The sequence below is a fragment of the Camelimonas fluminis genome (assembly GCF_014656355.1).
GTDB classification, from domain to species: domain Bacteria; phylum Pseudomonadota; class Alphaproteobacteria; order Rhizobiales; family Beijerinckiaceae; genus Camelimonas; species Camelimonas fluminis.
Genome location: NZ_BNCG01000005.1, coordinates 126,785 through 183,318, shown reverse-complemented (window position 1 = coordinate 183,318; position 56,534 = coordinate 126,785). Strand labels below are relative to the sequence as shown.

At 66.2% G+C, this 56,534-nt stretch carries 50 protein-coding genes and 1 pseudogene (2 of these 51 running past the window's edge); 27 read left to right on the top strand and 24 right to left on the bottom strand.

Annotated elements, in window-relative coordinates:
• Nucleotides 1-141: the final stretch of a hypothetical protein gene (locus IE243_RS09145; RefSeq protein WP_191319039.1), read on the top strand. 300 nt of this gene lie to the left of the window's left edge; only the last 141 of its 441 coding nucleotides appear in the window; its start codon lies beyond the left edge, outside the window; its stop codon occupies nt 139-141.
• 142 nt (nt 142-283) lie between these two features.
• Here IE243_RS09145 and IE243_RS09140 read toward each other — a convergent pair whose 3' ends face one another.
• Nucleotides 284-562, bottom strand: coding sequence for a hypothetical protein (locus IE243_RS09140; protein ID WP_191319038.1), 279 nt, complete (start codon nt 560-562; stop codon nt 284-286).
• 5 nt (nt 563-567) lie between these two features.
• Nucleotides 568-1,416, bottom strand: a complete 849-nt coding sequence (panC, locus tag IE243_RS09135) for a pantoate--beta-alanine ligase (protein WP_191319037.1) — start codon at nt 1,414-1,416, stop codon at nt 568-570.
• Nucleotides 1,417-1,684: 268 nt separating this feature from the next.
• On the opposite strand from panC, the gene IE243_RS09130 reads away from it, so the two are divergent.
• On the top strand, nt 1,685-2,401 hold the full coding sequence (locus IE243_RS09130; protein ID WP_191319036.1) for a DnaJ domain-containing protein: 717 nt from the start codon (nt 1,685-1,687) through the stop codon (nt 2,399-2,401).
• A 445-nt stretch (nt 2,402-2,846) separates the two neighbouring features.
• Here the strand turns inward: IE243_RS09130 and IE243_RS09125 are convergent, their stop codons facing one another.
• On the bottom strand, nt 2,847-4,343 hold the full coding sequence (locus IE243_RS09125) for a D-alanyl-D-alanine carboxypeptidase (protein WP_191319035.1): 1,497 nt from the start codon (nt 4,341-4,343) through the stop codon (nt 2,847-2,849).
• A 564-nt stretch (nt 4,344-4,907) separates the two neighbouring features.
• On the opposite strand from IE243_RS09125, the gene clpS reads away from it, so the two are divergent.
• From clpS to IE243_RS09110, 3 genes and pseudogenes are all read left to right on the top strand, one after another.
• Nucleotides 4,908-5,306 carry an ATP-dependent Clp protease adapter ClpS gene (gene clpS, locus IE243_RS09120; RefSeq protein WP_373301627.1) on the top strand — a complete coding sequence of 133 codons (399 nt, stop codon included), beginning with the start codon at nt 4,908-4,910 and terminating at the stop codon, nt 5,304-5,306.
• Nucleotides 5,307-5,326: 20 nt separating this feature from the next.
• Nucleotides 5,327-7,618: pseudogene (gene clpA / locus IE243_RS09115) on the top strand (ATP-dependent Clp protease ATP-binding subunit ClpA); the annotation flags it as partial.
• A 554-nt stretch (nt 7,619-8,172) separates the two neighbouring features.
• Nucleotides 8,173-8,367 (top strand): hypothetical protein, encoded by a 195-nt coding sequence (locus IE243_RS09110; RefSeq protein WP_191319033.1) that lies wholly within the window; start codon nt 8,173-8,175, stop codon nt 8,365-8,367.
• A 481-nt stretch (nt 8,368-8,848) separates the two neighbouring features.
• Here the strand turns inward: IE243_RS09110 and IE243_RS09105 are convergent, their stop codons facing one another.
• The 3 genes from IE243_RS09105 to IE243_RS09095 all read right to left on the bottom strand — a co-directional run bounded on the left by IE243_RS09105 (nt 8,849) and on the right by IE243_RS09095 (nt 11,200).
• The gene (locus IE243_RS09105) at nt 8,849-9,274 is read right to left on the bottom strand and encodes an HIT family protein (protein WP_191319032.1); all 426 of its coding nucleotides are present in this window, start codon (nt 9,272-9,274) and stop codon (nt 8,849-8,851) included.
• Between the two features lie 253 nt (nt 9,275-9,527).
• On the bottom strand, nt 9,528-10,724 hold the full coding sequence (locus tag IE243_RS09100) for a GNAT family N-acetyltransferase (protein ID WP_191319031.1): 1,197 nt from the start codon (nt 10,722-10,724) through the stop codon (nt 9,528-9,530).
• A 5-nt stretch (nt 10,725-10,729) separates the two neighbouring features.
• Entirely contained in the window at nt 10,730-11,200 is a 471-nt protein-coding gene (locus IE243_RS09095) for a RidA family protein (RefSeq protein WP_191319065.1), read from the bottom strand.
• A gap of 451 nt (nt 11,201-11,651) precedes the next feature.
• Between IE243_RS09095 and IE243_RS09090 the strand changes: the two genes are divergently transcribed.
• Together IE243_RS09090 and IE243_RS09085 are read left to right on the top strand one after the other, a co-directional pair.
• Nucleotides 11,652-12,563: a cell envelope integrity EipB family protein gene (locus tag IE243_RS09090; protein ID WP_191319030.1), complete on the top strand. Its 912-nt coding sequence runs from the start codon at nt 11,652-11,654 to the stop codon at nt 12,561-12,563.
• Between the two features lie 270 nt (nt 12,564-12,833).
• Complete coding sequence (locus IE243_RS09085) at nt 12,834-13,226, top strand: hypothetical protein (RefSeq protein WP_191319029.1); 393 nt, start codon at nt 12,834-12,836, stop codon at nt 13,224-13,226.
• Nucleotides 13,227-13,236: 10 nt separating this feature from the next.
• Here IE243_RS09085 and IE243_RS09080 read toward each other — a convergent pair whose 3' ends face one another.
• The gene (locus IE243_RS09080; protein ID WP_191319028.1) at nt 13,237-14,547 is read right to left on the bottom strand and encodes a DNA polymerase IV; all 1,311 of its coding nucleotides are present in this window, start codon (nt 14,545-14,547) and stop codon (nt 13,237-13,239) included.
• Between the two features lie 134 nt (nt 14,548-14,681).
• Nucleotides 14,682-14,978, bottom strand: coding sequence for a DUF3572 domain-containing protein (locus IE243_RS09075; protein WP_191319027.1), 297 nt, complete (start codon nt 14,976-14,978; stop codon nt 14,682-14,684).
• Between the two features lie 168 nt (nt 14,979-15,146).
• On the opposite strand from IE243_RS09075, the gene IE243_RS09070 reads away from it, so the two are divergent.
• A complete protein-coding gene (locus tag IE243_RS09070; RefSeq protein ID WP_191319026.1) occupies nt 15,147-15,518 on the top strand; it encodes a response regulator in 372 nt (123 codons plus the stop codon).
• 267 nt (nt 15,519-15,785) lie between these two features.
• Here the strand turns inward: IE243_RS09070 and IE243_RS09065 are convergent, their stop codons facing one another.
• The gene (locus IE243_RS09065) at nt 15,786-16,208 is read right to left on the bottom strand and encodes a lysozyme inhibitor LprI family protein (protein WP_191319025.1); all 423 of its coding nucleotides are present in this window, start codon (nt 16,206-16,208) and stop codon (nt 15,786-15,788) included.
• A gap of 213 nt (nt 16,209-16,421) precedes the next feature.
• Here IE243_RS09065 and IE243_RS09060 point away from each other — a divergent pair, with 213 nt between their 5' ends.
• Complete coding sequence (locus IE243_RS09060) at nt 16,422-16,637, top strand: hypothetical protein (RefSeq protein ID WP_132005787.1); 216 nt, start codon at nt 16,422-16,424, stop codon at nt 16,635-16,637.
• A gap of 43 nt (nt 16,638-16,680) precedes the next feature.
• Here the strand turns inward: IE243_RS09060 and IE243_RS09055 are convergent, their stop codons facing one another.
• From IE243_RS09055 to IE243_RS09010, 10 genes are all read right to left on the bottom strand, one after another.
• On the bottom strand, nt 16,681-17,037 hold the full coding sequence (locus IE243_RS09055; RefSeq protein ID WP_191319024.1) for a YARHG domain-containing protein: 357 nt from the start codon (nt 17,035-17,037) through the stop codon (nt 16,681-16,683).
• A 513-nt stretch (nt 17,038-17,550) separates the two neighbouring features.
• Nucleotides 17,551-17,718, bottom strand: a complete 168-nt coding sequence (rpmG, locus tag IE243_RS09050) for a 50S ribosomal protein L33 (RefSeq protein WP_132005784.1) — start codon at nt 17,716-17,718, stop codon at nt 17,551-17,553.
• A gap of 228 nt (nt 17,719-17,946) precedes the next feature.
• Entirely contained in the window at nt 17,947-19,149 is a 1,203-nt protein-coding gene (locus IE243_RS09045; protein WP_244643001.1) for an MFS transporter, read from the bottom strand.
• Entirely contained in the window at nt 19,146-19,910 is a 765-nt protein-coding gene (locus IE243_RS09040) for an NUDIX hydrolase (protein ID WP_244643000.1), read from the bottom strand. The genes IE243_RS09045 and IE243_RS09040 overlap by 4 nt, the downstream gene beginning before the upstream one ends.
• 98 nt (nt 19,911-20,008) lie before the next feature.
• A complete protein-coding gene (locus IE243_RS09035) occupies nt 20,009-20,467 on the bottom strand; it encodes a DUF983 domain-containing protein (RefSeq protein ID WP_191319023.1) in 459 nt (152 codons plus the stop codon).
• 173 nt (nt 20,468-20,640) lie between these two features.
• Nucleotides 20,641-22,986, bottom strand: a complete 2,346-nt coding sequence (gene rnr / locus IE243_RS09030; RefSeq protein WP_244643008.1) for a ribonuclease R — start codon at nt 22,984-22,986, stop codon at nt 20,641-20,643.
• A 378-nt stretch (nt 22,987-23,364) separates the two neighbouring features.
• Entirely contained in the window at nt 23,365-23,937 is a 573-nt protein-coding gene (locus IE243_RS09025) for a hypothetical protein (RefSeq protein WP_191319022.1), read from the bottom strand.
• Between the two features lie 80 nt (nt 23,938-24,017).
• Nucleotides 24,018-25,004, bottom strand: a complete 987-nt coding sequence (locus IE243_RS09020; protein ID WP_191319021.1) for an ABC transporter substrate-binding protein — start codon at nt 25,002-25,004, stop codon at nt 24,018-24,020.
• Nucleotides 25,005-25,254: 250 nt separating this feature from the next.
• On the bottom strand, nt 25,255-28,032 hold the full coding sequence (topA, locus tag IE243_RS09015) for a type I DNA topoisomerase (protein WP_191319020.1): 2,778 nt from the start codon (nt 28,030-28,032) through the stop codon (nt 25,255-25,257).
• Between the two features lie 279 nt (nt 28,033-28,311).
• Nucleotides 28,312-30,000, bottom strand: a complete 1,689-nt coding sequence (locus IE243_RS09010) for an acyl-CoA dehydrogenase family protein (RefSeq protein ID WP_191319019.1) — start codon at nt 29,998-30,000, stop codon at nt 28,312-28,314.
• Nucleotides 30,001-30,444: 444 nt separating this feature from the next.
• Between IE243_RS09010 and IE243_RS09005 the strand changes: the two genes are divergently transcribed.
• The 4 genes from IE243_RS09005 to dprA all read left to right on the top strand — a co-directional run bounded on the left by IE243_RS09005 (nt 30,445) and on the right by dprA (nt 34,863).
• Complete coding sequence (locus IE243_RS09005; RefSeq protein WP_191319018.1) at nt 30,445-31,395, top strand: aspartate carbamoyltransferase catalytic subunit; 951 nt, start codon at nt 30,445-30,447, stop codon at nt 31,393-31,395.
• Nucleotides 31,396-31,479: 84 nt separating this feature from the next.
• Nucleotides 31,480-32,808 carry a dihydroorotase gene (pyrC, locus tag IE243_RS09000; RefSeq protein ID WP_244642998.1) on the top strand — a complete coding sequence of 443 codons (1,329 nt, stop codon included), beginning with the start codon at nt 31,480-31,482 and terminating at the stop codon, nt 32,806-32,808.
• Between the two features lie 57 nt (nt 32,809-32,865).
• A complete protein-coding gene (gene plsY, locus IE243_RS08995) occupies nt 32,866-33,489 on the top strand; it encodes a glycerol-3-phosphate 1-O-acyltransferase PlsY (protein WP_191319017.1) in 624 nt (207 codons plus the stop codon).
• Between the two features lie 39 nt (nt 33,490-33,528).
• Nucleotides 33,529-34,863 (top strand): DNA-processing protein DprA, encoded by a 1,335-nt coding sequence (gene dprA / locus IE243_RS08990; RefSeq protein WP_191319016.1) that lies wholly within the window; start codon nt 33,529-33,531, stop codon nt 34,861-34,863.
• A 515-nt stretch (nt 34,864-35,378) separates the two neighbouring features.
• Here the strand turns inward: dprA and IE243_RS08985 are convergent.
• On the bottom strand, nt 35,379-35,591 hold the full coding sequence (locus IE243_RS08985; protein WP_191319015.1) for a hypothetical protein: 213 nt from the start codon (nt 35,589-35,591) through the stop codon (nt 35,379-35,381).
• A gap of 106 nt (nt 35,592-35,697) precedes the next feature.
• Nucleotides 35,698-36,180 (bottom strand): Holliday junction resolvase RuvX, encoded by a 483-nt coding sequence (ruvX, locus tag IE243_RS08980; protein ID WP_191319060.1) that lies wholly within the window; start codon nt 36,178-36,180, stop codon nt 35,698-35,700.
• Between the two features lie 631 nt (nt 36,181-36,811).
• Between ruvX and IE243_RS08975 the strand changes: the two genes are divergently transcribed.
• From IE243_RS08975 to IE243_RS08945, 7 genes are all read left to right on the top strand, one after another.
• A complete protein-coding gene (locus IE243_RS08975; RefSeq protein ID WP_191319014.1) occupies nt 36,812-37,510 on the top strand; it encodes a metal-dependent hydrolase in 699 nt (232 codons plus the stop codon).
• Nucleotides 37,511-37,818: 308 nt separating this feature from the next.
• Nucleotides 37,819-38,106, top strand: a complete 288-nt coding sequence (gatC, locus tag IE243_RS08970; protein WP_191319013.1) for an Asp-tRNA(Asn)/Glu-tRNA(Gln) amidotransferase subunit GatC — start codon at nt 37,819-37,821, stop codon at nt 38,104-38,106.
• A 95-nt stretch (nt 38,107-38,201) separates the two neighbouring features.
• The gene (gatA, locus tag IE243_RS08965; RefSeq protein WP_191319012.1) at nt 38,202-39,683 is read left to right on the top strand and encodes an Asp-tRNA(Asn)/Glu-tRNA(Gln) amidotransferase subunit GatA; all 1,482 of its coding nucleotides are present in this window, start codon (nt 38,202-38,204) and stop codon (nt 39,681-39,683) included.
• Between the two features lie 46 nt (nt 39,684-39,729).
• Nucleotides 39,730-40,362: a 7-carboxy-7-deazaguanine synthase gene (gene queE / locus IE243_RS08960; protein ID WP_191319011.1), complete on the top strand. Its 633-nt coding sequence runs from the start codon at nt 39,730-39,732 to the stop codon at nt 40,360-40,362.
• Entirely contained in the window at nt 40,362-40,739 is a 378-nt protein-coding gene (locus tag IE243_RS08955; protein WP_191319059.1) for a 6-pyruvoyl trahydropterin synthase family protein, read from the top strand. The genes queE and IE243_RS08955 overlap by 1 nt, the downstream gene beginning before the upstream one ends.
• A 53-nt stretch (nt 40,740-40,792) precedes the next feature.
• Nucleotides 40,793-42,277 carry an Asp-tRNA(Asn)/Glu-tRNA(Gln) amidotransferase subunit GatB gene (gatB, locus tag IE243_RS08950; RefSeq protein ID WP_191319010.1) on the top strand — a complete coding sequence of 495 codons (1,485 nt, stop codon included), beginning with the start codon at nt 40,793-40,795 and terminating at the stop codon, nt 42,275-42,277.
• A 227-nt stretch (nt 42,278-42,504) separates the two neighbouring features.
• The gene (locus IE243_RS08945) at nt 42,505-43,227 is read left to right on the top strand and encodes a glutathione S-transferase N-terminal domain-containing protein (protein ID WP_191319009.1); all 723 of its coding nucleotides are present in this window, start codon (nt 42,505-42,507) and stop codon (nt 43,225-43,227) included.
• Nucleotides 43,228-43,242: 15 nt separating this feature from the next.
• Here the strand turns inward: IE243_RS08945 and IE243_RS08940 are convergent, their stop codons facing one another.
• A complete protein-coding gene (locus IE243_RS08940; RefSeq protein WP_191319008.1) occupies nt 43,243-43,917 on the bottom strand; it encodes a TetR/AcrR family transcriptional regulator in 675 nt (224 codons plus the stop codon).
• A gap of 184 nt (nt 43,918-44,101) precedes the next feature.
• Between IE243_RS08940 and IE243_RS08935 the strand changes: the two genes are divergently transcribed.
• Nucleotides 44,102-45,268, top strand: coding sequence for an HlyD family secretion protein (locus tag IE243_RS08935; protein ID WP_244642996.1), 1,167 nt, complete (start codon nt 44,102-44,104; stop codon nt 45,266-45,268).
• Between the two features lie 139 nt (nt 45,269-45,407).
• Nucleotides 45,408-47,000, top strand: a complete 1,593-nt coding sequence (locus IE243_RS08930; protein ID WP_191319007.1) for a DHA2 family efflux MFS transporter permease subunit — start codon at nt 45,408-45,410, stop codon at nt 46,998-47,000.
• Nucleotides 47,001-47,362: 362 nt separating this feature from the next.
• Here the strand turns inward: IE243_RS08930 and IE243_RS08925 are convergent, their stop codons facing one another.
• Nucleotides 47,363-47,860 carry a CinA family protein gene (locus tag IE243_RS08925; protein WP_191319006.1) on the bottom strand — a complete coding sequence of 166 codons (498 nt, stop codon included), beginning with the start codon at nt 47,858-47,860 and terminating at the stop codon, nt 47,363-47,365.
• 65 nt (nt 47,861-47,925) lie between these two features.
• The gene (locus IE243_RS08920; protein WP_191319005.1) at nt 47,926-49,173 is read right to left on the bottom strand and encodes a bifunctional 2-C-methyl-D-erythritol 4-phosphate cytidylyltransferase/2-C-methyl-D-erythritol 2,4-cyclodiphosphate synthase; all 1,248 of its coding nucleotides are present in this window, start codon (nt 49,171-49,173) and stop codon (nt 47,926-47,928) included.
• A gap of 195 nt (nt 49,174-49,368) precedes the next feature.
• Between IE243_RS08920 and dusB the strand changes: the two genes are divergently transcribed.
• From dusB to ntrX, 5 genes are all read left to right on the top strand, one after another.
• A complete protein-coding gene (dusB, locus tag IE243_RS08915; protein WP_191319004.1) occupies nt 49,369-50,400 on the top strand; it encodes a tRNA dihydrouridine synthase DusB in 1,032 nt (343 codons plus the stop codon).
• Nucleotides 50,397-51,554, top strand: a complete 1,158-nt coding sequence (locus IE243_RS08910; RefSeq protein ID WP_191319003.1) for a two-component system sensor histidine kinase NtrB — start codon at nt 50,397-50,399, stop codon at nt 51,552-51,554. Before dusB ends, IE243_RS08910 begins: the two co-directional genes overlap by 4 nt.
• A gap of 4 nt (nt 51,555-51,558) precedes the next feature.
• Nucleotides 51,559-53,052, top strand: a complete 1,494-nt coding sequence (gene ntrC, locus IE243_RS08905) for a nitrogen regulation protein NR(I) (protein WP_191319002.1) — start codon at nt 51,559-51,561, stop codon at nt 53,050-53,052.
• 395 nt (nt 53,053-53,447) lie between these two features.
• Nucleotides 53,448-55,721: a sensor histidine kinase NtrY-like gene (locus tag IE243_RS08900; protein WP_244642995.1), complete on the top strand. Its 2,274-nt coding sequence runs from the start codon at nt 53,448-53,450 to the stop codon at nt 55,719-55,721.
• On the top strand, nt 55,718-56,534 hold the 5' portion of the coding sequence (gene ntrX / locus IE243_RS08895) for a nitrogen assimilation response regulator NtrX (RefSeq protein ID WP_191319001.1). 554 nt of this gene lie beyond the right edge of the window; the window shows 817 of its 1,371 coding nt (coding positions 1-817); it begins with the start codon at nt 55,718-55,720; its stop codon lies beyond the right edge, outside the window. Before IE243_RS08900 ends, ntrX begins: the two co-directional genes overlap by 4 nt.

Below are 56,534 nucleotides of genomic sequence, written 5' to 3'. Positions count from 1 at the left end.
CCGCGGTTGGACGCCAGGGCGCTGGCTGACCGGATCGACAGGCGTGAGCCTGGTTCGTCCAACAAGGTCATGCGCTTCGGCGACACCGAAATCCGCGTCGGCGGCCGCGCCAGCTTCGGCTATGGCTATTCGGGGCGCTGAGAGGCTCCAGCGCAGCAACGCCCTGCCGGACGCGACCAGGGGGCCCTAGGGCCGAATCCATTCAAGCCGAATGGGCGCGCTGCTCTGTCTCTTTGATTAAACGCGTTCTTTTAACGCAAGACGGCGTCGGTCCCGGAACCCTCTAGCGGACGCGCTGGAGATGGCAGACCCTGACCCGGCCGCCACGTCCGTCCGCTTTCCAGACGCAGCCCTCGCGGCGCGGCTTGCGATCATACAGATAGATGCGTCCGCGACGTTTGGCGTTGAAGGTCTGGTTGGAAAAATCATGGCCGCCGACGCGGACGTTATTGCCAAACCGCACTTCGGCGCTCGCTGGAGCCACGAAACCGCTGGACGCCGCGAGCGCCAGCACGGCGAGCGCGGCGTTGCGGGCGGAGCGGCTCAGGTTGCGGCCGCGCATGACGCTCACACGCCGATATTGTCGATCAGGCGGGTCGCCCCAAGCCGCGCCGCGACCAGCAGGCGCAAGGGGCCATCGGCGATGCTGTTGACCTCCGCCAGCGTCACCGCATGGCGGGCGACCAGATAATCGACTTTGAAGCCCTCGGATTCCAGCGTCTTCACGCCGTCCGCCATGACCGGCGCCGCCGTCGCGCCGGTGCGCAGCCGCTCGGCGCAGACGCTGAGCACGCGGGCGATGGCGGGCGCCACGGCGCGGTCTTCCGGCGACAGGTAGCGGTTGCGTGAGGAGAGGGCGAGGCCGTCCGCCTCGCGCCGGGTCGGCGCGCCGATGATCTCGACGGGGATGTTCAGGTCGCGCGCCAGCTGGTTGATGACCTGAAGCTGCTGGTAGTCCTTCTCACCGAAAACGGCCACGTCGGCGCCGGTTTGCAGCAGCAATTTGGCGACCACCGTGGCCACCCCGTCGAAATGGCCGGGACGGTGAGCGTCGTCCAGTCCCGCCAGGGCCGGACCGCCGACGCCGATGCTGGTGGCGAATCCGTCCGGATACATGGCCGCCACGTCCGGCGTCCAGGCCAGGTCCGCGCCCACGGTTTCCAGCAGGGCGAGGTCCTCGGGCAGGGTGCGCGGATAACGGGAAAAATCCTCGTTGGGGCCAAACTGCTTCGGATTGACGAAAATCGAGACGATCACCCGGTCAGCGTGCTGCTGCGCCAGCCGCACCAGCGACAGGTGGCCATCGTGCAGGGCGCCCATCGTCGGGGTCAGGGCGACGCGGGCGCCCTCGCGACGCCATTGCGCGACCTTCTCCCGCAGTTGCGCCACCGTGGTCGCCGTTTCAACGCTGCTCATGTGCTGGCTCCGTGTTCTGCGTTGTGGCCGACGGCGGACCTATCGCGCATGCGCGCCGAAGGCAATCTTCACGAGCGGCGATATGGCCGGAGCGTATGGCGATGGCGCGGCGGATGCATGGCGACAGATAACAGATATATGCCGACGCAAACTTCGCCGCCACGGTGGCGATCGGGATGCGCATCATGTGCGAATGCGGTAGAGCTGGGCCGGTGAAGCTGCGGAGCGTGGGATCCGCGCGCCATGGAACCATGGAGAACTTGCCCGGATGGCGCTGATCGCAGGTCTGGTTGCCGTCGCGGCGCTGTGGTGGCTGCTCACGAAATATGGCAAGGCCGACATGGCGAAGCTGGCGCCGCTGCTGCGCAAGGCTGGCGGCGTCGCGGCGTTCATTGTCGCCGGCGTGCTGCTGCTGCGCGGCCGGATCGACATGGCGTTATTGGTGGCTGGCGCTGGCGCCTGGGCTTACGGCGAGCTGCCGTTCCGGCTGCCGTTCAATCTGCCGTTCCAGAATGGCGCGGCGTCCGGGCGGGTGTCGCGGGCCCGCTCGGCGTTTATCGAGATGACTGTCGATCATGACAGCGGCGCTTTTGACGGGCAGGTAATCGCGGGCCCGCGCGCGGGAGCCCGGCTCGGCGCGCTCGGGCTCGGGGAGCTGATCGCGTTGCGCCGGGATTGTCTGGCGGGCGATCCGGATGGGGCGCGGCTGTTAGAGGCTTATCTCGACAGCCGGTTTCCCGCATGGCGTGAACACGCTGATGGAGATGGCGACGCGCGGAGCCGCAACGGGCGTCCGGGCGCGGGCGCGATGACGGAAAAGGAGGCCTATGAGGTCCTGGGCCTTGCTCCGGGGGCCGGGGCCGAAGATATCCGGCGCGCCCACCGCACGTTGATGAAACGTCTGCATCCCGACCAGGGGGGCACGACGTGGCTGGCGGCGCGGGTCAATCAAGCCAAGGATATTTTGCTGGCCCGGCATCGCTAACTCCACCAAGGCACTTTCAGGCGAGGCGGAACGGGCCTCGCATCAGGAAAATGCGTCAAACCAGAAACCTGGAGCGGGCCCCAGGCGGTGATCGGACCGCCCCGCCGAAGCGCGGACCTTTGCGGGCCAGGCTTCGTACGCGGGTCATGCCCGGAAACATCGGGCCGGGGCGCGTTGGCCAGCGCTGAAGGGCGCCCCGGAAAACCTGTGTTGCGCGCCCCCTGGCGAGGCGGCCGTTTCGCCGCTTCCGCGCCGGTCTCTCCCGGCCAGACCGGATGCAGCTCTCCCGTTGCCCTGTCAGCCGCCGACTGGCTTTCACAGGGCTCTGGATCATGCTGCGTTGGGCCGGGTTGGCGCGCCGCCGTGGGCAGGGGGGGCCGTGAGGCGCCCTGTCAGGTGAGCGTTGCGCCGTCAGTCAAAAGCGGATCGACGATGACCAGTTGGATCAGCCGCGGGTGGCGAAGCACTCGTAGCCATTGTCCTTCAGGGCCCGGCAGGCGTCTTGCGCGCCCTTTGGACCGAAGCCCGAGAAGCGGGCCCGCCACAGGGTCGCCTTGCCGCGCACCACCTTTTCAGTGAACGGCGCCGCCGTCTTGAGATACTCGCTGGCGCCGCGGGCGTCGGCCAGAAGCTGTTTGGCGGAGGCCTCGTCTTCCGTGGCTCCCAGCTGGATGACCCATGATCCGCCGCGGGCGACTGGCGCTGTTTCCGCCTCCGCCGCCGGCGCTTCCGCCGCGGCCGCCTGACGGGCAGGCTTGTTGGCCTTGTTCTTGATCAGTCGGGCAAGCCCCCGGGAGTCAAGCTCACGCGGCGCGGCCGGCTCGGATTCCGGCGCATAGGCGAGGCGGGTGACCGCCGCCGAATCCTGTTCGTTGCGCGGCGCCACCCAGCGGAAGGTTGACGGCGTCGCCGTGTCTGAAGCTGAAGCAGAAGCCACAACCGGGCGAACGCCGCGCGCCGGGAGATCGGCGGGACGCGGCTCGGGGCGCGGCGCGGTGGCGGCGGCCACACGGACGGCGGCCCCGGATTCGCCAACCAGCGGCGCAATGCGGGCGCCGGCGTAGGCCGTCGGCATGTGTTCGGCCACCAGCGAGGCCATGATGCGATCGCGGATGGCGCCAGAACGGCCGCCAAGCACAATGCCCACGACGTGACGGCCATTGGCCCGGGCGGAGGTCATCAGGTTGAAACCGGACATCCGGGTGTAGCCGGTCTTGATGCCGTCCACGCCTTCGACCGCGCCGAGCAGGCGGTTGTGGTTGCCGATGGTCTGGCTGCCGAACTGGAAGCTGCGGGTGGAGAAGTAGCCGTAATACTGCGGGAAGCGGTCCTGCACGGCGCGGGCCAGAATGCCGAGGTCGCGGGCGGTGGTGATCTGCCGCGTATCAGGCAGGCCCGAGGCGTTGACGTAGACGGTGCCGGTCATGCCGAGCGCCCGGGCCTTGCGGGTCATCATCTGGGCGAAGCGCGCTTCCGAGCCGCCGATGTTCTCGCCGATGGCCGAGGCGATGTCGTTGGCCGAACGGGTCACCAGCGCCTTGATGGCGTTCTCGACGGAGATCGTGCCGCCCGGGCGGACGCCCAGCTTCGACGGCGGCATCGAGGCGGCGTGGGCCGAAACCCGCAGCGGCGTATCCAGGCGCATGCGGCCCTGTTCCAGCTGCTCGAACAGCATGTACAGGGTCATGACCTTGGTGATGGAGGCCGGGTGACGGCGGGCGTCCGGATTTTTCGCGTAAAGGGTCTTGCCGGTCTTGGCGTCGATGACGATCGCCGCGAATGGCGGATCATAGGCCTGGGAGGCTCCGCCATGATGACGGATGCGGTGCTTCCTGCGCGCCTCGGCGGGCGCGACGCTGACTGACGCTGTGACGACGACGCCAAGCGCCACCGTCAGGATCCAGCGTACATTCCGTCGCGTTGTGCTGTGACCAGAGACCATGATCGTCAGTTCCGCTGTCGTCCGCTCGTCGCCAGGTCCGGCGCCGCATCTGCATGGGGTGCTGTGTTCGACCTGAACCTGCCACGATCGCGGTTACCGGAGCGTTAAGCGGACGGCGCGTTGGTGGCGGGCGGGGCGGGGGCGGGATGGTTGTGGCTGACGTCTGCGATGACGTCGCGTCGCTCCAGGAGCCGCGCGGTTTGTGGGAAAGCGCTTGAAGATCAATGGCAACGGAACGCCGCGCGCATGGACTTGCCGGTGATGGACGCGCAAGGGCGTCTTGAGCCTGTCCACGTCCCGCTCCGGGACGGGCTGGGGCATTAACCAGAACAACAAAATCTCGCCGCGCGTTCATCGGGTAACGTTCATCCATTTCCAGGAAATGACGTCTGGAATGGAGTTGGCGGGGCCTTTCCGGGGCGTTGCCTGTGGCGGAGCGATTTTTCCTGGCCGGCGCCAGAGGGGATGGGCTGGCGAAGCGGCCCCAGGAGGACTAGATTATGAACGGTGCGCTTCGGGTCCGGTCCGTTGCGCACGGTTGATCAGGCGAGATGACGCGCGACGATGTGGAAAAGACTGCTGGAGGAAGCGAAAGCTGGCGCCGACCGGGAGCGTCTGATGGGAACCCGGCCAGGCAATGGCGGTTCCCCCGGAGGGCCTGACGACCAGCAGGGAGCTGGAGCGGCCCTGCTGACCCGTACGCGTCCGAAACGTCCGGACATGTACAGGGTCCTGCTGCTGAACGACGATTATACGCCGATGGAATTTGTCGTTCAGGTGCTGGAGCAGTTCTTCAACAAGTCGCGCGAGGACGCGACCAGGATCATGTATCACGTGCATCAGACGGGAGTTGGGGTTTGCGGCGTTTATACCTTTGAAGTGGCCGAGACAAAGGTTGCCCAGGTCATGGATTTTTCACGCCGCCACCAGCACCCCCTGCAATGCGTGATGGAAAAAAACTGAACCGCGCATAGGGGAAGCCGTTGCCGACATTCTCACGGAGCCTCGAACAAGCCCTGCATCGCGCGCTCGCCCTGGCGAACGAACGCCGACACGAATACGCGACGCTTGAGCACCTTCTTCTCGCGCTGGTCGATGATCAGGATGCGTCGGCGGTCATGCGCGCCTGCGGCGTCGATGTGGACGTGCTGCGCCGGACCCTGTCCGACTACGTTGATACCGAGCTCAGCAACCTGATTACTGATGGAAGCGAGGATTCCAAGCCGACGGCCGGATTCCAGCGCGTGATCCAGCGCGCTGTCATTCATGTCCAGTCGTCTGGCCGGGAGGAAGTCACCGGCGCCAACGTGCTGGTGGCGATTTTCGCCGAACGCGAGAGCCACGCCGCCTATTTCCTGCAGGAGCAGGACATGACGCGGTATGACGCCGTCAATTACATCAGCCACGGCATCGCCAAGCGGCCGGGCATGTCCGAGTCGCGGCCGGTGCGCGGCGAGGAGGAAAGCGAGCCCCGCGCCGCCGCCTCCGACAACGACGACAACGCCCGCAAGAAGAAGGGCGACGCCCTCGACGCGTATTGCGTCAACCTCAACAAGAAAGCCCGCGAGGGCCGCATCGATCCGCTGATCGGCCGGGCGCGCGAGGTCGAGCGGACCATCCAGGTGCTGTGCCGCCGCCAGAAAAACAATCCGCTGCTGGTGGGTGATCCGGGCGTGGGCAAGACCGCCATCGCCGAGGGGCTGGCGCGCAAGATCGTCGCGGGCGACGTGCCGGAGGTGCTGCGCGAGGCCACGGTCTATTCGCTCGACATGGGCACGCTTCTGGCCGGCACCCGCTACCGGGGCGACTTCGAAGAGCGCCTGAAGCAGGTGATGAAGGAGATTGAAGCGCACCCCAACGCCATCATGTTCATTGATGAAATTCACACGGTGATCGGCGCGGGGGCCACGTCCGGCGGGGCGATGGACGCCTCCAATCTGCTGAAGCCGGCGCTGGCCGCGGGCACGCTGCGTTGCATCGGTTCGACCACCTACAAGGAGTACCGGCAGTACTTCGAGAAGGATCGGGCGCTTGTGCGCCGTTTCCAGAAGATCGACGTCACCGAGCCGACGGTTCCGGATTCTATTGAGATTCTCAAGGGGTTACGGCCGTATTTTGAAGAGTTCCATCATGTCCGCTACACCAATGACGCGGTGAAGGCGGCGGTGGAGCTGTCGGCCCGTTACATTCAGGACCGCAAGCTGCCGGACAAGGCGATCGACGTCATCGACGAGACAGGCGCGGCGCAGATGCTGCTGCCCGAAAGCAAGCGCCGCAAGGTGATCGGCGTGCGCGAAATCGAGACGACCGTCGCCACCATGGCGCGGATTCCGCCAAAGTCCGTGTCGCGCGACGAGGCCGAGGTCCTGCGCCACCTCCAGGAAACCCTGGAGCGGGTGGTGTACGGTCAGGACGACGCCATCCGGGCGCTGTCGTCGGCCATCAAGCTGGCGCGGGCCGGGTTGCGCGATCCGGAAAAGCCGATTGGCTCGTATCTGTTTGCCGGCCCCACCGGCGTCGGCAAGACCGAAGTGGCGCGTCAGCTCGCGGCGTCGCTGGGCGTCGAGCTGATCCGCTTCGACATGTCGGAATACATGGAGCGGCATACGGTTTCGCGGCTGATCGGCGCGCCGCCCGGCTATGTCGGCTTCGACCAGGGCGGTCTGTTGACTGATGGCGTCGACCAGAACCCGCATTGCGTGCTGTTGCTCGACGAGATCGAGAAGGCCCATCCAGACCTGTTCAACATCCTGTTGCAGGTAATGGACCACGGCAAACTGACCGATCACAACGGCAAGCAGGTCGACTTCCGCAACGTCATCATCATCATGACCACCAACGCGGGCGCCGCCGACATGGCGCGCGCCGCATTCGGCTTTACCCGCGCGCGGCGCGAGGGCGACGACCACGAGGCCATCAACCGGCTGTTCACGCCGGAATTTCGCAACCGCCTCGACGCCATTATTTCGTTCAGCCACCTGCCGAAGGAAGTGGTGTCAAAGGTGGTCGACAAGTTCGTCATGCAGCTTGAGGCGCAGCTTGCGGATCGCAAGGTGGCGATCGAGCTGTCGGATGCGGCGCGGGCCTGGCTGGTGGACAACGGCTATGATGACGCCATGGGCGCCCGGCCGATGGGCCGGCTGATCCAGACGGCCATCAAGACGCCGCTGGCGGACGAAGTGCTGTTCGGCCGGCTGAAGGATGGCGGCGCCGTGCGCGTCGTGGTGAAGCCAGCGGACGATGGCGGGCCGGATGTTCTGGGCTTCGAATATCCACCGCTCAAGCCGGAGCCACGCAAGGAGCCGGAGCAGGACGCCGAGCCGGAGATGGTGGCGCAGGAAGCCGTGACGGGAGAGGCGACGACGAGCCGCAAGGGGCCGGACGGCGATATCCCATCCGGGGAAGATGGCGGCGGCCGGGCGGCCAGCGCGCGTCGCGGCGCCGGGAGGGTCAGCGAGAAGGCTGTCGGGAAAGCTGCTGGCGACAGCAAGACGGTCGCGCCGCGGCGGCGTGGCCGGGTTGGCTCCAGGGACGCCAAAGCGTCGCCGAAACAAAAGGACAGCGACTGAACGGGAAACAGCGGCGGCGTTGCCTGGCGACGTCGCCGCCTGGTTTGCGGATGTGTCATTGCATCCGACGTGAAGTTTTTTGCGACTTGTGTGCGCCAGCCCCTTCCATTTGCCGTCAACCTGCTCCAGGCATGGCGGATGCGGATGATCGCGACGTTGCCGCGACCGTGTTTGTATTGTTGGCATAGAGGCGTGTTTTTGCCGTTCAGGACAGTTGTCGTGGGCGGTGCGCTTCGTCTGTGAGACCTGTCGGGGGAATGATGGGCGCCTGGAATGAAGCGCGTCGCGAGCGCCGTCGCAGACGCAAGCGGGTGGAGGAAATCCTCGGCTGGATCGTGGTGCCGCCGCTGCTGATCGGTATCTGGCTGGCCGGAAGCTATCTCTACACCGCTTTTGAGGAGCCGATTGGCCAGGTCGTCCAGGCGGTTCAGACGATTCTCAACAAGCAGCATTGATGGGGCGACGGGGCGGGGCGGCGGTTTCAGGCGCCGTCGGGTTCCGCCGGTTGCGTCAGGGCCGGTCCGGCCGCCCCATGCCCGCACACGCGTTGCGGGCATTTATATTTTCGGTTGGGGCCTCAGGCCAGGTCGCGCAGATGCCCGCGATGAAGCTGCCGCATCGGTGACCTGCAAAGTTCAAACTGGCCTGGCCCGGTTTTCTGAGGGAAACGCTGCTCCCTGAAGGAAACGCTGCGCGCCGCGTGGGATCGACCAAAACCAATGAGTTGGCGCATCGGCTTTTTGGGCGTCAGGCGCATGGGCTCCGGCAAGCCAGCTTTTCAGATGGCCTGGCATTGGAGCGACAGGCCGCAAGCGCGGCTGCGCCCGTCGCCAGATGGGTCTGTATGGCGAATGATCTGGCGTCATCCGGCGACGGCTGGCGCGGCGCCGCGCCGTCTCTCCAGGTTCATTGCGGCGCCAGCGCTGGCTCCGCCATTCAGCCGTCGAGGGCCTTGCGCAGTTGTTCGGCCTGGGCGGCCAGCACGTCGGGCTTTTCCACTTCCTGGGCGGCGGGACGGAGCGGCACGCCGTTCCAGCGCGGCAGCACGTGGAAGTGGGTGTGGAACACCACCTGGCCGCCAGCCGATTCGTTGGCCTGGAGGATGGTGATGCCATCGGCCTTGAAGGTCTCGCGCGCCGCCAGGGCCACTTTCTTGATGGTGCGGGCCACCGCCGCGAGATCTTCCGGCTCCATGTCCAGAATGTTGCGCGACGGCGCCTTGGGGATCACCAGCACGTGGCCCTCGGCGCGCGGCATGATGTCCATGAAGGCGTAGGTCAGCTCATCCTCATAGACCTTGTGGCTGGGCAGTTGCCCCTTGAGAATTGCCGCGAAAATATTTTTGGGATCGTAAGCCGCCATGATGCCCCCAGCAGAAGCGCTCCCGCGTTCGCCGCGGACGCTCCAGGTCGTTGGCTGGCAGATGTGGCAAGCATCGCAGGCCCGGTCAAGCGTATCCAGGCTTTTCCGCCCGTTTCACGCCAGGGCGCCAAGGTGCTGAGGCATCCACGACCTGTAAAACTGATGCAAGCATCGCGCATGTCCTTGCGGGACATGCTTTGCGCCGCTCGGGGTTCACCAGAACGCGATGGCTCACACGCATCGCGGTCTGGCGTCAGTCTTCGTGACGGAAGGGCAGCATGCCTTCCAGCTCCGCCTGGGCGGCGTCGACATGGCGGCCTTCGCGCGCCAGAAATTCGGCGATTGCCCGTTTTAGCCCGGGATGGGCGATATCGTGAGCCGAGAAGGTGGGAACCGGCCGGTAGCCGCGCGCCAGCTTGTGCTCGCCCTGGGCGCCGGCTTCCACCCGGGACAGGCCGTGGCTGATGGCGTAGTCGATGGCCTGATAATAGCAGACCTCGAAATGCAGGAACGGATGATCCTCGATGCAGCCCCAGTGGCGGCCATAGAGGACGTCCGGGCCGAGGAAATTAATGGCTCCGGCGATGTAGCGGCCGTCGCGGCGCGCCATCACCAGCAGCACGCGGTCGGCCATGCTGGCGGCGATGCGATGGTAGAAATCGCGGGTGAGGTAAGGCCGACCCCATTTGCGTGAGCCGGTGTCCTGGTAAAACTCGAAAAACGCGTCCCAGGCCTCGGCGGTGATGCCGGCGCCGGTGAGACGGGTGATGGCGATGTCGGCCGCCAGCGCTTCGCGACGCTCGCGGCGAATGGCCTTGCGCTTGCGCGCCGCCAGGCTGGCCAGAAAATCATCAAAGCTGGCGTAGCCGTCGTTGAACCAGTGAAACTGCTGGTCGCGCCGCAACAGAAAACCGCTGTCGCCGAGCAGACGCCATTCGTCATGCGGAAGGAAAGTGACGTGGACTGATGAAGCGCCGGCCTGGCGGCGCAGGGCGACCAGGCCTTGCGCCAGCGTTGATCGCGCTTCGGCGGCGCGTGGGCCGGGGCGCGTCAGCAAACGCGGGCCGGTAACCGGCGTGAAGGGCGCGCACACCTGCAGTTTGGGATAATAGGCTCCGCCGGCGCGTTCGAATGCGTCGGCCCAGCCGTGATCGAACACATATTCTCCCTGGGAATGGGATTTGAGATAACAGGGGGCCGCCGCCAGCAGGTTGCGGCCCGCGTCCTCCACCGCCAGGTGGAGGGGCAGCCAGCCTGTTTCGGCGCAGGCGGAGCCGGATTGCTCCAGCGCATCGAGAAAAGCGTGACGGATGAATGGGTTGCCTTCTCCGGCGCAGGCGTCCCACGCCGCCGCGTCGATATCCGCGATGGCGGAGGCGACGCGCACGGTGAGATCGCTGGCGCCGGTTTCCCCCGCCTCATTCCCGTCCCCTGTTGGCGGTTGGGCCATGACGGTCACCGGACCTCGAACATTCCTTCCACCTCCACCACGGCGGACAGTGGCAGCGAGGCGACGCCGACAGTGGAGCGCGCGTGAACGCCGGCCTCGCCGAACACCTCTACCATGAAATCGGAGGCGCCGTTCATCACGCCGGCAAGGGCGTCAAAGTTCGGCCCGGAGTTGATGAAGCCGCCGAGACGCACGCAGCGCAGCACCCGGTCGAGGCTGCCGACGCCGGCGCGCAGTTGCGCCAGCACGTTGATGGCGCACAGACGCGCCGCGCCGGTGGCGTCCGCCGTGCTGACCCCGGCGCCGACGCGACCGACATGGTGTGGCGCGATCTTGCCGTCGGCGCCGAGGCACAACTGGCCTGAAATAATGACAAGCGATCCGGTGCGGATGAACGGCGTGTAATTGGCGATGGGCGCCGCCGGCGCTGGCAGGGTGACGCCGAGTTCTGCAAGACGTTGCTCAACCTTGCTCATGGTCATGTCGGGTTCGCTCCATCCGTGGCCCGGCCTCTCGACCCGGCCGCTGTGACGCTGACGCCGCGGTTGGCCAGGCCAAACGCCGTGTGGGCATGAATCCGGATTGGGCATGAATCCAGATTATGCCCGGTTTGTATGTTTTGCCGTGTCGTCAGCCGTGCGGGCACCCGGGAGCGCGCGCGGCCAGATTGGGCGGATCTGGTTGCCGTCCGGCCGCTTTCCGGCGGACGGGCTGTCAGTCTGCGTCAGGAAAACCCGTCAGATCAATGGCTGGAGCAAGCACTCAGGTTCAGTATGAACGGGTTCCTGCTCCAGATCTTGTCCGGGCTCTGGCGGACGAACGGTTTCCCCTCCGCTGCGTCAGGGCTATATGAATCACCGGGGCGCCCCCGGCTGGCGCAAGGGGGCTGCGCGGTCTGGTTCTGGCCATGCCAATCATGGAGCACTCATGAGCACGAAACGCATTGTGGCCAATTCTTCGCGCGCCGCCGCCAGAGCGCCCCGCGCAGCCGCGGGGCTGGGGCTGGTGGCGCTGGCGCTGGCCGGGGGTGGCGCCCTTGCCGCCGCGCCCGTTGCTGTCGGCGGTGGGATGCCGCTGGCGCCGCACCGCGCCGTCTATGATCTGTCCCTGGCGGACAGCAGCGGCGGCCGGGCCGTCACCGGCGTTAGCGGCCGCATTGCCTATGAGTTTTCCGGCGACGCCTGCACCGGTTACAGCCTCGATTTCAGGCAACTGGCGATTCTGGAGCGTTCCGAGGGCGAGGCGCAGCAGATCGACATTCGGTCCGCCACCCACGAGGAAGCCGATGGCTCCAGCTTCCGTTTCCGACAGGACACGGCGCGGGGCGATGCGGACGAGCGGGTGCAGGGGGTGGCGAAGCGCACTGGCGCCGCCAGTGACGCGGGCATCTCCGTCAGCCTGACCCGGCCTGAACGCAAGGCCTTTGAGGCGGCCGGGCCGGTTGCGTTTCCCTCCGGGCATCTGCAGCGCATCATCGCCGCGGCGCGGGCCGGGGAGAGCACGCTGGCCGTGAAGCTGTATGACGCCGCCGAGGACGGGGCCAAGGTGTTCGACACTTTTGTCGTGATCGGCAAAAAAGCGGCGCCATCGCCGGACCGTCCGATAGAGGACGCCGCGCGCAAGGCCGGCCTCGACAAGGTCGATCGCTGGCCCATCAGCGTGTCCTATTACACGCCAGGCAGCGGCGAACGCACGCCAATCTACGCCATCGCGTTCGACCTGTACGAAAATGGCGTCAGCGGCTCCATGCGCATGAACTATGGCGATTTCTCCATTCGCGGCGAACTGCGCACGCTGGAGCAGCGTGGAACCGGCGCCTGCGCCAGCGGCAGGAAATAGGCGGTCCGGGAGGTTAAGGATCACGGCGCTCCGGCGGGGGCGCGCCGTCACACCGCTTCAGGACAAGGGCGCACAAAAGCGCGTAGTTGGCGGGGCGCGCTGGATCAGGAAAAAAGGGGGCGAAGCCCCCGTTCAACAGGGCGTTTTCGGTGAAAACCCGTTCGCGGAAAACGCTGTATCGCTTTCATTTAATGCATTTTCTTCACGAAACGTGGGCGCCGCTTCTCCTGAAAATGCTCCAGGGACGGGTTTTGCTCCAGGAGGCGGATCATGGGAGCGTTGCAGATCAGCAGGCTGTGCAACGCGCTATATGCGGACGCATCGCTCACCCCACAGGGCGCCGCATTTGCGGCGGGCCCTGTCGTGGACCGGATGCGCAAACGCATGGGCGGCCTGTGGGTCGGCGGCCGCCTGCATATCGACAATGCGGCCATCCGTTTTGAGGCCAACAGCCTGAATCACATGCTGCAGGACAATATCGCGCCCGTCAGCATCGGGCTTTCCTGCGTTCACTCCGTCGAGCTGGAGGGCGGCTGGGTGACGAAAATCGTCGCCGTGCATCATGACGGCGGCGTGTTCCGCTTCAGATGCTATGGGGCGCGGGCCGTCGCCGGGGCGCTGCGTTGCGCCATGCGAAATGGGGCGGTGACGCCGGACGCGTGAAGCGACAACGTCAGGGGCGTTTCTGGCGCAGGCTGATGCCGCGGAACACCGCCTTGTCGCCGAAGCGATTGCGCAGGGCGTCGATGGCGTGCTCCGCATCGGCCTCGCGGCGCGCCGTATGGTCAGCGAGATCGCCCCTGTCCGCATCCTCGCCTGGCTGCAGATCACTGGCGCCGACGCCAAGCAACCGCCAGGCCTGACGGCCGCGATGGGCGGCGCATTCCTGTTGCAGCAGGGCGTGGGCTGGTTCGTACAGCCGGCGAGCCAGCTGCGTTGGCGGCAGGCCGGCGCGGGTGCGGGTGACAACCCGGAAATCGGCGGTTTTCAGCTTCAGGGTGACGCCGCCCGTGGCCAGATTGGCGGCCTTCAGGCGGCTGGAAACCTTTTCACACAGGCGCCACAGCAACGGCTCCAGCGCCGCCAGATCAGCGACGTCTTCCTCCAGCGTGGTTTCCGCCGAGATGGACCTGGTCGGCCGCTCCGGCGTCACCTTGCGATGGTCGACGCCATGGGCCAGTTGCGAGAGCCGCAGGCCCTCCTTGCCGAACAGGCCAGCGAGGACCGCGGGGGGCGCGGCGCGCAGGTCGGCGATCAGGCGGTAGCCGCGGCTTTCCAGGTTCTTGCGCGCCACGGCCCCGACGCCATGGATCAGGGACACAGGCTTTGGCCCGAGAAACTCCACCGCCTCGGCCTGGCCGATCACCGAGAAGCCGCGCGGCTTGTCCAGGTCCGACGCCACCTTGGCGAGAAACTTGTTGTAGGAGAGGCCAACGGAAACGGTGACCCCGACCTCCGCCTCAATGCGCCGCGCCAGCCGCGCCAGGCTCTCGGCCGGCGAGGCGTGATGCAGCCGCTCTGTGCCGGAAAGGTCCAGAAACGCCTCGTCGATCGACAGGGGCTCCACCAGTGGCGTCAGCTCGCGCATCATGGTGCGGATTTGCCGGCCAACGGCGACATAGCGGGCCATCTCGGGGCGGATGACCACCGCATCGGGGCACAGTTTCAGCGCCTGGAACATTGGCATGGCCGAGCGCACCCCCGACATGCGGGCCACGTAGCAGGCGGTGGAGACGACGCCGCGTTTGCCGCCGCCGATGATGACCGGCTGGTCGGCCAGCTCCGGCCGGTCGCGCTTCTCCACTGAGGCGTAAAACGCGTCGCAGTCGATATGGGCAATGGTCAGCCGGTCCAGCTCGGGGTGAGCGGCGATGCGCGGGCCGCCGCAGGCGCGGCAACGCCAGCGTCGCCCGGGCGAGGGCGGCGGCGTGCGACTGAGGCAGTCGCGGCAAACTCCGGAGGCGACTGGCGACTGGTCCGGCATTGACGTGTCAGGCCCGTTCTGGCGGACAACCGGTGCGGCTGGCGCAAATCCGGCCATGGTGGTCGGAAATTTGCCTGGTTTTCTGAAACGATGCGTTGTCCTGGCGGATGCAACGCCCATTTTACTGAACGTGCCTAATCGTCCGCCGGCCGCTGCCCGGCGTCAATCATCAGCCTGCGGCAGGCTGGGGCGATGCTGGCCGGATCGACCCCGGCGCTGGCGGCGAAGGCCATGACCATCATCTCGTCCTGTAGCAAATGCTCCAGCACCGCGATGAGAAAATCCGGCTTGCCGGCCGCGGCCCGCAGCCCGTCGACCGTCAGGCCGGAAAGGGAGAGGAAATCCCCGAGCCGCTCCCCGTCCTCAGCCAGAAAGCCCAGGGCCTGAATGGCCAGGGCGGCGGGGTCGGGCGCGCCGCGTTTTTGGAGCATGTCTTTTTCACGCGGAATCAGCATTGTTTGTCTTTCGTTCAGGGTTGAGTCCCTAGGTTGACGGTGGCCAGGCGTGACCTTGGCCGCAGGATCGCAACCGGCTGCCGCCGAAGCCTGGACCTGGCGCTCCGGGAATCTTTTACCGGCCCCCACATTGGATCGTCGCGGATGAGCAAGACCATACTCATTGTCGAGGATAATGAGCTGAACATGAAGCTCTTTGGCGATCTGCTGGAGGCCCATGGCTATCAGACGCTGAAGACGGCCCAGGGCTCCGAGGCCCTGGAACTGGCGCGCGCCCACCGGCCCGACCTGATCCTGATGGACATCCAGTTGCCGGATGTCTCAGGGCTGGAGGTGACGCGCTGGATCAAGGAGGATCCGGCGCTGAGGCATATTCCGGTCATCGCCGTCACCGCCTTCGCCATGAAGGGCGACGAGGAGCGTATCCGCGAGGGCGGCTGCGAAGGATATCTGTCCAAGCCGATCTCTGTCGGCAAGTTTCTCGAAGCTGTGCAGAATTACGCCGGGCCAGCCTGAGACGGGCCAGTCTCAGACGGGTTGGCCTGAGACGGGTTGGCCGCGCGAGGGCGCGCAAGCCGACGATTCGTCATTGCATTTCGCGCGCGGCGCGTTAGGGTGTGGACAAGCGTGACAGGCGGCCGGACGCCGGCTGGCGCACGCACGAAACAGCCCGGCGATGCTCAGGTCCGCCGCATCTCCTGGACGTCACGGGCTCAGGCCGGGATGGAAGCGACGCGCCTTTGGCCCGCTTTCTCCCGGCCGCTCTTTTTTCAGCACATGGTTTCAGTTCGGCGTGTAGCGTCGGGTCAGCTCATTGGCCCGTTGCAGCGTCAGGCTGAGCACGCAGGCCTGCTGCGCCGGAGTAGCCCCGCCGCCATTGCTCCATTCGGCTGCGATCAACCCGAACTTGCAATTTGCGTCGCGGAACGCCAGCCACGCCCGCTGGGACGCCAGCAGGTTGTCCCGCCACGCCGCCCGGTCGGCGGCGTTCAGGCTGGCGTTGTTCCCGACCGACGCCAGCGCTTTGCGCCAGGCGTCATTGAGCGCCGCGTCAGCCCCGGGCAGGGCCCTGGCCAGGCAGGCCTGCAATTCGCCGCCGCCGTAACGGTCGCAGGATGTGGCGGGCGCCCACTGCGCTGCCGCCGTCGGGACGCCGGCGGCCAGCAGGATGGCCGTGACGACGCCTGAACCCCATCTGATCCGCATCCGTGTTCTCCTGTTGCCCCTGCTGTCCAGCTCCTGTTTGCGATGCTTGCCCAGGATGGAAAACAGGCGCGATGCAAGCTGCGGGCGAAAGATCAATCACCTGTCCCGAATTGTCCCCGGGAGCCGGAGATTATCGTAATTCACGGTTAACCGGCCCATGGCGAAATGATGACGCGAACGCTTCGATTCGCGCGTATCACCCGGATGAGTATCATGGGCAATGTCGTACAGTTCCGCATGCGGCCGCGGTTCGAGAATCCTGTCATCGATAACGACGAGGACATCGATCTGATGACGGCGCTCGATGTGGCGATCCGCGATCTGCGCGACATTGCCGGAATGTGCGACAGGCCCGAAGCTCGCGAACAGGCCAACGCCTGCCTGAGCATGCTGGAGCGGGCCTATGCGGAGGCCGCCCAGGCCTGGTGAGCGCCGGCAGGAAGCCAGCGCGGCCGCAGGCCTGCGCGCCTGTTCAGGGCGTGCAGCCAAGGCCACGTTCAGCGGCGCGGATTTCGTTGATGCGCATCCGCTGCACATGACTGAGGGGGACGTCGGCCTCGTTGTCATACTGGCAGCCGGCGTTGCCGAAGGTTGTGATGGCGCGTCGGGTTTTGAAGCAATAGCCGGCGCCCTTGTAAATCTCGTTCCGCTCCATCCAGAGACCGGCGCAGGCGCCGCCCTGAACCGGGAGCGCCGGCGTGCGCGCCGCCGCCGAAATGGCCGGGTGGGCCGCCAGGCCATTGGCCGCCGCCAGGGCCGGGGCCAGCCACGCCGCCAGCGCCACGACCAGGCCAGGACGAAGGCCAGATTCCAGGCCCAACGTCGCCATTGGTTTCCCCTGCATCCTCATCCACGCTCCTCCATGCCTGTATTGGCCGCGTCGCCGCGCGCCTGATCCGGCCAGCCATGCCGGGGCCCGACGGCCGGGCAGGTTTACTGGATACGGCTTCGGCAGCCAGGCGGCGATGGGCGTCTGGCCGCATGGCGTTCACAATACGGCCAGCGGCGGCGGGATGATTCTGGCCGGATCCCGGCAAGCCTGCCTCAGCAGCAAGCCCGCCTCAGCAGCAAGTCTGCTCTGGCCGCGGCTGCCCAGCCGCTTCTTCGCTCCAACCGTCATGGCCGGACCTGTTCCGGCCATGACGCGGTGGTCGTGGCAGGGGGCGGCGGCGGGGCGGCGGCCAGGATGCGGGCGGAGAGGCGAGGCGGCTGACGATTGGCAAGGGCGGTCATGCCCAGCCAGCAATCACCGGCGCCCACAAAAAAACCGCCCATGGCGGGCGGTTTGTCGGCGACGCGGGAGCATCGCGGTGGGCGTCCGCAGGGGACGCCCGAAGCCGGATCACTTGATCTTGGCTTCCTTGAACTCGACGTGCTTGCGCGCAACCGGGTCGTACTTCTTGATCGCGAACTTGTCCGTCATGGTGCGGGTGTTCTTCTTGGTGACGTAGAAGTAACCGGTGTCAGCGGTGGACACGAGCTTGATCTTGATCGTAACGGCCTTGGCCATGGTCGAACCTCATCCGGCGGGCTCGATCCCGCGCCCGGCAATATAAAAAGGCCGGCGAAGCCCGGCCAGGAAGATGTGTGGGACATGCCGCATTGGCCGCTGCAAGTCAATACATATCGTATCGTTGCTGGCTTTGCATGGTGGCCCATTCGCAGTCCGGGCCGTCCAAATCCCTGTCATATGAGGCGTTTTTTCCGCCCGTGCCGGCAATGCGTTGTGCATTGTCGCTTATCCGCCGCGGCGCGTGGCGAGCCGGCCGATGGCGAAGACGGCGTAAAGGCCGAACAGTCCGGCGATCGCCACCGCGAATCCATGCGGGACAATGCGATCGAAGCCGAATCCCACCAGCGGCGGACCCAGCATCATGCCGAGATTGTACAGCACGATGAACGCTGCGTTGGCGCTGGCCAGATCGGCGCGGTCGGTAAATCGCGCGCCGAGGTGCGCCAGGCCGACCGTGTAGAGACCGCCGCCGACGCCGCCCCAGGCCAGCAGCAGGATTTCCAGCCCCCACGGAACCCGCGTCGCCAGCGGCATGCAGGCGGAGGCGACAAGCCCGAACAGGCCAATCAGCAACAGCAGCAGGCGCCGGTCCATGCGGTCGGAGATCAGGCCGATGGGGATTTGCAGCAGCATGCCGCCCAGGGCGACGAAGCTGACCAGGAACGCCGCTTGCTGCCCGGTGTAGCCAAGCCGCAGGCCATACAGGGGCAGCAGGCTGAAGCCGCCGGTTTCCACCGCGCCGAAGACGAAGGCGGCGAACGTGGCGAGCGGCGCCGCCAGAATGAAGAAGCCGACGGAGTGGCTCGAGCTGTGGTCAAGCTCCGGCGTGACGTCGCGGGCGTGCAGCAATGGCGCGAGCCCCAGCGCCATCAGCGCCGCGCCGGTAAGATAGGGGGCCCAGCCGGCGGTTCCGACCAGGCTCAGAATGAATGGCCCGGCGGCAAACCCCAGTGAGAGGAACGTGGCGTAGACACCCATCACCAGGCCGCGCCGGGAGGCGGGCGCGGCGGCGTTGATCCAGTACTCCGACAGCACGAACAGGGCGCCGAGCGCCGCGCTGTAGAAGAAGCGCAGCACGAACCAGGCCGGCAGCCAGGGCAGGGCGCGGAAGGCCAGCAGCGTCACGGCGGTGACGCCAATGGCGAGGGCGATCATGGCGCGCACGCCCAGCGCGGCGGCGAGGCGCGGCACGAAGGGCATCACCAGGATGCTGGCGAACCCCGCCATGGCGGTGTTGAGGCCGATCATGCCGCCGGAGGCGCCCATGCGCTCCATTTCCAGCGACAGCAGCGGAATCGACAGGCTGAGGCCGACGCCGATCAGCGAAACCAGCAAAATGGCGCTGGCGAGGGCGCGCAGATTGAGTGGCTCCGATGGCGGTTCGTCGGCGTCCGGCTTTGCGGGAATCGCTCCTGAAGTGCTTGTCACAGTTCCTCGCGCTGAAATCCGCCCCGCTTCGGATTGTAGAAGGGAACGGGCAGTTCATGATGAAAGCCGAGCGCCGTGCGCTGCTCCAGCTCCTTGAGCACCACCGTGGTGATGGAGGGCAGATCGAGCTGGCGCGCCTCCTCGATCTCCACCCAGACAAGCTCCGTCAGTTCGGTGTCGGCGGTGACGACGCCGTCGATGCGCTCGACGATCTGGCTGGCGTCAACCGCGAAGAACCGCGTGTCGAAGCGTTTGGGGCGTCCGGGCGGAGTGATGGCGCGGGCGATGAAGCGCAGCGGCTCCAGATCCGGCGTCACGCCATGGCCGGCGAAATCGCTCCACGGTCCCTGCGGCGTGCGCTTTGCCGGCGCATCAAGTTTGCGGCCGAGCAGCAGGCCGGTCTCCTCGAAGGTTTCGCGGATGGCGGCCAGCGCCAGGGCGCGGCCGCGCGACACGGCGGGGCGCACGGTGCGGGTCAGCAATTTCTCGCCAACCACCGGGTGAAGATCGTTCACCGGCGTCATGAAGCGGTCGTTGGTTTCGATGCGCCCACCCGGAAAGACGAATTTGCCGGGCATGAAGCGGTGCCCCGCGTGGCGACGACCCATCAGCACCTTCGGATGCGCGCCCGTGCGGTCGAGTATGATGAGGGTGGCGGCGTTGCGCGGCCGGATCGTCGGAAACACCGGCTCGTTGCGCTCGCTCTCCACCAGCATCTCCTCATCGGTCATTGCAGCGTTGCTCGCGGCGTTGGTTGTCATGGACGTTTCTCCCTTTATCCGGGCGCCGTTGATGCGGCGCCAGCGCAGCCTTTCATGCGGAGGCAGAGCCCCAGCCGTGGCTGCGTCTTCCGTTCTGTTCAGGTGTTGTGGCTGGCCGGGCGCGACGGCTGGCGGCTGTCCGCCAGATGGGCGCTGTCATCCTCGCCGCCGAAGCCGTGCATGCGATTGGCCCATTGCAGGCCGATGACGGCGCCCTTCACCGGCTGCATCAGCCACAGGCCGAGAATAATGGTCAGGGCCGGCCACAGGGTCATGTGCGCCCACACCGGCCATTCCATGTAGGTTTCGGTCAGCAGGATGCCGGTGCCAACGATATGGGCGACGATGGTGATGACCAGATAGGGCGGCAGATCGTCGGCGCGATGGTGGCTCAGTTCCTCGCCACAGGAGGGGCAAGCCGGATTGACCTTCAGGAACTTGCCGAAGATGCGGCCTTCGCCGCAGGCGGGGCAACGGCCCGACCAGCCGCGGCGCATGGCCGGCGCTGGCTCGCGGGGCGGATCGCCGGCATAAGGGGATTGCATTTTGTAGCCCATTGGTCACTCCCGCCGGCTTGTCGTTCGCACGCTGTCCGGAACCGTTGTAATCGCCGTTCCTGCCCGGGGAAAGGCCGGCCAGCGAGGGGCAGGACTGCGCGCGTCAGGGTGTGCGCCAATATTCCGGCGGCGCGGTTGCCCGATCTTCGCGCGAGGGGACGCCGGCGCACGCCTTATTGCGCGCGCGGCGCCCTGCTGCGCTCCAGCATGGCCCTCTTCGCTTTTTTCTGCTCGGCGAGGCGGCCTTTCAGCCCCTTCGGCGCCTTGCCGCCGGATTTGCCCTTGCCGTCCTTCTTCGCGCCAATCTTGCGGCCGGCGAGGCGCGAGCGCCCGCCGCCGCTGCGGCCCGTCAGCTCGAAGCGCAGGGCGCCGGCGATGGGCGCGGCTTCGGCCAGTCGCACCTCCACCTGGTCGCCGAGGCGCAGGGTGTCGCCGGTGCGGGAGCCGACCAGGGCGTGCAGCGATTCATCGTGCCGGTAGAACTCGTCGCCGATGGTGGCGGCCGGTACGAAGCCGTCGGCGCCGGTGTCGGCCAGGCGCACGAACAGGCCGGCGCGGGTGACGCCGGAGATCTGGCCCTGGAAGGTCGCGCCGATGGCGTCGGCCAGATGGTGGGCGATCAGCCGGTCGATGGTCTCGCGCTCGGCCGCCATGGCGCGGCGCTCGGCCACCGAGATCTGCGCGGCGATTTCGTTGAGCTGCGAGCGGGTGGTCGCTGCCGGCAGGCCGTCATGGCCCAGCTTGCAGACGGTGATCAGCGCCCGGTGAACGATCAGATCGGCGTAGCGGCGGATCGGCGAGGTGAAATGGGCGTAGCGGCGCAGGTTGAGGCCGAAGTGGCCGCAATTGTCGGCGGAATATTCCGCCTGGGCCTGGGAGCGCAGCACCACTTCGTTGATGAAGGTCTTGTGCCGCGTGCCCTCAACCTGGGCGAGGATGCGGTTGAACAACTCCGGTCGCACATTGCTGGTTTTCGGCAGCTTGATGCCGATGGAAGCCATGACTTCGCCAAGGCCGCGCATCTTTTCCAGCGAGGGTTCGTCGTGGATGCGGTAAAGCAGGGGCGAGCCAGCGCGCTCCAGGGTTTCCGCCGCGCAGACGTTCGCGAGAATCATGAACTCCTCGATCAGCCGGTGGGCGTCGAGGCGGGGCGGGATGATCACCCGGTCGAGCATGCCGTCGGCGTCAAGCAGCAGCTTGCGCTCCGGCAGGTCCAGCGCCAGCGGCGAGCGTTTGTCGCGCGCTTCGGCCAGCGCCGCGTACGCCGCCCACAGCGGTTTGAGCACTGGTTCCAGCAATGGGCCAGTGACGTCGTCGGGCAGGCCGTCGATGGCTGCTTGCGCCTGCTGGTAAGCCAGCTTCGCTGCCGAGCGCATCATCACCCGGTGCACCGAATGGCGCAGTTTGCGGCCGTGGGCGTCGATGACGATGCGCATGGCCAGCGACGGCCGGTCCTCGTGCGGACGCAACGAGCACAAATCGTTGGAGATGCGCTCCGGCAGCATCGGCACGACCCGGTCGGGAAAATAGACCGAATTGCCGCGTTCACGGGCCGTGCGGTCCAGCTCGCCGCCGGGGCGCACGTAAGCGGCGACGTCGGCGATGGCCACGGTGAGCACGAAGCCGTCGGGATTGTTGGGGTCCTCATCCACGGCGGCGTGCACGGCGTCGTCGTGGTCCTTGGCGTCCGCCGGATCGATGGTGATGAGCGGCAGTTCACGCCAGTCCTCGCGGCCGCTCATGCCCAGCGGGCGGGCCGTTTCCGCTTCGGCCAGCGCCGCCGGCGAGAAAACATGCGGAATGCCATGGGCGTAGATCGCCAGAAGGCTGACCGCCTTCTCCGACGACAGTGAGCCGAGGCGTTCGCGCACCCGGGCGTGCGGACGGGCGAAGCGGCCGATCTTCGACACGCTGACCGACACCAGATCGCCGTCCTTCGCCTCGCCCGCGTCGCCGGGGCGGATTTCCAGCGGCTCCTTGCCGAGGCTTTTCTTGTCGACGGGCTCGATCCAGCCGCCGCCCTCCGGCAGGGCGCGGAATACGCCCAGCGTCTGCGGATTGGCGCGGCCGATGATCTTGATGGGACGGCCGGTGTAAGCCGGGCCGCCTTCCGGCTCCGGCAGTTTTGAGACGCGGAGCAGGGCGCGGTCGCCGACGCCGGGCGTGGGCTGATGGCCCCTGGCCGGGCGGCGCGGCAGATTGATGATGATCTGCGGCGGCTCGTCGTCGCTGTTCCACTCAGCCGGACGGGCGATGAGTTCGCCGTCGGCGTCGCGGCCGGTGATGTCGGCCAGCACCACCGGCGGCAGCCCGGCGGCGTCGTGCAGGGCGCCGTGGCGACGGTTGATGAGACCGTCCTCCTCCAGCTCCTTCAGCAGCCTTTTCAGCCAGATGCGCTGGTCGCCGCTGATGCCGAAGGCCCGGGCGATATCGCGCTTGGCCACCTTCCCCGGGGCCGAATTGATGAAGGCGACGATGGCCTCGCGCGTCGGCAGCCCCGCCGGCGCGTCGCCATCCACTGTTTCCGTCAGGTTTTCGGGCAACGCCACAACCGCCGCAAGGCGCTGGGCGGCTTCCTTGCGGGCGGCGCGCGATCGGGTGGCGCGCGGCGCGGCGCGGGAGGAGGACGGGCGTTTGGAGCCGGGACGACGGGTCAAGACTTTTCCGGAGCTGGAGCATTTTCGGGAAAAGTGGGCCCACTTCTCGTGAAGAAAATGCGTCAATACAAAAAGCTGGCGGCGCGCCACGATGATCTGGCGGCCTCAAGGGGCGCTGTTCCACTGTGGCGCCTGCTCCAGCCCGGCGACAGGGCGGAAGGCGCGCCCAGGCGGCGCAGGCCCCTGTTTGCCATGAACCTGCGGCAAAAGCGAGACAGTCGGCTGGCGGCTCCGGCCGCCTCAGGCGCCGTCAGCTGGCGTTTCGCCTGGGCGCCCGGCGTGATGAATTGTGACCCGCGCCTCGGCGAGCCGGTGAAACAGTCGCTTGCGGCGCAAGATCGGCGTCCAGTCGTAGAGAAACATTTCGGCAGGGCGCCACAACACCACCCAGCCAATGATCACCAGGCTTTCGCTGATCACCCGCGCGAACGGGTTGTCGTAGTTTTGCGCCACCGTCCAGCTCAGGAGCATGAACAGGCCAAGCATCACGAAGCCAACGCACAGTGCGATCCGCCCATCCCGGAACAGGGTTTTCATGTCCCGTGCTTCGCCTGCCTCGCGAGCCCGGAACCAGCCGTTGATCGCCTGTTGCAGGTCGGAGTCGCGATGCCTGTCCAGATTGGCGGATTGCAGATGCACGATGATGCTGATCGGCTGGTCCTTCGGCAGAGTCTCCGCCCAGTCCAGAATGTACTGCTCGGCTTCAGGCGCCAGATCGCGTTCGCGGAAGGGAAACGGATCGAGTGTGTTGAAGAGCTGCGCGCTGTCCGCCAGCCGCAGTTCGATCGCGCCATTGTCGCCGGAATTTTCCATTTCACCCCCGAACGCCGCGGGGGCGACTTTGATCGTCCGCCAGCCCGCGCGGCAGTGGCGCCAGCCCTGCCACCGGCGCTTCAGGACTGGAATGAGACGTCGAGCAGGGGCGCGACGTCAATCTTTCTTTCAAAGACCCCGAAGGCCGTGGCCTGGTCGGCGGCCTGCTGCAATTCGGCGACCAGCGCGGCGTCGATCCGCGTGTTGCTGGCGCGGTTGACGTCAAAAGCCCGGAGCAGCACGTCCTCCGGCATTCCGGTGAGTTTGGAATTGTAGGCCGCGTAAGCAGGGATGTGGCCATTGACCCAGTCAATGCCCTTGCGCGCCCGGTCGCGGAAGGCGGCCAGTTGCTCGCGCTTTTTTTCGATGGCCGCCTGCGACGCCACCAGCAGCATGATCGACGGCGTCAGGCCCTGACCATCGCGCAGCACGCGGGCGTCGGCGCGCAGCAGGACCTGGGAGATGAACGGGTCCCAGATCGCCCAGGCGTCGATGCGGCCGCCGCTGAAGGCGGGCAACGCCTCTGGCGGAGCCATGAAGCGGATATTGACCTCCTTTGGATCGACGCCAGCCTCCTTCAGCGCCGCCTTGATCAGAAATTCGCCCCAGCCGCCCCGGGTGCCGGCGATGGTCCTGCCGCGCAGATCAGCAACGCTGCGGATGTTCGAGCCGTTGCGCACGACGATGGCCTGACCGGCCGGGGCGTTGCGCACGGCGGCGATGGCGCGGATCGGCGCGCCGTTGCCGAATACGGTGAGCACCGAGAAATCGCCGGTGTAGCCCACGTCCAGCGCGCCGGCGTTGATGGATTCGAGGATCGGCGCGGCGCTCTGGAATTCGCTCCAGCGCAGGTCGAAAGGCAGGTCGCCGCCATTGCCGGACGCCTCGATCAGCGAACGCAGGCCGCCTTTCTGATTGCCGATGTTGAGCTGGGCTCTGGCTTCCGCCCGCGCCAGTCCGCCCGGGGCGGAGAGGCCGGCGCCAAGGGCCAGCGCGCCCGGAACCAGACGCAGAAAGCCGCGACGGCTGGTGGCGATGGAAGGGAGAGTTGGGGGGAAATCAGGCAACGGGAACCTCCGGAGATGGTGGGCTCCCGTCAGTGGGCATGAGGCCCGTGTTCTGGTCAATTATATGAAATAAAAAGAAAAAATGATTTCATGCGCGGGCTGTCCAGCGGGCGAATGTGGTTGCCGGATGCGCCTGGCCGGTTGAATTTTCTCCGTCCGCCTGGAGGGACGGGAACCGGATGAATCGCCTGGCGGTCCCACGTTGGGCCCAGCGCATCTGGCGATGCGCTGGGCCCAACATGCCGCCGCGTCACGCGTCCCAGGGGGGCGTGTCGTCGCCTGCGTCGCCGGCCGGGGCCGACGCTTTCTTGACGGCGGTCTTTTTGGTCGTGGTTTTGGCCGTCGTCGTGGTTTTTTTGGCCGCCGCCTTTTTGGCGGCGGGCTTTTTCGCGGGGGCGGCGTCGTCGCCTTCGGAGTCCGCGGCGGCCTTTTTCGCGGTCTTCGCCGCCGGTTTGGCCGTGGCCGATTTGCTGGTTTTGGTTGCGGTCTTGCGCGCCGGCTTCTTGCCGCCGCCAGCTTCGCGCTTCTTTTTCAGCAGTTCGACGGCTTCATCGAACGTCACCGCTTCCTGGGTCATGGTCCGGGGCAGGGTGGCGTTGGTGGTTCCGTCGGTGACATAGGGGCCGTAGCGGCCTGCCTTGACGACGATTGGCTTGCTGCTTTCCGGATCGGTTCCCAGTTCACGGCCCGGATCCGCCGCGCCGCCGCGCCGGCCGCCGCCCTGCTCCTTGGCGATGATCAGGTCGATGGCCCGGTTGCCGCCGATCTCCAGCACGTCGTCGTCGCGTCCGATGTTGGCGTAGACCTTGCCGTGCTGGACATAGGGACCGAAGCGGCCGATGCCGGCGAGGATCGGCTCGCCGGTTTCAGGATGCTTCGCCACCTCGCGCGGCAGCGACAGCAGCGCCAGGGCCTTTTCCAGATCGACCGAGCCCGGACTGGTTCCCTTGGGCAGGCTCTGGCGTTTCGGCTTCTCGCCTTCGCCAAGCTGGGCGTAGGCGCCGAAGCGGCCATCGCGGATGGTCACTTCCAGGCCCGTGGCCGGATCGGTTCCGAGGCTGCGCACGCCGGGGCGGCCCTCGTCGCCGCCGCCTTCCTGGTCCGCGCCCTGCGCCAGCTGACGGGTGTAGCGGCATTCCGGATAATTCGAGCAGCCGATAAACGAGCCGAAGCGGCCGAGCTTCAGCGACAGCTGGCCGGTTCCGCACGACGGGCAGACGCGCGGATCGATGCCATCTTCCCGTTTCGGGAAGATGTGCGGCCCCAGATATTCATTGAGGGCGTCGATTACCTCGGTGGTGCGCAGGCCCTTGGCGCCGTCGATGGCGACGATGAAATCACGCCAGAAATCGTTGAGCACCGCCTTCCAGTCGATCTCGTGGTTGGAGACGCGGTCGAGCTGCTCCTCCAGATCGGCGGTGAAATCATATTCCACATAGCGGCGGAAGAAGTTTTCCAGGAAGGCGACGACGATGCGGCCGCGATCGTCCGGAACGAGGCGCTTCTTGTCGATGCGCACATAGTCGCGATCCTTCAGCACCTGCAGCACCGAGGCGTAGGTGGAAGGGCGGCCGATGCCGAGCTCTTCCATGCGCTTGACGAGGCTGGCCTCGGAATAGCGCGGCGGCGGCTCGGTGAAGTGCTGGCTGGCGTCGATCGCGCGTTTCTTCAGGGCCTCGCCCTGGCTCATCGGCGGCAGGCGGCGGTTGTCGTCGTCGTCGTCGCCGTCGTCGCGGCCTTCCTGATACAGCTTCAGGAAGCCGTCGAACTTCACCACCTGACCGGTGGCGCGCAACTCAAGGTTACGGCCGCCGGCTTTCGCGGCGATATCGACGGTGGTGCGCTCCAGCAGCGCCGATTCCATCTGGCTGGCGATGGTGCGGGTCCAGACCAGCTCATAGAGGCGGGCCTGTTCGGCGTCGACATAACGAGCCACCTCAGACGGCTTGCGGCTGAGATCGGTCGGGCGGATGGCTTCGTGCGCCTCCTGGGCGTTCTTGGCCTTGGCTGAATATTTGCGCGGGGCCGACGGCACGTAGCTGTCGCCATACATCTGGCCGATGACCTTGCGGGTCTGGGCAATGGCCTCCGGGGCCATGTCGACGCCGTCGGTTCGCATATAGGTGATGAGGCCGACGGTCTCGCCGCCGATTTCCACGCCTTCATACAGCTTCTGGGCGGCGCGCATGGTGGCGGCCGGGGCGAGGCCGAGCTTGCGCGAGGCCTCCTGCTGCAGGGTCGAGGTGGTGAAGGGCGGCCATGGATGGCGCTTCGCCGGCTTCGCCTCCACCGAGGCGACGGTGAACTGCGCCTTTTCCAGATCGGCCTTGAACGCCTCCGCTTCCGCGCCGGAGCCAATGTCGAGGCGGGTGATCTTCTTGCCGTCGGCGCCGACCAGACGGGCTTCGAACGGCGCGTCCTTCGCCGTCGACAGATGGGCGACGAGCGACCAGTACTCGCGGCTGACGAAAGTTTCGATCTCGCGCTCGCGGTCACAGACGAGACGCAGGGCCACGGACTGCACGCGGCCGGCCGAACGGGCGCCCGGCAACTTGCGCCACAGCACCGGCGACAGGTTGAAGCCGACCAGATAATCGAGGGCGCGACGGGCGAGGTAGGCGTCGACCAGCGCCTGGTCGATGGCGCGCGGCGCCGCCATGGCCGCCTGGATGGAATCGCGGGTGATGGCGTTGAAGGTCACGCGCTCCACGTCCACGCCCTTCAGGACCTTTTTCTGGTTCAGGGCTTCCAGCACGTGCCAGGAAATGGCCTCGCCCTCGCGATCCGGGTCGGTGGCGAGAATGAGCTTGTCGGCGCCCTTCACCGCTTTGGCGATGTCTGACAGGCGCTTGGCGCCGCGGTCCTCCAGCTCCCACACCATGGCGAAGTCGTGCTCGGGATCGACCGAGCCGTCTTTCGCCGGCAGGTCGCGAATATGGCCGAACGACGCCAGGACCTCATAGTCCTTGCCCAGATATTTGTTGATTGTCTTCGCTTTCGCCGGAGACTCGACGACGACGACTTTCATGGGCTGCCACTGTCCATTGCGGTGAGGGGGCCAGGGGACGGAACCGCGCGGGGCGGGCCGGCTCACTGGCGTGAACACGCCTGAACGGCGGCGAGCCATTCACAGACGCGGGCGGAATATGGGGGTCGCGCTGCTGTCCGGCAAATATCGATAACAGGCCAGACAGCGACGGACACGGTCTCAGGGTCCGGATGAATGGGTCAAAGCCGGCGACCTGTCAAATCGCCGGCATCGCCGCGCCTGAGCCGGAGCGTGGGTTTTGCGGGCTCTGGCGCGCTGTCAGATCAGCGGCAGGGCCCGTTCCAGCAGCCTGGGGGCGAGATCGCCGACGTCATTGGCGCCGTAGATGCGGCGCGGCGTCGCCAGACGGGTGCGCGCCCACGCCTCGGCGACGGCGGCTGGGGCCGAACGGCGCAGGGCGGCGGCGGCGGCCAGACCGGCGAGCCGGTCGGCGGCGAAACGGGCCCGCCATTCCGGATTGTCGCCGCGCAGGGCGTCGCCCAGGTCTTTCGCCGCCTCGGCCACGCCCGGCATGCCTCTGGCCTCCTCGGCCAGCTGGCTGGCGACGGCGACCATTTCATCCGCTTCGCGGCTGGCGGCGCGCAACACATCCAGCGCCATGACATTGCCGGAGCCTTCCCAGATGGCGTTCAGCGGCGCCTCGCGATAGAGGCGGGCCATTGCGCCGTCCTCCACGTAGCCATTGCCGCCGAGGCACTCCAGCGCCTCGTAGATAAAGCCGGGCGCTGTCTTGCAGACGAAAAATTTGGCGGCTGGCGTCACCACGCGGGCGAACGTCGCTTCAGCCGGAATGGCGCCGCTGGCGTCGAAACTGGCGGCGAGCCGCAGGGTGAGGGCGGTCATCGCCTCCATCTCCAGCGCCAGATCGGCCAGCACCAGGGTCATGGCCGGCTGGTCCACCAGCTTCTTGCCGAAAGCCATGCGATGGCGGGCATGGTGGATCGCCTGGGCCAGAGCCATGCGCATCAGGCCGTTGGAGCCGCTGACGCAGTCCAGCCGGGTGTATTGCACCATGTCGATGATGGTGCGGACGCCGCGCCCCTCCTCGCCCAGCCGCCAGCCGAAGGCCGCGACGAACTCCACCTCCGACGAGGCGTTGGAGCGGTTGCCCAGCTTGTCCTTGAGCCGCTGGAAGCGCAGGCCGTTGACCGAGCCATCCGGGCGGAAGCGCGGAACGAGGAAGCAGGTGAGGCCGCCGGGCGCCTGGGCGAGCACCAGGAAGGCGTCGCACATGGGCGCCGACATGAACCATTTGTGGCCGGTGATCTCGTATTCGTCGTCCTGAACCGGCGCGGCCGTGGTGGTGTTGGCGCGGACGTCGGTACCGCCCTGTTTCTCGGTCATACCCATGCCGATATTGACGCCGCGCTTTTCCCAGAAGGGCAGGAAGCGCGGATCGTACTGGCGGGAGCGCACGAATGGCAGCCACTGGCTGAGACGCTCCGGCGCCACGGCGAGGCTGGCGAGGGAGGCGTGGGTCATGGTCAACGGGCAGACGTGGCCAGCCTCAACGCCCGAAATGACGCTCAGCCGGGCCGCGCGGGCCACATGGCCGCGACCCTGCAGGCTGTTCGCGCCGGGGATGCTTTTGCCAGGGCCATTTTTGCCGCCGCCGTCGCTCATCCGGTCCCAGGTGGAGGCGTGCAGGCCAGCCTCCATGCTGGCCGCCATCAGCGCGTGATAGGCGGGATGAAACTCCACCTGATCGGCGCGCTCGCCCCGGGCGTTGTGGGTGCGCAGCTTCGGCGGATTCTCGTTGGCGAGACGGCCAAGCTCGAACCGCTCCGCCGCGCCCCATGCCTCGCCGAAGGACAGCAGGCCTTCCTGCACCGGGTCGACGCCATTGGCGGTCAGGGCGTCGAGCAGCGGCTGGTCGAGCGTCACCAGATTGACGTCGACGAAGGGCGGGGTCTGGTTGAAAACCCGGTGCGTATCATATGCCGACATGCAATGCCCCTTGCCCCCCTTCAGCCGGCTCCGGCTGAGCGTCATTCGCGTATTTTTTATAAAGCATAATGTGGCGCGGGCCGGGCGCAAGATGAATGGGAGCGAAGCCGGATGAGAACAAAGAAGGGGCCTGGTCCTGGAGGCCGGAAGGTCGCGGGCGTCCGGGGCGCGTCCAGAGAACCATCCTGAAAACCTGGCGGGCCGAATTCCATGTGGATGGCCGGGGAGCGGCTTCTGCGCGCGGGCGGCCCTGCGGGACGTGCTGACGGCGGCGGTTGACGGCGCCGGCATGCAGCGGAAATGATGCGCCGTCCCGGATGGGTTGCTCCCGCCAGCCGTTCCGGATCGGCGCCGGCTTCTCGCCGCCTCTCTTGCACCCCTCTTGCCCGGGTTCTCCCGGTTTCTTGCGGACGATCCCGATTCCCCATATAGGCGGGCCCCAGCATGAGCGCCTCCCCAATCCTCCCGGCATTTCCGCATCGTCACCTGCTCGGCATCGAAGGGCTGACGGCGGCCGAACTGACCACGCTTCTCGACATGGCCGACGAGGCCGTGGCGGTGAGTCGCCAGGTCGAGAAAAAACGCGCGACCCTGCGGGGCCGCACGCAGATCAATCTGTTTTTCGAGCCCTCGACGCGGACCCAGTCGTCATTCGAGATTGCCGGCAAGCGTCTTGGCGCCGACGTCATGAACATGTCGGTGGCCTCCTCGTCGGTGAAGAAGGGCGAGACCCTGATCGACACCGCGATGACCCTCAACGCCATGCGGCCGGACATCATTATTGTCCGCCACGCCCAGGCGGGCGCGGTGCAGCTGCTGTCACAAAAGGTGGCGTGTTCGGTGGTCAATGCGGGCGACGGCGCCCACGAGCATCCGACCCAGGCATTGCTCGACGCCCTGACCATCCGGCGCAACAAGGGGCGGATCGAGGGCCTGATCGTGGCGGTGTGCGGCGACATCCTTCATTCGCGCGTCGCCCGCTCGAATATCCTCGCGCTGCAATGCCTTGGCGCCCGGGTGCGCTGCGTGGCGCCGACGACGCTGCTGCCGCCGGCGATCGAACGCTTTGGCGTCGAGGTGCACACGGACATGAAGTCGGGCCTGAAGGACGCGGACATTGTCATGATGCTGCGCCTGCAGCGCGAGCGGATGAGCGGCTCCTTCATTCCCTCCAGCAAGGAATATTTTCGCTATTGGGGGCTGGATGAGGAAAAGCTGGCCTGCGCCAGACCTGACGCGCTGGTGATGCATCCCGGGCCGATGAACCGCGGCGTCGAGATTTCCAGCGAGGTCGCCGACGGCGGCCAGTCCCTGATCCGGGAACAGGTGGAAATGGGCGTCGCCGTGCGCATGGCGGTGCTCGAGGCCGTGGCGCAACATCTGCCGGACTATTGACCGGCGCTGCATCGCAAACAGACCAGCTTCACCAAGGTGGCCAGGAGTCTCCTGACGACCAACCGGCTGAGGACCAACCAGCAGATGACCAACCCGCTGATGACCAACCCGCTGATGAGCAGCCGGACGCACCTCCGGGCGCTCATCAACGCCGACCTGCTCGATCCGGCCACCGGCCGCCGGCAGCGCGGCGCCGTGCTGATCCGTGACGGGCTGATCGCCGAGGTGGTTCGCGGCGCGTTGCCGGCGGCGCCGGAAGGGGCTGAGGTCGTCGACTGTCAGGGCGCGCTGGTCGCGCCGGGCGTCGTTGACATGCGCGCCTTTCTCGGCGAGCCGGGCGCCGAATATCGCGAGACCCTCAAAACCGCCAGCCGCGCCGCCGCGGTCGGGGGAATCACCACCCTGGTGTCGACGCCGGAGACCAACCCGCCGGTGGACAACGCCGCGACGGTGGACTTCATCCGCCGCCGGGCGCGCGACAACGCCATCGTCCACGTGGCCCCCGCCGCTGCGCTGACGCGCGGCCTTGAGGGGCAGGAACTGGCCGAATACGGTTTGCTGCTGGAGGCCGGCGCCGTGGCCTTCACCGACGGCGCGCGCTCGATCGCCAACGCCCGCGTCATGCAGCGGGCCATGGCCTATGCGCGCAATTTCGACGCGCTGGTGATGCATCACGCCGAAGACGCCGATCTCACTGGCGACGGCGTCGCCACGCCGGGCGAACTGGCCAGCCGCATGGGGCTGACGGCCGCGCCGCGCGAGGCCGAAACCATCATGCTGGAGCGCGACCTGCGTCTGGTGCGGATGACCGGCGGGCGCTACCACGCCGCCATGATCACCCACGCCCAGTCGGTGGAGCTCATCCGCCAGGCCAAGGACGAGGGCCTGCCGGTGACCTGCGGCGTCTCGATCAATCACCTGGCGTTGAACGAGCACGACATCAGCGGCTACCGCACCTTCTTCAAGGTGAAGCCGCCGCTACGTCCCGAAGAGGACCGGCTGGCGCTGCTTGAGGCGCTCGAAGACGGGGTGATCGACGTCATCGTTTCCGATCACAATCCCCAGGACGTGGAGGCCAAGCGCCTGCCGTTCGGCGAGGCGGCGGCCGGGGCCATCGGTCTGGAGACGTTGTTGCCGGTGGCGTTGCGGCTGGCCAACGCCGGTTCCGTCAGCCTGGCCCGTGTTCTCGACGCGTTGACAGCGCGGCCGGCGGGATTGCTCGGCCTGGCGTGCGGCCGGCTGGCGAAGGACACGGCGGCGGACCTGATCGTGGTCGACACGGACAGCGCCTGGGTTTACGAGCGCGAGGCGATCCGGTCACGGTCGAAGAACTCGCCGTTCGAAGGCGGCCGCATGGAAGGCCAGGTGTTGCGCACCCTGGTCAGCGGCGTTGACGTTCACGTCGCCGGCTGACCCAGCCCCCATATTCGCAGCATGGCGCCGGTCGCGCCCAAAGCCCGGGAGATCGGGATGAACGCATGGCTCGATGGCGCTCCGGTGGGCGCGCATGGCTGGCAACTGGCGGCGGCGGCGCTGGCGGTTGGCTATCTGCTCGGCTCCATTCCGTTCGGCATGATTTTCACCCGGCTGTTCGGGGCGGGCGATCTGCGCAAGATCGGCTCCGGCAACATTGGCGCCACCAATGTGCTTCGCACCGGCCGCAAGGGTCTGGCGGCCGCGACGTTGCTCTGCGATGCGCTGAAAGGCACGCTGGCGGTGCTGCTGGCGGCGCCGTTCGGCTTGCTGCCGGCGCTGGCGGCGGCGTTGGGCGCCTTTCTGGGGCATCTGTTTCCGGTCTGGCTGAAGTTTCGCGGCGGCAAGGGCGTCGCCACCTTCCTCGGCTGCCTGATCGGACTCGAGCCGCTGGCCGCGCTCGCCTTCGCCGTCGTCTGGCTGGCGGTCGCTTTCACCACCCGATATTCCTCCCTGGCCGCACTGGCGGCGGCGGCGGCGGCGCCTGTCGTGCTGTTCCTGCTTGGCGCGCCGGCGACGGCGTGGCTGTTTATTCTTCTTGCGTTATTGTTGTGGCAGCGTCACCATGAAAATATCAGCAGGTTGATGAGCGGCAAGGAGAGCCGGATTGGCGGCAAATAACGCCTGTCATATCTTTGTCAGTACTTCGCGGCGCTTGTAATGGCGTCGCGGCCTCGCCTGCTTGACGATCAGACGCGATTTGACTGGCTGCGATTGCTGCGAACGGACGGCGTCGGGCCCCGAACTTTCCTCAAACTGTTTTCCAGATATGGCAGCGCTGGCGCGGCGCTGGCGGCCTTGCCGTCGCTGGCCGCCCGTAGCGGCCGGATGATCACGCCGCCGCATCCTGATGTGATCGCGCGGGAACTGGATGCGGCGGAACGGATGGGCGTGCGGTTCGTTGCCCGTGGTGAGGCCGGCTATCCACCGGCCCTTCGGGCTATCGACAGCGCGCCGCCGCTGCTGGCGATCCGTGGCCAGGCCGCTGTGCTGGACCTGCCTTGCGTGGCCATTGTCGGGTCGCGCAACGCCTCGGCGAGCGGCATGCGCTTTGCCGGGGCGCTGGCGGGTGAGATCGGCGGCGCCGGTTATGGGGTGGTGTCCGGCCTGGCCCGCGGCGTCGATGCGCGCGCCCATGCGGCGAGCCTGCTCACCGGCACGGTGGCGGTGCTGGCGGGCGGTCATGATCGCATCTATCCGCGCGAGCACGCCGAATTGCTGGACGCCATTCTGGAGCGGGGCGCTGTGGTCAGCGAGATGCCCATGGGCTGGACGCCGCGTGGCCGGGATTTTCCCCGGCGCAATCGCATCGTGTCCGGGATCTCCCTGGGCGTGGTGGTGGTCGAGGCGGCGCTCCGCTCTGGCTCGCTGATCACCGCGCGATTCGCGGCCGAGCAGGGGCGGGAGGTGTTCGCCGTTCCGGGGTCGCCGCTGGACCCACGCGCCGCCGGAACCAACGGGCTGCTGCGCGACGGGGCCACGATCTGTTGCGCCGCCGCTGACGTGATCGAGGCGCTGGCGCCCATGCGTGGTCGCGATCTCGCGGCGGACGGCGCGGGCCTGCTGGAAACGCCGGCGGATATCGAAAGCCCGCTTTGGGAAGAGTTTGACGCGGATATTCTCGACGATGGCCCGGGCGACGGTTTCGATGGCAACTTGGGCAGGGCGGCGGCGACTACTCATCGGGCCGCGTCGGCGCCGCTGTCATGGGCGTTCGAGGAAGGCCAGGCGCCATTCGACCTCCAGCCGGAAGGCGCGTCAGACCTGTTCGACAGCACTGGGGATTCGTTTTCAGCCGATCCGGATCAGGTCGCTCCGGCGGCCGCCATCGCCAGGCTGCTCGGACCATCGCCGCTAACGGTGGATGATCTGATTCACTTGTCGGGCCTCAGCGCCAGTGAGGTGAATGTGGCTCTGGTCGAGCTCGATCTTGAAGGCCGGCTTGAACGACATGGCGCCCAGGCTGTTTCGCTGGCGGTTGCCGGGGCCTCCTGAGCGTTTCCAGGCGACGCTGACGCCGTCCTGCGCGAGGGGCCATCGACACGGGCCCGGGCGGTGATGACGTCAGGTCGTGATCGAGTGACCAGGGGGCGGGGATTTCCCGGCAGATGACGCCGTGTCGCGAAACCGGGCGCGTCATGTCAAACGGAGATCTTGTACGTCCGGGCCGGCGCGGCAGGGGAGGATGGCGCGGAACGCCGACGCCGAGGCCGGCTTTGCCGCCGCGCCGGACATGGCGCGCCGCCAGGCTTGTCAGCGTGCGCCATGTAACCAGATGCGGATCCGGATGTGTTGGCGCCATGAAAATGGCTTGAGAAAGATCTCGGGGGGCAATACGCCGTTCCGCGCCCCGGAGGCGCAGTTTCAGTATATTTATTCAAGCTATCAATTTTTTACGGATATTATCATGCATGGCGGGCGACCAGGTTCATTTTTGGGCGCGGATGCTTCAGATGCTCTGGCTGAAGGGCGCGCCCTGGCGAGGGGAGATGTGTGGCGGCTGGCGATATTCAGTCGATGTCGACGCCGGAAGACCGCGCCTGCTCCTGCGCCTCCATATTGGCCATGGTCAGAAAATAAGCCAGTAAATCCAGTCGTTTGTGCCGGGCGAGATGATATAGCTCAAGGGTGATCTGCTCGACGTACTGGGCGATGTCGCCGGCGGTGGGTTCTGACGCCGGTAACAGACGGGAGAGGTCGTGCTCTGGGGTGGGAGGTTTCATGACACGCCATATGATTGTTGTGGGCTACGGAGCGCCTAGCTTAAACACGGCTGTCAGGAAATCATTGTCAGAATTATAATGCAATCGTTAGTTGAGGCGGGGTGAATTAGTCTTTCTGGTGCTCTGACCCCGCGCCAAGCTGGGCCAGGCGGTCAAGCGCACCCTGCAAGATGTAGGAGGCCGCCAGCTTGTCGACGACTTCGCCGCGTCTGGCGCGTGAAGCATCCGCATCTATCAGCATTCGTGTGACGGCGGCCGTACTCAGTCTTTCATCCCAGGTCGCCATGGGTATTTCGGTCAGCTTCGCAAGATTTCGCATGAAGGCGGCCGTGGCCTGCGTGCGCGGTCCTTCGCTACCGTCCATGTTGAGCGGCCAGCCGAACACCAGCCCGCCCACATCGAATTTCCCGATGACGTCAAGCAGACGCGCCGCGTCCGGCGTAAACTTTTTGCGCTGGATGGTTTCCAGCGAACTGGCGACGGTCAGGTTGATGTCCGAGAGGGCGAGGCCAATGGTTTTGGTTCCCAGATCAAGGCCCAGCAACCGTTTGCCTTTCGGCAGCAGGAGAAACTGGCGAATGGCGTCCATCGCCGGGTCCCGCGCCGGGTCCTGCGCCGCATCCGCGTCCTGAGGTGGATTGGTCATCGCCATGTCTCCTGTCCAGCGGCTTGCGCCTGAAACAAAGTCCGCCCATCCGGATGTGGAATGTACTTTATCGTTCTGACGCGTCGCATGTTTCGGACGCATGGCGATATTCCCGCCGCAACATGCTCAGGGGGCTTTCGACGCCTTCTGACGTGCGGCGGCGGACCTGTCCAGAGCGTTTCCGCTGAAATCTGCTCTGCAGGAAGCGCTCTATCTCTTTGGCTCGATGCATTTTCTTCACGACAGGTGGGAGCCGCTTTCATGCTGGCGTCCACGCGCCATATCGACGCCTGAGACGCCCTGGGCCGCTGGTGGGGCGGCGTTGCCTGCGGCTGCCCTGCCGCGGGCGGTCATGGCGGTCGCCCTTTGCTGTTCGCGACAATCCATGTGGGGGTGATTTCGGAATGGTCTTGCCTTAAACCTCCGGGCGGGCTCCGTCGCGCCGAAGGATGCGATTGGCGGGGGCGGAATTTGGTTCGCCAGGACCGGATTTTCGCGTCATCTATCTGATTTGACGCATTTTCTTCACAAAAAGTGGAGACCACTTTTTTGAAAATGCTCTAGGGAGAAACAGATGCAGATCACCTGGTATGGTCACTCAGCGTTTCGTCTCGATTTTGGCGGCCGCGCTGTCCTGATTGATCCGTTCTTCACCGGCAACCCGTCTTTTGACGGCGATATCAGCGCCATCGAGAAGGGCGTCACCCATATCCTCGTTACCCACGGTCACGGCGACCACGTTGGCGACACCGTCGACATCGCCAGGCGCACCGGCGCCACGGTGGTCACCAATTATGACCTGTGCATGCATCTGGCGAGCCAGGGGCTGGAGAAGTTCGAGCCGATGAACACCGGCGGCACCGTCGATGTCGGCGGCTTCCGCGTCACCCTGGTGCGCGCCGATCACTCGGCCGGCATGATCGAGGCCGGCGTCGACCGGCCCCTCGGCAATCCCAATGGCATTATTGTCCGCGCCGGGGGTGAGCCAACGGTTTACGCCATGGGCGACACCGACGTGTTCTCGGACATGGCGCTGATCAATGAGTTGTATGCGCCGGACATCGCCTTCGTCCCGATCGGCGACCGGTTCACGATGGGCGCCGAACACGCCGCTTTCGCCGTGCGCAAGTTCTTCAGCCTGAAGGCGGTGGTTCCCTGCCATTACGCCACGTTCCCGCTGCTTGACCAGGACGCCCGCAAGTTCGTCGACGCCATGGAAGGCGCGCCGACGCGCGTGATCCTGCCGACGAAGAACCAGCCCTTCACGGTCTGATTTCGGGCGCAGGCCGGTTTTCAGGCACAGGTTTGGCGACGTCGCCTGCGCATGACCGGACGGACCGCAACGGGTCCGTCCGGTTTTTTCTTTCCCGCGTCTGTCGGCAAAGGTCGGCGCAAGGCCGCCATTGTTGCAGCGTCGGCGGCCTGGGTGCTATAGCCCCCGGCATTCGTCCGGCGGTGCGTCCAGGGCGCGCCCTGGGCAGTCCGAACCCCATAATTCCTGGCGTTGCTCCGCCTTCGCGCCGGCGGAGAGGTCATCGTCAGCGTTGGTCCAGAACCAGCGCCAGAACTAACGGAGGCGGCATGTCCGTCGATGCGACCACTGTCCGACGTATCGCCCATCTGTCCCGCATCGCGGTGAGCGACGGGGACGTTCCTCACCTTGAGGGTGAAATGAACTCCATTCTGTCGTTCGTGGAGCAACTTGGCCAGGTCGACGTGTCCGGCGTCGCGCCGCTGACCTCGGCCATGGCCATGACCATGCGGCTGCGGGCGGACGAAGTTACCGATGGCGGCGATGCGGCGAAGGTTGTGGCCAATGCGCCTCTGACCGAAGACAATTTTTTCCTTGTCCCAAAGGTGGTCGAGTAAGCGCGGCGCGCCTGATCGCCGCCAGCGTTGCGGCGCGGGCGTCTGAATCGCCAGGCGTTTGCCAGTTTGCCCCCGAGTTTGTTTGAAAGACGCACATGTCCGATCTGACCGATCTCACCCTGGCCGAGGCGCGTGACGGGCTGCGGGCGAAGCAGTTCTCCGCCGTTGAACTGACGAGCGCCCATGTCCAGGCGGTGGAGCAGGCGCGGGCGCTTAACGCCTATGTGCTGGAGACGCCGGAGAAGGCGCTCGCCATGGCGGCGGCCAGCGACGTCCGCATCGCCGCCGGCGAGGCCGGCCCGCTGGAGGGACTGCCGCTCGGCGTCAAGGACCTGTTTTGCACCGAAGGCGTGCGCACCACCGCCTGCAGCAGGATTCTGGGCGAATTCATCCCCGGCTATGAGTCGACCGTGACGGCGCGGCTGTGGGCCGACGGCGCGGTGATGCTGGGCAAGCTCAGCAATGATGAGTTCGCCATGGGCTCGTCGAACGAAACCTCGTGCTTCGGTCCGGTGACCTCGCCGTGGCGGCGTGATGGCTCTGACGCCGCCATTGTGCCGGGCGGTTCGTCCGGCGGCTCGTCGGCCGCCGTCGCCGCGAAACTGTGCCTCGCCGCCACCGCCACCGACACCGGCGGTTCGATCCGCCAGCCGGCGGCCTATACCGGCACGGTGGGCGTCAAGCCGACCTATGGCCGCTGCTCGCGCTGGGGCATCATCGCCTACGCGTCGTCGCTGGATCAGGCCGGCCCGATCGCCCGCACGGTGCAGGACGCGGCGATCATGCTGAAGTCGATGGCCGGTCTCGACCTGAAGGACACGACCTCGTTCGACGCGCTGGTTCCGGATTTCGAAGCTGCAGTGAAGCGCGGGGTCAAGGGCCTGACCATTGGCATTCCGAAAGAGTACCGCGCGCCAGGCATGTCGGCGGAGATCGACGCATTGTGGGAGCGCGGCGCCCAGTGGCTGCGCGACGCCGGCGCCAACGTGGTCGAGGTGTCGCTGCCGCACACCCAATACGCCCTGGCCGCCTATTACATCATCGCTCCGGCGGAAGCGTCCTCGAACCTCGCCCGTTATGACGGCGTGCGCTACGGCGCGCGCGTCGAGGGCAGGGATATCGCCAGCATGTACGAGAACACCCGCGCCGCCGGTTTCGGTCGCGAGGTGAAACGCCGCATCATGACCGGCACTTATGTGCTGTCGGCCGGCTATTACGACGCTTACTACGTGCGGGCCCAGAAGGTGCGGGCGCTGATCAAGCGCGACTTCGACGCGGCCTTCGCCAATGGCGTCGACGCCATCCTGACGCCGACAACCCCTTCCGCCGCCTTTGGTCTTGGCGAGAAGATCGAGGCCGATCCGGTGGAGATGTATCTGAGCGACATCTTCACCGTGACGGTGAACCTGGCTGGCCTGCCGGGCATTTCGGTGCCTGCGGGGCTGGACGGGCAGGGGCTGCCGCTGGGGCTGCAACTGATCGGCAAGCCGTTCGATGAGGAAACCCTGTTCGCGGCGGGGCAGGTGATCGAGCAGGCGGCGGGCCGCTTCGCGCCGGCCGCCTCCTGGTGGCGCTGAAGGGGTCGTCCGTCTGGCGGCGACCTGGCGGGACTGGAGCATGGCCATGACCTATGCGGTCAAGGAGATCTTCAAGACATTGCAGGGCGAAGGCGGCCAGGCGGGCAGCGCCGCCGTGTTTTGCCGTTTCGCCGGCTGCAACCTCTGGAGCGGCCGTGAGGAGGACCGTCACAAGGCGGTCTGCCAGTTTTGCGATACGGACTTCGTCGGCATGGACGGAGAGGGCGGCGGGCGGTTCGTCGACCCGGCCGCGCTGCTGGACGCCATTGAGGCGGCCTGGGGCCCCGGCCGCGTCAACCGGCTGATCGTCTTCACCGGCGGCGAGCCGCTGCTGCAACTGGACGCGCCAGTTCTGGCCGAGGCGCATCGCCGTGGTTTCCGCTGCGCGGTGGAGACCAATGGCACCATCGCCGCGCCGGAAGGCCTGGACTGGATCTGCGTCAGCCCGAAAGCCGGCGCGGATCTCGTGCAGCGGCGCGGTCATGAACTGAAACTGGTGTTTCCGCAGCCGACGTTGATGCCGGATGCGGTGTCTGATCTTGATTTCGCTCACTTTTTTCTGCAACCGATGGACGGTCCCGACCGGATCGCCAACACCGCCGCCGCAGTTCAGTGGTGCATGGACCACCCGCAGTGGCGGCTGAGCGTGCAGACCCATAAGGTAATCGGTATTCCGTGATGTTCGAGCTGTCGAAACAGTTCCGCTTTGAGGCGGCCCACACCCTTCACCGGGCGGCGGAAACGCTGGAGGTGGAGAGCAGCAGGCGCATTCACGGCCACTCCTACCGGGCCGAGGTGACGGTGCGCGGTCGCCCTGATCCGGAAACCGGAATGCTCATCGATCTCACCCTGTTCGAGCGGGCCATGGAAACGGCGCGCGACGGGCTGGATCACCGCTTTCTTGACGAGGTGCCGGACCTGGGACCGGCCACCATGGAGAATCTCGCCCTGTGGATCTGGCGCAAGCTGCATCCCGCCTGTCCCGGCCTCGCGGCGGTGACGGTCCATCGTGACTCCAATGGCGAGAAATGCACCTATTTCGGCGAGGCGGCCTGAGCCCCCGCATATCTGGATGTGAGGCGGCGAGAGACCGCCGGAAGGATGACCTGATGAATGCTCCCGTGCGCATGCCAAAACTGATCAAGGGCGCCACCGGCGACTGGGAAGTGGTGATCGGCATGGAGGTGCACGCCCAGGTGTCCTCCAACGCCAAGCTGTTCTCCGGCGCCTCGACCGAATTCGGTGGCGATCCCAATGACCACGTGTCGCTGGTGGACGCGGCCATGCCAGGCATGCTGCCGGTGATCAATGAGGAGTGCGTGCGCCAGGCGGTCCGCACCGGTCTTGGCCTGAAGGCGCAGATCAACCTGCGCTCGGTGTTCGACCGCAAGAACTACTTCTACCCGGACCTGCCGCAAGGCTATCAGATCAGCCAGTTCAAGGATCCGATCGTCGGCGAGGGCGTGCTGACCATCGATCTTGAGAACGGCGCCCAGGTCGCGGTCGGCATCGAGCGCCTGCATCTCGAACAGGACGCCGGCAAGTTGCTGCACGACCAGCACCCGGCGATGAGCTTCGTCGACCTGAACCGTTCGGGCGTCGCGCTGATGGAGATCGTCTCGAAGCCAGACCTGCGCAGTTCGGAAGAGGCCAAGGCCTATGTGACCAAGCTGCGCTCGATCCTGCGCTATCTTGGCACCTGCGACGGCGACATGGAGAAGGGCTCGTTGCGCGCCGACGTCAATGTCTCGGTGCGTCGTCCCGGCGAGGGGCTCGGCACGCGCTGCGAGATCAAGAACGTCAATTCCATCCGGTTTATCGGCCAGGCCATCGAATATGAGGCCCGCCGCCAGATCGGCGTCATCGAAGATGGCGGCGTCATCGACCAGGAGACCCGTCTGTTCGACCCGGGCAAGGGCGAGACCCGCTCGATGCGCTCCAAGGAAGAAGCGCACGATTACCGGTATTTCCCTGATCCGGACCTGCTGCCGCTGGAGTTCGACCAGCCGTTCGTCGACGGGCTTGCCGCGCATCTGCCGGAACTGCCAGACGAGAAGAAGGCGCGTTTCATCAACGCGCTCGGCCTGCCAGCCTATGACGCCGGCCTGCTGGTGGCGGACAAGGACACGGCCGATTACTTCGAGGCGGCGCTGAACGTCGGCGGTGCAAAGCGCGACGCCAAGGCCGTGGCCAACTGGATCATGGGCGACATTTCCGCCTACGCCAATTCCGTCGGCAAAGCGGTGTCGCAGACCTTCATCACCCCGGAGCAGGTGGCGGGCATCGTCGACCTGATCGGCGAGGGGGTCATTTCCGGCAAGATCGCCAAGGACGTTCTGGCGATCATGACCGAGGAACAGGGCGGCGATCCGCGCGCCATCGTCGAAGCGCGCGGCATGAAGCAGGTGACCGACACCGGGGCGATTGAAAAGGCTGTTGACGAAATCATCGCCGCCAACCCCGACAAGGTCGCCCAGGCTCAGGCCAAGCCAACCCTGGCTGGCTGGTTTGTCGGCCAGGTCATGAAGGCGACCGGCGGCAAGGCCAATCCGCAGGCGGTGAATGACCTGGTGAAGGCCAGGCTGGGCCTCTGAGCTTCCACAATCGTGGTGGGCGACGTTGCAAGACCTCGCCCGCTACAGTCTCCCGTGATCTTCAGTTCCGGCGCCAATTGCTTTCAGCGCGGCGATCTGGCTATGCTGGCGGCAAGTAGCCGGCGGACCTGTGACAGCAGAAGAATAATGGAAACTGTCAGGTGCCGCGGGCAGGCAGACGTGAGCCACCGGTTGCTGGCGGAGCGTTGGTTGCGGGAGGGTGATTGATGGCGGAAGCCCCGACCGGGCCGATCGAACTGTTTTACTGGCCAACGCCCAATGGCTGGAAAATCTCGATCATGCTGGAGGAATGCGGGCTTCCTTATGTGGTCCGGCCCGTGAACATCGCCAAGGGCGAGCAGTTCAGGCCGGAGTTTCTGGCCATTTCCCCCAACAACCGCATGCCGGCGATCATCGATCCTGACGGGCCGGGCGGCGCGCCGATCTCCGTTTTCGAATCCGGGGCCATCCTGCAATACCTCGGCCGCAAGACCGGACAGTTTTATCCCACGGACGAGCGTCAGCGGGTCGCTGTCGACGAGTGGCTGTTCTGGCAGGTGGCGGGGCTTGGTCCCATGGCCGGGCAGGCGCACCATTTCCGCATCTATGCGCCCGAGAAACTGCCTTACGCCATCGACCGCTATACCAGTGAAGTCGGCCGCCTGTATGGGGTGATGGACCGGCGGCTGGCGGAGCGGGAGTGGCTGGCCGACGTCTATTCCATCGCTGACATGGCGACGTATGGCTGGGCCCGCCTTTGGGAGCGGCAGGGGCAGGACATTGCGGCGTTTGCGCATGTCCAGCGCTGGTTGAAGCAGATGGAGGCCCGGCCAGGGGTGCAGCGCGGCCTTGCGGTGCGGGCTGGCGACCGCGACAAAATCAACCTGGCCAACGACCCAATGGCGCAGAAGATCCTGTTTGGCGCCAGAACCACTGAGGCGGACAGGTAACTCCGCGGCCCGGATTCAGGGGCCTCGCGGGCTGTAACGTCCCATGAACATGTCGAGCGCCGAGGCGACGGTCCTCTGGATGGACGCCTCGGATGTGTCGGACGGCGCGCCAAAGAACAGCGGTTTGACGATGGAGCCCTGGCACAGCTCATAGAACTGGGCGGCGGCGAGAGGCGCGTCGGCGATATCGAGCTGTCCCCGCATCGTGCACTCGATGAGATAGCCGGACAGATGATTGACGCCGTGCTCCGGGCCAGCTTCATAGAAAATCTGGCCGAGCGCCGGCAGCTTGATTGACGCGGCGATCACCATCCGCACCATGGCGATGTGCTCAGGCTCCAGCATGCGGCGGACAAAGCTGACGCCATAGGCGTGCATCACCGCCCGCACGTCGGGATTGTTGCGGTCCAGTATGGCCTGTTGCTCGGCCGCCGCCTGAAGATCCGCCCGCATCAGGTCAGCGAACAGCCCTTCCTTGCTGGTGAAATAGACATAGAGGGTGCCTTTCGACACGCCAGCCGCCCTGGCGACGCCGTCCATGCTGGCGGCGTCGAACCCCTGGGAGCGGAAAACCTGACGCGCGCCGGCCAGGATCTGGTCGCGCTTGCCATCCGGAGGCGCCTGCGTCGCCGCGTCGCCAGTGCGGGGCTGGATTTCCTGCAATGCATGCCTGGATGCAGGCGAAGTCATTCTTTGCATACCTTAATTGGCGGGCCGCCATGCCCTTGCGGAAGTTTGGCGGCCCCCGGAACTGTTGTGGGTTCGGACCCGTTATCCGTTTCATCCATTGACTGAACGGTTCGGTCAAAATAATCAACTGTTCTCTGACGGGACAAGGCGCCAGATGGCGGAAGCGCGCCTGGAGATGTTGTTGATGAGCAGGCAGGACAATGCGGGCGGTATGGGCGGCGGCGCTCTGGCAAGCCAACGCCAGGACGCTGCGTCCGGAAGCGGGACGGCCGATCATGCGACGACGCAGCTGCGCCGGAGCCGGAAGAAGGTCATTCTCGGCGGTCTGGGAGCTGTGATCGCGGCAGGCATCGTCTGGGCGGGCGCCTATTGGTGGATCACCGGCCGGTTCATGGTCTCGACCGACGACGCCTACGTGCGCGCCGACATCACCCTGCTGGCCGCCAAGGTCTCCGGCTATGTGACCGAGGTTCTGGTGGACAACAACCAGGACGTGAAGGTGGGCGACGTTATCGCCCGCATCGACGCCGGCGACTATCGCCTGGCGCTCGACTCGGCGCGCGGCAAGGAAAAGACCCAGCTTGCGGCGCTTGATCGCATCTCGCACCAGATCGACGCCGCCCGCGCCGCCGTCTCCCAGGCCCAGGCGCAAATTCCGGCAGCCGAGGCCGACGTCACCCGCACGCGCGCTGAACTGGAGCGTCAGAACAAACTGGCCCAGCGTGATTTCGCCAGCCAGCAAAAGCTGGAGCTGGCGCGCGCCGACCGGGCCCGGGCCGACAGTTCCCTGATGGGGGCGAAGGCGGCGCTCGAATCCGCCAACGCCAATGTCGCCGTACTGATCGCCCAGAAGGGCGAGGCCGAAGCGGTGCTCAACGAATACCGCACCGTCACCAGCAAGGCCGAACGCGACCTGTCCTTCACCGAGGTGCGCTCGCCCATCAACGGCGTGGTTGGCAACAAGGCGGTGCAGACCGGACAGTACGTACAGCCGGGCCAGCGCCTCGCCGCGCTGGTGCCGCTCGATGAGGTCTATATCGACGCCAATTTCAAGGAAACGCAGATCGCCAGGCTGAAGCCGGGACAGAAGGTGGAAATCACCGTCGATGCTTACCCGGACCGGCATTTCACCGCGACTGTGGAGAGCCTCTCGCCAGCTTCAGGCGCGCTGTTCAGCCTGCTGCCGCCGGACAACGCCACTGGCAACTTCACCAAGATCGTGCAGCGGATGCCGGTGCGACTCTCCATCGACCGGAAGGAAGCCGCCGAGCATGTGTTGCGGCCGGGGCTCTCGGTGGTCGCGACGGTGGACGCCCGCACCGGGCCGCAAGCGCAGGCGAAAGCTCACTGATCAGGCGGGAGCCGGCCGCGGGGCAGCCGACTGAGGCGTCGCGCGTTCCGGCTGTTTGAAAAAAGCGCAGCAGCGCGAAGACGACGCGCCGGCCTGGTTCGGGGGTGATCCCGGCCCGGACGGTCAGGGGACCACGGTCATGACAGCCGCCGCCACCGCATCCGGGGTCGCCGGCGCCGTTCCGGCGACGCCGGCCGCAGCGCCACTCGACAAGCGCCGGTTCATCGCCTTCATCGCGATGGTCTTCGGCATGTTCATGGCGATTCTGGACATCCAGATCGTCTCCGCGTCGCTGCCGCAGATCCAGGCTGGCCTCAGCGCCAGCGCCGACCAGATCCCCTGGGTCCAGACCAGCTACCTGATCGCCGAAGTGATCATGATTCCGCTGTCAGGCTACCTGTCGCGGGCATTGTCGACGCGCATTCTTTTCACCATTTCCGCCGCCGGCTTCACGTTCATGAGCCTGATGTGCGCCACGGCCACGTCGATCGAGCAGATGATCGTTTACCGGGCCCTGCAGGGCTTCATCGGCGGCGGCATGATCCCCACCGTGTTCGCGGCGGCGTTTACGGTGTTCCCGCCGGACAAGCGCCCGATCGTCTCGCCGATCATCGGCCTGGTGGCCACGATGGCGCCGACCATTGGCCCCACCATCGGCGGTTACCTCACCGATATTTTCTCCTGGCACTGGCTGTTTTTGATCAACATCGTGCCCGGCGTGGCCGTCACCCTCCTGTCGTTCACTCTGATCGACTTCGACGAACCGGACTTCGCGCTGCTGCGCCGGTTCGACTGGATGGGGCTGATTACCATGGCCCTGTTCCTCGGCAGCCTTGAATTCGTACTTGAGGAAGGTCCGCTAAAGGACTGGTATTCAGACGAATATATCGTCATCTTTACGGTCGTCGCCATCGTCGCCTCAGGGCTGTTTTTCTGGCGGGCGCTCACAGTGGATGAGCCGGTCGTCAATCTGCGCGCCTTTGGCAACCGCAATTTCGCCGCCGGGTCGCTGTTCAGCTTCGTCATGGGCATCGGTCTTTACGGGCTGACCTATCTCTATCCCATCTATCTGGCCCGCATCCGTGGCTATTCGCCGTTGCAGATCGGCGAAACCATGTTCGTCACCGGCGCGGCGATGTTTCTCTCGGCGCCGTTCATCGGCAGGCTCTCGGCGGTCATGGACCAGCGGGTGCTGATCGGCATCGGTTTCGGCGCTTTCGCGCTGGGCACCTGGATGGTGACAGGCATCACCGCCGACTGGGATTTCTGGGAGTTGTTCATTCCGCAGATCCTGCGCGGCGTCGGCATCATGGCCTGCATGGTGCCGGTCAATAACATCGCCCTGGGCACAATGCCGCCTGACGAGGTGAAGAACGCCTCCGGCCTGTTCAACCTCACCCGCAATCTCGGCGGCGCCGTGGGCCTGGCCCTGATCAACACCATGCTCAACAACCGCATGGACCTGCACCTGCAACGCCTTGCCGAACAGGTGACGTGGTCGCGCGACGTGGCGCTGGAGCGGCTTTCCGCCCTGACGGGCGTGCTGGCGGCGCGGGGATCCGACGCGGAAATGGCGGCGCTGAAACAGATGGCGCAAATGGTGCGGCGCGAGGCGACGGTGATGGCTTTCGCCGACGTGTTCTACCTGCTGAGCTTCCTGTTCGTCGCGCTGATTTTCCTGACGCCGTTCATCAGCAAGCCGGACGCCGGAGTCCAGGTGGACGCGCACTGACGCCAGACGCCCGGGAAGCCGGGCTCATTGGCTTGCGATAAGCCGGGGCAACGCAACGCGGCAAGGAAAGGCGTTACGCTGATCTGGGCTTCGCGAACAGCGGTTGCGCCGCCATCTTCGCGAGTTGGCGGGGCCATTCATTGCAAACGTCGGCCGGCATATCCGGTTGACGCCGCCGCGACCACGTTCGGCCAGGAGCACGGCGACGGCACGCGCTGTCCGCGAGTGGCCGCGGGCGCTACGGAAACGTGATGGCAGGCGGATCTGCAGGCGGCCAGAACGTCGGACCGTCTGTCGTGCGTGAGGTCGCGGCCGGAGGCCATCCGGACAGGTCGATCAGCCGGCGAGGCCCAACCTGGCTCTTACTCTTCCGCCATCTGGCGAAGCAGTTCGAGGGCCTGCAACACCGATTCCGAGCGGATCGCCGCGCGGCCAATTTCTCCGAACCGCCGCTCCACGTGCAGGGTCTCGCGACCTTCGCGGGCGGCGGCGAAATGCACCAGGCCGACTGGCTTTTCTTCGCTGCCGCCGCCAGGGCCAGCAATGCCGGTGATGGCGACGGTGACGTTGGCGGGGCAGCGCGACAGGGCGCCGATGGCCATGGCCCGGGCCGCCTGCTCGCTGACGGCGCCGAAGCGCTCCAGCAACTCCTTCGGCACGCCGACCATCTCGTGCTTGGCGCGGTTTGAATAGGTGACGTAGCCGCGATCGATAACGTCAGACGCGCCAGGTATGCCGGTGAGGGCGGCGGCGACCATGCCGCCGGTGCAGGATTCGACCGTGGCGAGCGTCAGCCGGTAGCGGCGGTAGAAAGCCAGCAAATCTTCCGCCTGCCGTTCAATATCCGGCGAGATGATCATGAGCGCTTCCTGTAGACTGGATCATGTGGTTGGTGCGACGCCCCCGGCGTTGCCTGAGGGCCGCGTCAGGCCGGCGCCCGAACGCTGGCGACGGCCTGGGCGGCGATGCCTTCGCGGCGGCCGGTGAAGCCCAGCCGCTCGGAGGTCGTCGCCTTGATCGAGACGGCAGTTTCGCTGACCCCGACAATTTCCGCAATCCGGGTGCGGATGGCGGTGCGGTGCGGGCCGATTTTCGGGTATTCGCAAATGATCACCACGTCGAGGTGATCAATAACGCCGCCGCGCGCCCGCACCTGTTGCACCGCATGGGCAAGAAACCGGTCAGAAGCGGCGCCCGCCCATTGCGGATCGCTGGGCGGAAAGTGGGTTCCAATGTCGCCGTCGCCGATGGTTCCCAGCAGGGCGTCGGTCAGGGCGTGCAAAACCACGTCGCCGTCAGAATGGGCCGTGACGGCAAGGTCGCTGGCGATGCGCACGCCGCCGAGCCAGATGTGGTCGCCGGGCGCGAAGGCATGCACGTCGTAGCCGATGCCGGTGCGGCTGATCAGGTTGGCGGCTGGGGGCTGACAGTGTGGCGTCTGGAAATCATGCGGATGCGTGATCTTGCTGTTGGCGGCCTCGCCCTCGAACACGTGAACAGGCAAGCCGGCCCATTCAGCGATCGCCGCGTCGTCGGTGAATTCCGCGGGTTCGCCGACGGCGCGCCGGTGGGCGTCGACAATGGCGGCGAAGCGGAAGGCCTGTGGCGTCTGGATGGCGCGCAGCGCGGGGCGCGGCAGGGTGGCGGTGACCTGACCGCAGGCGTCGACCGATTTGATGGTGTCCGATACCGCGAGCCCCGGCACGGCGGCGCCGTGAGTCCTGGCGGCGGCGATGGCGCGCAGGATCAGGGCGGCGCTGGCCCAGGGGCGGGCGGCGTCGTGAATCAGCACCTGGGCCGGCGGCGACGCCATGGAGGCAAGCGCTTCGAGACCATGACGCACGGAGGCCTGGCGGGTGGCGCCGCCATCCACCGACATCAACCGGCCAGAGTACTCCGCGCCGAGGCCGGCTACGGCGGCGTCAAACAGGCCACGGTCTTCCGCCCGCACGACAACGACAACGCGGCGAATGTCCGGGAGCGTGAGAAAGCCGCGCAAACTACGCAACAACACCGGCTCGCCGTCGAGATCGCGATATTGCTTGGGCGCGCCGGCGCCGGCCCGCTCGCCGCGTCCGGCGGCGACGATGATGGCGTCCGTGGCGCCCTGATCCGCGCCCGTATCTGTCCCGTTGCACGCCTGCTGGGGAGTTGCTGCGTGGTGACCTGTCATGAATGGCTCCAACCCTCAGGCGCCCCTTTAGTGCATCTTGTGGCGGAGGGGAAATGCCATGGCGCCTTCCGCGGGCGCTGGATGCGGGCATGGCCGCCCGGCAAGGCAGGCCAGAAAGACCGGAGCATGGCCGGATTCGGTTTCCCAAAGCCGGCTCTGGCGCTGAAGGCGCGACGCCGGTAAAAGACATGCATCATGAACGACCAGGCGAGGCGTGGTTTTCACGCCATTGATAAACTGCGAACCGGCGGCGGCGCGGCGCTGGCGCCCATGTCCGGCGTCACTGACGTCGGATTCCGGCGGCTCGCCGGACGCTTTGGCGCGTCGCTGGTGGTCTCGGAAATGGTGGCCTGCCGGTCGTTCGCCCATGGCGACGCTGAGGCGTCCACCCGCGCCGAAGGCGCTGGCGTCGACGTGCACGTGGTGCAACTCGCCGGTTGCGAGGCGCACTGGATGGGCGAGGGCGCCCGCGTCGCCGAGGCGGCTGGGGCCCATATCATCGACATCAATATGGGGTGTCCGGCCCGCAGCGTTACCGGGGGGCAATCGGGCTCGGCGCTGATGCGCGACCTCGACCACGCGCTGACGCTGGTGGAGGCGACCGTGGCCGCCGTGTCGGTTCCGGTGACCTTGAAGATGCGGCTTGGTTGGGACGATGCGACGCGCAATGCGCCGGAACTGGCGCGGCGGGCGGCGGCGGCTGGCGTGGCCATGGTGACGGTGCATGGCCGCACCCGCCAGCAGTTTTACAAAGGCAGCGCAGACTGGCGCGCGGTCCGGGCCGTGCGCGAGGCAATCACCCTGCCGCTGGTCGTTAACGGCGACATCGCCACCACCGCCGATGCGCGCGAGGCGCTGGCGCAATCCGGAGCGGAGGCGGTGATGGTCGGTCGCGCGGCGCTGGGGCGGCCGTGGCTGGTCGGGGAGATCGCCGCCAGCCTGACCGGCGAAGTTCGCCAGGAGCCCGGCCATGCCGGGCAGATCGCCGCCATGTGCGAGCATTATGAATGCATGATCGGTCTTTATGGCGTTGACGTGGGCGTGCGCCACGCGCGCAAGCACCTGGCCGCCTTCGCGGCGCACGTCGGCGCCCCCGCCGGATTGCGCGCCGCCCTGACCGCAACCCGCCAGCCGCACGAGGTGCTGCGTATGTTGATGGCCATTCCGGACCGTTCCTCCCGAAACATTGCTCCCCAGGCTCCCGCCCGGCAGGACTTCGCAGCATGAGCAAACCGTCAGGCGCCGCCAACACCCCAGACCCGAGGGAGGCGCCTGACACAGGCGCGGTTCCTGATGCGGGGGACATTCTTAACGTCATGCCGGCGCCGATCATGACTGTCGGCCCGGGCAACCGCGTGCTTTACGTCAATGTGGCGGCGGAGGATTTCTTCGAGCAAAGCCGCGCGGTGCTGCAGCGGCGCACGTTGAACCAGGTGTTCCCGTTCGGCTCGCCCGTTCTGGCCATTGTTGAGGAAGCGCGCCAGCGCAAGACCAGCGTCAACAGCTATGGCGTGGCCGTCGAGCGGCCCTGGTCAGCCCGCGTGCGGGTGAGCGATATTTTCGCTGCGCCGATGCCGGACAATGATGAAAATATCATCATTGTGCTGCAGGAGCGGACAATTGCCGAAAAACTGGACAGGCAACTGACCACGCGCAGCGCAGGCCGCTCAATGAGCGTGCTGGGATCCATGCTGGCGCATGAAATCAAGAACCCGCTTTCCGGCATTCGCGGCGCGGCGCAACTTCTCGAGCAGTCCGTCAGCGAAGAAGACCAGGAACTGACCCGGCTGATCTGCGACGAGGCCGACCGCATCGTGAAGCTTGTCGAGCGCATGGAATTTTTCAGCGACGAGCATCCGGTTGGTCGCGAGCCGGTGAACATCCATGGCGTGCTCGATCACGTGCGCAAGCTGGCGCTGAGCGGTTTCGCCCGCCACATCCGCATCAACTGCCACTATGATCCATCGCTGCCGCCGGTCTACGCCAACCGCGACCAGCTCATCCAGGTATTCCTGAACCTGGTCAAGAACGCCGCCGAGGCCATTGGCCCGGATGCGCAGGATGGCGAAATCAACCTGACCACGGCGTTCCGCGCCGGCATTCACATTCAGACGCCAGGGTCGCGACAGAAAACCAGTCTGCCGCTGGAGTTTTGCGTCACCGACAATGGCCCGGGCGTGCCGCCCGACATGCTGCCTGACCTGTTCGATCCCTTTGTCACCACCAAGATGCAGGGAAGTGGCCTGGGTCTTGCATTGGTAGCCCGGATCATCGGCGACCATGGCGGCGTCGTTGAATGTGAATCGGTGGCGCACAGGACGGTGTTTCGCGTTCTGATGCCCATGCACTCGGCCCATGACGGCCGGGGGACGGAGGCTTGACCCAATGGCTCGCGGACAAATCCTGCTCGCTGACGACGACGCCGCAATCAGGACCGTGCTGAACCAGGCGCTGACGCGGGCGGGCTACGAGGTGCGCGCCACCGGCCAGGCGTCGACCCTGTGGCGCTGGGTGGAGCAGGGCGACGGCGACCTGATCATCACCGACGTGGTGATGCCGGACGAGAACGCCCTCGACGTGCTGCCGCGCATCAAGAAGCTGCGGCCGGACATGCCGATCATCGTCATGAGCGCCCAGAACACCTTCATGACGGCGGTGCGCGCCTCCGAACGCGGCGCCTATGAATATTTGCCCAAGCCCTTCGACCTGAAGGAACTGGTCGCCATCGTCGGACGCGCCATATCGCGGCCGCGCGGCCAGGGGCTGGCGACGCAGACCCAGGATGGCGATGACATCCCGCTGATCGGCCGCTCGGCCGCCATGCAGGAAATCTATCGCGTGCTGGCGCGACTGATGGCCACTGACCTGACCGTGATGATCACCGGCGAATCCGGCACTGGCAAGGAGCTGGTGGCGCGGGCGCTGCACGACTATGGCAAGCGCAAGGGCGGCCCGTTCGTCGCCGTCAATATGGCGGCGATCCCGCGCGACCTGATCGAGGCCGAACTGTTCGGCCACGAGAAGGGCGCCTTCACCGGCGCCGCCCAGCGTAGCGCTGGCCGGTTCGAGCAGGCCGCGGGGGGCACGCTGTTCCTTGACGAGATCGGCGACATGCCGATGGAAGCGCAGACCCGTCTGCTCAGGGTGCTGCAGCAGGGCGAATACACCACCGTCGGCGGCCGCACGCCGATCCGCGCCAATGTCCGCATTGTCGCCGCCACCAACAAGGATCTGCGCGGGTCGATCCAGTCCGGTCATTTCCGCGAAGACCTGTATTTCCGCCTGAACGTGGTGCCGTTGCGCCTGCCGCCGCTGCGCGAGCGCCTGGAGGACATCCCGGACCTGATGCGGCACTTCTTCTCGCTGGTGGAAAAGGAAGGTTTGCCGCGCAAGCAGATCGACGCCGAGGCCATGGATCGCCTGAAGCGCTATCGCTGGCCTGGAAACGTGCGCGAACTGGAAAACCTGGTGCGGCGTCTGGCGGCCCTTTACCCCCAGGACATCATCACCGCGCCAATTATCCAGGCGGAGCTGGAGCCAACGCTGGCGACGGCGGCTGCACCAGCCCAGCAACGCCAGCAGGCGCCGGCCCTGTCCGCGCCGGTCATTGTCACAACCGCGGGCGGGGACAATCTTTCAGCCTCGGTGGAACAGCACCTCGCCAGCTATTTCTCGGGTTTCCGCGATGGCCTGCCCCCGCCTGGCCTCTATCACCGCATTCTTCGCGAGGTCGAAGGGCCACTGATCGGCGCGGCGCTTTCCGCCACGCGGGGCAACCAGATCAAGGCCGCGGAGTTGCTGGGGCTCAATCGCAATACCCTGCGCAAGAAAATCCGTGATCTGGACCTGCAACTCGTTCGTTCGGCGCGCATGCGGTAGCGCCAGAGCCCCATGATGCATTGGGTCCTGGTCAGGGGGCTGGTTGGCCCCAGGCGGCGCAAGGCATTTCCCGCAAGGGCATGCGTTGCGCTGTGCAGGCAGCGGATGCGCCGGCATTTTCGCGACCTGACGCAAGGCTGTGGCGCGGCGCGGGCTGTCAGCGATGACCAGCGCCAGCGAGCGGTCAACCTTTTGTCAGAAGGCGGGACAGAGGTTCCAGCCGCCTCCAGAATGTCGTATTTCAACAACACTGTGACGATTGTGCCGACACGCTGATTCCGCTGGCCGTAGGGGCGGGGCATGGATCTGTCTGTCCTGTTTTCCGGCGCAAGAGTTGCGGGCGCGTCGCCGCGCCTGTCCAGGCCGGTCGTGCGGGTGTTGCTGAAGGGGCGTTCTTGAGCATCGACAATACGGCGCATACTGACATCGCTTCGGGAGCGCGGGACGCGGCCTCGCGAGGATCTGAGCCGGGGCAGCGCGTCTCCGGCGTGCTTGGCGTCATCCTTGTTGTCTGCGCGCTGACCTGCGCTTTTTCCACCTTCCTCGTGCTGGCGGGCATGACGCCGATCCTGCCCACCCATGTGGTGGTGGCGTGGATGCTCGGCGTCAACGCGGTGCTCGTGGTGGCGTTGCTGGCGGTCGTGCTGGCGCAGACCGTCAGCCTGTGGCGGGCGCGGCGGCGCGGCGCGGCGGGCGCCGGGCTGCATGTCCACATCGTCAGCCTGTTCTGTTTCGTCGCCGCCGTGCCGGTGATTCTCGTGGCGGTGGTCGCCTCGATCACCCTGGAGCGCGGGCTTGATCCCTGGTTCATCAGCTCGATCAAGGCGCTGATGTCCAATACGGTTGAGATCGCCAAGGAATATCGCGACGCCCAGTGCCGGACCGTGGTGCGCGAGGCCAATTTGATGGCTGGCGACCTGAACCGCGCCCGGGTGATTTACGACGCCGACCGGAAGCTGTTTCACGATTTCCTGCAGTCACGCTCGGCGTTTCTCGGTTTCCCGATCACCATTCTGATGACGGTCGATGGTTCGGTGGTGGAGCGCTTCGACAGCGGCCAGATTCTCAACGTCCCCCTGCCGACGCGCGAGGATCTGCAGAACGCCACGGACAGCGACGCCACCTGTCTGATTCCCGGCAACCGCAATGTCTTTGGCGCGGTTCAGAAGGTGCCGGAGCTGAACGGCATGGTGCTGTTCGTCGCCCGCACTGTCGACCCCAAGGCAGTCGCCTTTTTGCCTATGGCCGAGGCGGGGGTGGCCTATTATCAGGTGCTGGAAGAAAAGAAACTCGGCATCCAGATTGCCTTCGCCTCGATGTTCGCGCTGGTGGCGCTGATCGTGTTGCTGTCGGCCCTGTGGTTCGGCATGAGCTTCGCCAACCGGCTGGTGACGCCGGTGCGTCGGCTGATCCACGCCGCGGACCAGGTGGCGAGCGGCAATTATTATGTCCAGGTGCCGGCGCAGAAGTCCGGCGACGATCTTGGACACCTTGGCGAGACCTTCAACAAGATGACGGGGCAGTTGCGCCGTCAGCACGATGGGCTGGTTTCCGCCACCGAGGTGATGGACCGTCGCCGCCGCTTCATGGAGGCGGTGCTGGCGGGCGTGTCCCCTGGCGTGGTCGGCGTCGACGCCGCCGGCATTATCACCATCGTCAATCCGTCTGCGGAAGCGCTGCTGCGCGCCGGAGCCGGCGAGCTGATCGGCCAGCCGATCCGTGAGGTTCTGCCCGAGGCGAGCGGTTTGTTGCAGGAAGTGGGCGAAGGGCGCAGGTTGGTCCAGCGCCAGATCGCCATCGACCGCGACCAGCGCGAGCGCATGCTGAACGTGCGCGTGACGTCCGAGCAGGGCGACATCAGCAGCGGCGGCGTCGTGGTGACGCTCGATGACATCACCGATCTGGTCAATGCCCAGCGCACCTCCGCCTGGGCTGACGTGGCGCGACGCATCGCCCACGAGATCAAGAACCCGCTGACGCCGATTCAGCTTTCGGCAGAGCGTATTCGCCGGAAGTATGGCAAGGTGATCGTGAATGATCGCGAAGTTTTCGATCAGTGCACGGCGACGATCATTCGTCAGGTCGATGACCTGAAGCAGATGGTTGATGAATTTTCGTCATTCGCCCGTATGCCGGCTCCGACGATTGATGAGGACGACATCGCATCGACCATCCGCGAGGTCGTGTTTCTCATGCGGGTGGGCAATCCGGACATCAAGTTCGTCGAGGACATGCCGCCGGGAGCGCTCAGGGTGCGCTATGATCGGCGGCTTGTCTCGCAGGCGGTGCAGAACATCGTCAAGAACGCTACGGAAGGCATCAAGGGCATGGCCGATCCCGATGACCGGGCGGCCGGCAAGGTCGAAGTTTCCCTGCGCGAGGAGGGAGGAAAGATCGTGATCGACGTTACGGACAATGGCGTGGGCTTCCCCCGGGAGCACCGCAACCGGCTGCTTGAGCCATATCAGACGTCGCGCGAGGGCGGCACGGGCCTCGGCCTGCCTATCGTCCTGAAGATCTTTGAAGAGCATGGCGGCGGGCTCGAGCTGCTCGACGCTCCCGCGGTCGCCGAAGGCGGCCACGGCGCCCGCGTGCGGTTGTGGTTCCCGTTCGAGGGGACCGGCGCCCGCGCCAGTGAGAAAGCACAAACAGGGAGCCAGACAATATGAGCGCCGACATTCTCGTCGTAGACGATGAAGGCGATATCCGCGATCTGGTGGCGGGCCTTCTGGAGGACGAAGGTTATCGTTGCCGCACGGCGGCGAATTCCGATGAGGCGCTGGCGCTGCTTGAGGCGCGCCGTCCCTCGCTGGTGTTTCTGGATATCTGGATTCAGGGCAGCCGCCTTGATGGCCTGCAACTGCTCGACATCATCAAGGAGCAGCACCCTGAATTGCCGGTGGTGATGATCTCCGGCCATGGCAATATCGAAACCGCCGTCACCGCCATCAAGCGCGGCGCCTATGATTTCATTGAAAAGCCTTTCAAGGCGGATCGCCTGATCCTCGTCGCCGACCGCGCGCTGGAAGCCTCGCGGCTGAAGCGCGAGGTGAAGGAACTGCGCTCTCATTCGGTGCAGGCCAGCCGGATCGTCGGCAAGTCGGCGCCGGTGAACCATTTGCGCCAGGTGGTTGAGCGGGTTGCGCCCACCAATGCCCGCGTCATGATTCTTGGCGCGCCGGGCGTTGGCAAGGAGTTGGCGGCCCGCACCCTGCACCAGCTTTCCGGTCGCGCCTCCGGGCCGTTCGTGGTGGTGAACTCCGCCACCATCACGCCCGAGAACATGGAAAGCGAACTGTTCGGCGTCGAGGGGCAGGACGGGCGCGGGCGCCGCGTCGGCGCCCTGGAAGAGGCGCACGGCGGCACGTTGTATTTCGACGAGATCGCCGACATGCCGATGGAGACGCAGGGGCGCATCCTGCGGGTTCTGGTGGACCAGAATTTCCAGCGCGTCGGCGGCTCCACCCGGGTCAACGTCGATG

Coding starts and splice junctions, on each gene's coding strand:
- IE243_RS09035 (WP_191319023.1), bottom strand. CDS start 20,467: ATGGGCTACAAAATGCAATCCCCTTATGCCGGCGATCCGCCCCGCGAG.
- IE243_RS09130 (WP_191319036.1), top strand. CDS start 1,685: ATGGCGCTGATCGCAGGTCTGGTTGCCGTCGCGGCGCTGTGGTGGCTG.
- IE243_RS09110 (WP_191319033.1), top strand. CDS start 8,173: ATGGGCGCCTGGAATGAAGCGCGTCGCGAGCGCCGTCGCAGACGCAAG.
- dprA (WP_191319016.1), top strand. CDS start 33,529: ATGGCGTCGCGGCCTCGCCTGCTTGACGATCAGACGCGATTTGACTGG.
- clpS (WP_373301627.1), top strand. CDS start 4,908: ATGTGGAAAAGACTGCTGGAGGAAGCGAAAGCTGGCGCCGACCGGGAG.
- IE243_RS09080 (WP_191319028.1), bottom strand. CDS start 14,547: ATGCCGGACCAGTCGCCAGTCGCCTCCGGAGTTTGCCGCGACTGCCTC.
- rpmG (WP_132005784.1), bottom strand. CDS start 17,718: ATGGCCAAGGCCGTTACGATCAAGATCAAGCTCGTGTCCACCGCTGAC.
- IE243_RS08940 (WP_191319008.1), bottom strand. CDS start 43,917: ATGACTTCGCCTGCATCCAGGCATGCATTGCAGGAAATCCAGCCCCGC.
- gatB (WP_191319010.1), top strand. CDS start 40,793: ATGAATGCTCCCGTGCGCATGCCAAAACTGATCAAGGGCGCCACCGGC.
- ntrC (WP_191319002.1), top strand. CDS start 51,559: ATGGCTCGCGGACAAATCCTGCTCGCTGACGACGACGCCGCAATCAGG.
- IE243_RS09100 (WP_191319031.1), bottom strand. CDS start 10,724: ATGGCCCAACCGCCAACAGGGGACGGGAATGAGGCGGGGGAAACCGGC.
- IE243_RS09010 (WP_191319019.1), bottom strand. CDS start 30,000: ATGTCGGCATATGATACGCACCGGGTTTTCAACCAGACCCCGCCCTTC.
- IE243_RS09055 (WP_191319024.1), bottom strand. CDS start 17,037: ATGGCGACGTTGGGCCTGGAATCTGGCCTTCGTCCTGGCCTGGTCGTG.
- topA (WP_191319020.1), bottom strand. CDS start 28,032: ATGAAAGTCGTCGTCGTCGAGTCTCCGGCGAAAGCGAAGACAATCAAC.
- IE243_RS08925 (WP_191319006.1), bottom strand. CDS start 47,860: ATGATCATCTCGCCGGATATTGAACGGCAGGCGGAAGATTTGCTGGCT.
- IE243_RS09065 (WP_191319025.1), bottom strand. CDS start 16,208: ATGCGGATCAGATGGGGTTCAGGCGTCGTCACGGCCATCCTGCTGGCC.
- gatA (WP_191319012.1), top strand. CDS start 38,202: ATGTCCGATCTGACCGATCTCACCCTGGCCGAGGCGCGTGACGGGCTG.
- IE243_RS09140 (WP_191319038.1), bottom strand. CDS start 562: ATGCGCGGCCGCAACCTGAGCCGCTCCGCCCGCAACGCCGCGCTCGCC.
- IE243_RS09070 (WP_191319026.1), top strand. CDS start 15,147: ATGAGCAAGACCATACTCATTGTCGAGGATAATGAGCTGAACATGAAG.
- IE243_RS08945 (WP_191319009.1), top strand. CDS start 42,505: ATGGCGGAAGCCCCGACCGGGCCGATCGAACTGTTTTACTGGCCAACG.
- IE243_RS09075 (WP_191319027.1), bottom strand. CDS start 14,978: ATGCTCCAAAAACGCGGCGCGCCCGACCCCGCCGCCCTGGCCATTCAG.
- IE243_RS09005 (WP_191319018.1), top strand. CDS start 30,445: ATGAGCGCCTCCCCAATCCTCCCGGCATTTCCGCATCGTCACCTGCTC.
- IE243_RS09085 (WP_191319029.1), top strand. CDS start 12,834: ATGGGAGCGTTGCAGATCAGCAGGCTGTGCAACGCGCTATATGCGGAC.
- IE243_RS08985 (WP_191319015.1), bottom strand. CDS start 35,591: ATGAAACCTCCCACCCCAGAGCACGACCTCTCCCGTCTGTTACCGGCG.
- IE243_RS08955 (WP_191319059.1), top strand. CDS start 40,362: ATGTTCGAGCTGTCGAAACAGTTCCGCTTTGAGGCGGCCCACACCCTT.
- IE243_RS08975 (WP_191319014.1), top strand. CDS start 36,812: ATGCAGATCACCTGGTATGGTCACTCAGCGTTTCGTCTCGATTTTGGC.
- IE243_RS08920 (WP_191319005.1), bottom strand. CDS start 49,173: ATGACAGGTCACCACGCAGCAACTCCCCAGCAGGCGTGCAACGGGACA.
- queE (WP_191319011.1), top strand. CDS start 39,730: ATGACCTATGCGGTCAAGGAGATCTTCAAGACATTGCAGGGCGAAGGC.
- dusB (WP_191319004.1), top strand. CDS start 49,369: ATGAACGACCAGGCGAGGCGTGGTTTTCACGCCATTGATAAACTGCGA.
- IE243_RS08935 (WP_244642996.1), top strand. CDS start 44,102: ATGAGCAGGCAGGACAATGCGGGCGGTATGGGCGGCGGCGCTCTGGCA.
- panC (WP_191319037.1), bottom strand. CDS start 1,416: ATGAGCAGCGTTGAAACGGCGACCACGGTGGCGCAACTGCGGGAGAAG.
- ruvX (WP_191319060.1), bottom strand. CDS start 36,180: ATGGACGCCATTCGCCAGTTTCTCCTGCTGCCGAAAGGCAAACGGTTG.
- plsY (WP_191319017.1), top strand. CDS start 32,866: ATGAACGCATGGCTCGATGGCGCTCCGGTGGGCGCGCATGGCTGGCAA.
- IE243_RS09105 (WP_191319032.1), bottom strand. CDS start 9,274: ATGGCGGCTTACGATCCCAAAAATATTTTCGCGGCAATTCTCAAGGGG.
- IE243_RS09040 (WP_244643000.1), bottom strand. CDS start 19,910: ATGACAACCAACGCCGCGAGCAACGCTGCAATGACCGATGAGGAGATG.
- IE243_RS08910 (WP_191319003.1), top strand. CDS start 50,397: ATGAGCAAACCGTCAGGCGCCGCCAACACCCCAGACCCGAGGGAGGCG.
- IE243_RS09095 (WP_191319065.1), bottom strand. CDS start 11,200: ATGAGCAAGGTTGAGCAACGTCTTGCAGAACTCGGCGTCACCCTGCCA.
- pyrC (WP_244642998.1), top strand. CDS start 31,480: ATGACCAACCCGCTGATGACCAACCCGCTGATGAGCAGCCGGACGCAC.
- IE243_RS09090 (WP_191319030.1), top strand. CDS start 11,652: ATGAGCACGAAACGCATTGTGGCCAATTCTTCGCGCGCCGCCGCCAGA.
- IE243_RS08930 (WP_191319007.1), top strand. CDS start 45,408: ATGACAGCCGCCGCCACCGCATCCGGGGTCGCCGGCGCCGTTCCGGCG.
- IE243_RS09125 (WP_191319035.1), bottom strand. CDS start 4,343: ATGGTCTCTGGTCACAGCACAACGCGACGGAATGTACGCTGGATCCTG.
- IE243_RS09025 (WP_191319022.1), bottom strand. CDS start 23,937: ATGGAAAATTCCGGCGACAATGGCGCGATCGAACTGCGGCTGGCGGAC.
- IE243_RS09060 (WP_132005787.1), top strand. CDS start 16,422: ATGGGCAATGTCGTACAGTTCCGCATGCGGCCGCGGTTCGAGAATCCT.
- gatC (WP_191319013.1), top strand. CDS start 37,819: ATGTCCGTCGATGCGACCACTGTCCGACGTATCGCCCATCTGTCCCGC.